Origin of the sequence: Microbacterium cremeum (genome assembly GCF_015277855.1) — a bacterium.
Lineage (GTDB): Bacteria > Actinomycetota > Actinomycetes > Actinomycetales > Microbacteriaceae > Microbacterium > Microbacterium cremeum.
Genome location: NZ_CP063812.1, coordinates 2905566 through 2963236, shown reverse-complemented (window position 1 = coordinate 2963236; position 57671 = coordinate 2905566). Strand labels below are relative to the sequence as shown.

Annotated in this window: 53 protein-coding genes (2 of these 53 cut by a window edge); 30 read left to right on the top strand and 23 right to left on the bottom strand. The window is 70.8% G+C overall.

What is annotated here, in order from left to right:
• The 10 genes from IM778_RS13410 to IM778_RS13365 all read left to right on the top strand — a co-directional run.
• A protein-coding gene (locus tag IM778_RS13410; protein WP_194409349.1) for a M20/M25/M40 family metallo-hydrolase crosses the window boundary here: on the top strand, positions 1 to 341 show its end. Its footprint begins 1264 nt before the window's first position; the window shows 341 of its 1605 coding nt (coding positions 1265-1605); the start codon falls outside the window, past its left edge; it ends in the stop codon at positions 339 to 341.
• A 121-nt stretch (positions 342 to 462) separates the two neighbouring features.
• Positions 463 to 1419, top strand: a complete 957-nt coding sequence (gene coaA / locus IM778_RS13405) for a type I pantothenate kinase (RefSeq protein ID WP_420488832.1) — start codon at positions 463 to 465, stop codon at positions 1417 to 1419.
• A gap of 169 nt (positions 1420 to 1588) precedes the next feature.
• On the top strand, positions 1589 to 3439 hold the full coding sequence (glmS, locus tag IM778_RS13400; protein WP_194409347.1) for a glutamine--fructose-6-phosphate transaminase (isomerizing): 1851 nt from the start codon (positions 1589 to 1591) through the stop codon (positions 3437 to 3439).
• 49 nt (positions 3440 to 3488) lie between these two features.
• The gene (locus tag IM778_RS13395; protein WP_194409346.1) at positions 3489 to 3899 is read left to right on the top strand and encodes a holo-ACP synthase; all 411 of its coding nucleotides are present in this window, start codon (positions 3489 to 3491) and stop codon (positions 3897 to 3899) included.
• Complete coding sequence (gene alr, locus IM778_RS13390) at positions 3896 to 5020, top strand: alanine racemase (RefSeq protein ID WP_194409345.1); 1125 nt, start codon at positions 3896 to 3898, stop codon at positions 5018 to 5020. Before IM778_RS13395 ends, alr begins: the two co-directional genes overlap by 4 nt.
• A gap of 28 nt (positions 5021 to 5048) precedes the next feature.
• A complete protein-coding gene (tsaE, locus tag IM778_RS13385; RefSeq protein ID WP_194409344.1) occupies positions 5049 to 5549 on the top strand; it encodes a tRNA (adenosine(37)-N6)-threonylcarbamoyltransferase complex ATPase subunit type 1 TsaE in 501 nt (166 codons plus the stop codon).
• Positions 5550 to 5825: 276 nt separating this feature from the next.
• Positions 5826 to 6485 carry a tRNA (adenosine(37)-N6)-threonylcarbamoyltransferase complex dimerization subunit type 1 TsaB gene (gene tsaB, locus IM778_RS13380; RefSeq protein WP_194409343.1) on the top strand — a complete coding sequence of 220 codons (660 nt, stop codon included), beginning with the start codon at positions 5826 to 5828 and terminating at the stop codon, positions 6483 to 6485.
• Positions 6482 to 7090: a ribosomal protein S18-alanine N-acetyltransferase gene (gene rimI / locus IM778_RS13375; RefSeq protein ID WP_194409342.1), complete on the top strand. Its 609-nt coding sequence runs from the start codon at positions 6482 to 6484 to the stop codon at positions 7088 to 7090. The genes tsaB and rimI overlap by 4 nt, the downstream gene beginning before the upstream one ends.
• The gene (gene tsaD, locus IM778_RS13370; protein WP_194409341.1) at positions 7087 to 8169 is read left to right on the top strand and encodes a tRNA (adenosine(37)-N6)-threonylcarbamoyltransferase complex transferase subunit TsaD; all 1083 of its coding nucleotides are present in this window, start codon (positions 7087 to 7089) and stop codon (positions 8167 to 8169) included. The genes rimI and tsaD overlap by 4 nt, the downstream gene beginning before the upstream one ends.
• Positions 8166 to 8861 (top strand): hypothetical protein, encoded by a 696-nt coding sequence (locus IM778_RS13365; protein WP_194409340.1) that lies wholly within the window; start codon positions 8166 to 8168, stop codon positions 8859 to 8861. The genes tsaD and IM778_RS13365 overlap by 4 nt, the downstream gene beginning before the upstream one ends.
• Before the next feature lie 6 nt (positions 8862 to 8867).
• Here IM778_RS13365 and IM778_RS13360 read toward each other — a convergent pair whose 3' ends face one another.
• On the bottom strand, positions 8868 to 10073 hold the full coding sequence (locus IM778_RS13360; RefSeq protein ID WP_194409339.1) for a THUMP-like domain-containing protein: 1206 nt from the start codon (positions 10071 to 10073) through the stop codon (positions 8868 to 8870).
• Between the two features lie 136 nt (positions 10074 to 10209).
• On the opposite strand from IM778_RS13360, the gene groES reads away from it, so the two are divergent.
• Together groES and rarD are read left to right on the top strand one after the other, a co-directional pair.
• Positions 10210 to 10506 (top strand): co-chaperone GroES, encoded by a 297-nt coding sequence (groES, locus tag IM778_RS13355; RefSeq protein WP_045275440.1) that lies wholly within the window; start codon positions 10210 to 10212, stop codon positions 10504 to 10506.
• Positions 10507 to 11362: 856 nt separating this feature from the next.
• On the top strand, positions 11363 to 12295 hold the full coding sequence (rarD, locus tag IM778_RS13350; protein WP_420488858.1) for an EamA family transporter RarD: 933 nt from the start codon (positions 11363 to 11365) through the stop codon (positions 12293 to 12295).
• 64 nt (positions 12296 to 12359) lie between these two features.
• On the opposite strand, the gene IM778_RS13345 is transcribed toward rarD, so the two are convergent.
• Genes IM778_RS13345 through IM778_RS13335 form a run of 3 tightly spaced genes read right to left on the bottom strand, consistent with a single transcriptional unit; the run spans position 12360 to position 15269 of the window.
• Positions 12360 to 12668, bottom strand: a complete 309-nt coding sequence (locus IM778_RS13345) for a metal-sensitive transcriptional regulator (protein WP_194409337.1) — start codon at positions 12666 to 12668, stop codon at positions 12360 to 12362.
• Complete coding sequence (locus IM778_RS13340) at positions 12665 to 15058, bottom strand: heavy metal translocating P-type ATPase (protein WP_194409336.1); 2394 nt, start codon at positions 15056 to 15058, stop codon at positions 12665 to 12667. The genes IM778_RS13345 and IM778_RS13340 overlap by 4 nt, the downstream gene beginning before the upstream one ends.
• A gap of 1 nt (position 15059) precedes the next feature.
• A complete protein-coding gene (locus IM778_RS13335) occupies positions 15060 to 15269 on the bottom strand; it encodes a heavy-metal-associated domain-containing protein (RefSeq protein ID WP_194409335.1) in 210 nt (69 codons plus the stop codon).
• A gap of 237 nt (positions 15270 to 15506) precedes the next feature.
• Between IM778_RS13335 and IM778_RS13330 the strand changes: the two genes are divergently transcribed.
• On the top strand, positions 15507 to 16784 hold the full coding sequence (locus IM778_RS13330) for an ABC transporter substrate-binding protein (RefSeq protein WP_194409334.1): 1278 nt from the start codon (positions 15507 to 15509) through the stop codon (positions 16782 to 16784).
• A 151-nt stretch (positions 16785 to 16935) separates the two neighbouring features.
• Here IM778_RS13330 and IM778_RS13325 read toward each other — a convergent pair whose 3' ends face one another.
• The 4 genes from IM778_RS13325 to IM778_RS13310 are packed head-to-tail and all read right to left on the bottom strand — an operon-like array spanning position 16936 to position 20992.
• Positions 16936 to 17676 (bottom strand): ABC transporter ATP-binding protein, encoded by a 741-nt coding sequence (locus IM778_RS13325; RefSeq protein WP_194409333.1) that lies wholly within the window; start codon positions 17674 to 17676, stop codon positions 16936 to 16938.
• Positions 17673 to 18704 carry an ABC transporter ATP-binding protein gene (locus IM778_RS13320; RefSeq protein ID WP_194409332.1) on the bottom strand — a complete coding sequence of 344 codons (1032 nt, stop codon included), beginning with the start codon at positions 18702 to 18704 and terminating at the stop codon, positions 17673 to 17675. Before IM778_RS13320 ends, IM778_RS13325 begins: the two co-directional genes overlap by 4 nt.
• Positions 18694 to 19674, bottom strand: coding sequence for a branched-chain amino acid ABC transporter permease (locus tag IM778_RS13315; RefSeq protein WP_194409331.1), 981 nt, complete (start codon positions 19672 to 19674; stop codon positions 18694 to 18696). Before IM778_RS13315 ends, IM778_RS13320 begins: the two co-directional genes overlap by 11 nt.
• 10 nt (positions 19675 to 19684) lie before the next feature.
• Positions 19685 to 20992, bottom strand: a complete 1308-nt coding sequence (locus IM778_RS13310) for a branched-chain amino acid ABC transporter permease (protein ID WP_194409330.1) — start codon at positions 20990 to 20992, stop codon at positions 19685 to 19687.
• Between the two features lie 320 nt (positions 20993 to 21312).
• Here IM778_RS13310 and guaB point away from each other — a divergent pair, with 320 nt between their 5' ends.
• Together guaB and IM778_RS13300 are read left to right on the top strand one after the other, a co-directional pair.
• Positions 21313 to 22815, top strand: a complete 1503-nt coding sequence (guaB, locus tag IM778_RS13305; protein ID WP_194409329.1) for an IMP dehydrogenase — start codon at positions 21313 to 21315, stop codon at positions 22813 to 22815.
• Between the two features lie 65 nt (positions 22816 to 22880).
• Positions 22881 to 23549 carry a TMEM175 family protein gene (locus tag IM778_RS13300; RefSeq protein WP_194409328.1) on the top strand — a complete coding sequence of 223 codons (669 nt, stop codon included), beginning with the start codon at positions 22881 to 22883 and terminating at the stop codon, positions 23547 to 23549.
• 57 nt (positions 23550 to 23606) lie between these two features.
• Here the strand turns inward: IM778_RS13300 and IM778_RS13295 are convergent, their stop codons facing one another.
• Positions 23607 to 25082, bottom strand: a complete 1476-nt coding sequence (locus IM778_RS13295) for an MFS transporter (protein WP_194409327.1) — start codon at positions 25080 to 25082, stop codon at positions 23607 to 23609.
• Between the two features lie 85 nt (positions 25083 to 25167).
• Between IM778_RS13295 and IM778_RS13290 the strand changes: the two genes are divergently transcribed.
• The 12 genes from IM778_RS13290 to IM778_RS13235 all read left to right on the top strand — a co-directional run bounded on the left by IM778_RS13290 (position 25168) and on the right by IM778_RS13235 (position 42774).
• Entirely contained in the window at positions 25168 to 25815 is a 648-nt protein-coding gene (locus IM778_RS13290) for a TetR/AcrR family transcriptional regulator (RefSeq protein WP_194409326.1), read from the top strand.
• A gap of 70 nt (positions 25816 to 25885) precedes the next feature.
• A complete protein-coding gene (locus IM778_RS13285) occupies positions 25886 to 26170 on the top strand; it encodes a DUF2277 domain-containing protein (protein WP_194409325.1) in 285 nt (94 codons plus the stop codon).
• A gap of 339 nt (positions 26171 to 26509) precedes the next feature.
• Positions 26510 to 28198: an ABC-F family ATP-binding cassette domain-containing protein gene (locus IM778_RS13280; protein WP_194409324.1), complete on the top strand. Its 1689-nt coding sequence runs from the start codon at positions 26510 to 26512 to the stop codon at positions 28196 to 28198.
• A 627-nt stretch (positions 28199 to 28825) separates the two neighbouring features.
• Positions 28826 to 29944 (top strand): GuaB3 family IMP dehydrogenase-related protein, encoded by a 1119-nt coding sequence (locus IM778_RS13275; RefSeq protein WP_194411888.1) that lies wholly within the window; start codon positions 28826 to 28828, stop codon positions 29942 to 29944.
• 298 nt (positions 29945 to 30242) lie between these two features.
• Entirely contained in the window at positions 30243 to 31025 is a 783-nt protein-coding gene (locus IM778_RS13270; RefSeq protein ID WP_194411887.1) for an SURF1 family protein, read from the top strand.
• Between the two features lie 291 nt (positions 31026 to 31316).
• Positions 31317 to 33239, top strand: a complete 1923-nt coding sequence (locus IM778_RS13265) for a purple acid phosphatase family protein (RefSeq protein ID WP_194409323.1) — start codon at positions 31317 to 31319, stop codon at positions 33237 to 33239.
• A gap of 3 nt (positions 33240 to 33242) precedes the next feature.
• Entirely contained in the window at positions 33243 to 37406 is a 4164-nt protein-coding gene (locus IM778_RS13260; protein ID WP_194409322.1) for a metallophosphoesterase, read from the top strand.
• Between the two features lie 98 nt (positions 37407 to 37504).
• Positions 37505 to 38071, top strand: a complete 567-nt coding sequence (locus IM778_RS13255; protein WP_194409321.1) for a DUF3817 domain-containing protein — start codon at positions 37505 to 37507, stop codon at positions 38069 to 38071.
• Positions 38068 to 39651 (top strand): glutamine-hydrolyzing GMP synthase, encoded by a 1584-nt coding sequence (guaA, locus tag IM778_RS13250; RefSeq protein WP_194409320.1) that lies wholly within the window; start codon positions 38068 to 38070, stop codon positions 39649 to 39651. Before IM778_RS13255 ends, guaA begins: the two co-directional genes overlap by 4 nt.
• Positions 39652 to 40018: 367 nt before the next feature.
• Positions 40019 to 41434 carry a glycosyltransferase gene (locus IM778_RS13245; protein WP_194409319.1) on the top strand — a complete coding sequence of 472 codons (1416 nt, stop codon included), beginning with the start codon at positions 40019 to 40021 and terminating at the stop codon, positions 41432 to 41434.
• Positions 41435 to 41551: 117 nt separating this feature from the next.
• A complete protein-coding gene (locus tag IM778_RS13240) occupies positions 41552 to 42190 on the top strand; it encodes a ClpP family protease (RefSeq protein ID WP_194409318.1) in 639 nt (212 codons plus the stop codon).
• A complete protein-coding gene (locus IM778_RS13235; protein ID WP_194409317.1) occupies positions 42187 to 42774 on the top strand; it encodes a ClpP family protease in 588 nt (195 codons plus the stop codon). The genes IM778_RS13240 and IM778_RS13235 overlap by 4 nt, the downstream gene beginning before the upstream one ends.
• A 144-nt stretch (positions 42775 to 42918) precedes the next feature.
• On the opposite strand, the gene ligD is transcribed toward IM778_RS13235, so the two are convergent.
• The 3 genes from ligD to IM778_RS13220 all read right to left on the bottom strand — a co-directional run bounded on the left by ligD (position 42919) and on the right by IM778_RS13220 (position 45664).
• Entirely contained in the window at positions 42919 to 44175 is a 1257-nt protein-coding gene (ligD, locus tag IM778_RS13230) for a non-homologous end-joining DNA ligase (RefSeq protein WP_194409316.1), read from the bottom strand.
• A 78-nt stretch (positions 44176 to 44253) separates the two neighbouring features.
• Entirely contained in the window at positions 44254 to 44616 is a 363-nt protein-coding gene (locus tag IM778_RS13225) for a helix-turn-helix domain-containing protein (protein WP_194409315.1), read from the bottom strand.
• A gap of 121 nt (positions 44617 to 44737) precedes the next feature.
• Positions 44738 to 45664, bottom strand: a complete 927-nt coding sequence (locus IM778_RS13220) for a Bax inhibitor-1/YccA family protein (protein ID WP_194411886.1) — start codon at positions 45662 to 45664, stop codon at positions 44738 to 44740.
• 319 nt (positions 45665 to 45983) lie between these two features.
• On the opposite strand from IM778_RS13220, the gene IM778_RS13215 reads away from it, so the two are divergent.
• Complete coding sequence (locus IM778_RS13215; RefSeq protein WP_194409314.1) at positions 45984 to 46994, top strand: glycerophosphodiester phosphodiesterase family protein; 1011 nt, start codon at positions 45984 to 45986, stop codon at positions 46992 to 46994.
• Positions 46995 to 47009: 15 nt separating this feature from the next.
• Here the strand turns inward: IM778_RS13215 and IM778_RS13210 are convergent, their stop codons facing one another.
• Both IM778_RS13210 and IM778_RS13205 read right to left on the bottom strand, forming a co-directional pair.
• Entirely contained in the window at positions 47010 to 47429 is a 420-nt protein-coding gene (locus tag IM778_RS13210) for a VOC family protein (protein WP_194409313.1), read from the bottom strand.
• Position 47430: 1 nt separating this feature from the next.
• Positions 47431 to 48213: an alpha/beta fold hydrolase gene (locus tag IM778_RS13205; RefSeq protein ID WP_194409312.1), complete on the bottom strand. Its 783-nt coding sequence runs from the start codon at positions 48211 to 48213 to the stop codon at positions 47431 to 47433.
• 325 nt (positions 48214 to 48538) lie between these two features.
• Between IM778_RS13205 and IM778_RS13200 the strand changes: the two genes are divergently transcribed.
• Positions 48539 to 49540, top strand: coding sequence for an ABC transporter ATP-binding protein (locus IM778_RS13200; RefSeq protein ID WP_228484555.1), 1002 nt, complete (start codon positions 48539 to 48541; stop codon positions 49538 to 49540).
• Positions 49537 to 50634: an ABC transporter permease gene (locus IM778_RS13195; RefSeq protein WP_194409311.1), complete on the top strand. Its 1098-nt coding sequence runs from the start codon at positions 49537 to 49539 to the stop codon at positions 50632 to 50634. Before IM778_RS13200 ends, IM778_RS13195 begins: the two co-directional genes overlap by 4 nt.
• Positions 50635 to 50745: 111 nt before the next feature.
• Here the strand turns inward: IM778_RS13195 and IM778_RS13190 are convergent, their stop codons facing one another.
• The 9 genes in view from IM778_RS13190 to IM778_RS13150 are tightly spaced (at most 4 nt apart) and all read right to left on the bottom strand, a layout consistent with a single transcriptional unit that may run on beyond the window.
• Positions 50746 to 51297 carry a hypothetical protein gene (locus IM778_RS13190; protein WP_194409310.1) on the bottom strand — a complete coding sequence of 184 codons (552 nt, stop codon included), beginning with the start codon at positions 51295 to 51297 and terminating at the stop codon, positions 50746 to 50748.
• A complete protein-coding gene (locus IM778_RS13185; RefSeq protein WP_194409309.1) occupies positions 51294 to 52367 on the bottom strand; it encodes a C45 family autoproteolytic acyltransferase/hydrolase in 1074 nt (357 codons plus the stop codon). The genes IM778_RS13190 and IM778_RS13185 overlap by 4 nt, the downstream gene beginning before the upstream one ends.
• Positions 52364 to 53008: an FMN-binding negative transcriptional regulator gene (locus IM778_RS13180; RefSeq protein WP_194409308.1), complete on the bottom strand. Its 645-nt coding sequence runs from the start codon at positions 53006 to 53008 to the stop codon at positions 52364 to 52366. Before IM778_RS13180 ends, IM778_RS13185 begins: the two co-directional genes overlap by 4 nt.
• Positions 53009 to 53012: 4 nt before the next feature.
• Positions 53013 to 54032 (bottom strand): P1 family peptidase, encoded by a 1020-nt coding sequence (locus IM778_RS13175; RefSeq protein ID WP_194409307.1) that lies wholly within the window; start codon positions 54030 to 54032, stop codon positions 53013 to 53015.
• Positions 54029 to 54808, bottom strand: coding sequence for an ATP-binding cassette domain-containing protein (locus tag IM778_RS13170; protein WP_194409306.1), 780 nt, complete (start codon positions 54806 to 54808; stop codon positions 54029 to 54031). Before IM778_RS13170 ends, IM778_RS13175 begins: the two co-directional genes overlap by 4 nt.
• Positions 54805 to 55779 (bottom strand): ABC transporter ATP-binding protein, encoded by a 975-nt coding sequence (locus tag IM778_RS13165; RefSeq protein WP_194409305.1) that lies wholly within the window; start codon positions 55777 to 55779, stop codon positions 54805 to 54807. The genes IM778_RS13170 and IM778_RS13165 overlap by 4 nt, the downstream gene beginning before the upstream one ends.
• On the bottom strand, positions 55776 to 56660 hold the full coding sequence (locus tag IM778_RS13160) for an ABC transporter permease (protein ID WP_228484554.1): 885 nt from the start codon (positions 56658 to 56660) through the stop codon (positions 55776 to 55778). The genes IM778_RS13165 and IM778_RS13160 overlap by 4 nt, the downstream gene beginning before the upstream one ends.
• Positions 56657 to 57622: an ABC transporter permease gene (locus tag IM778_RS13155; RefSeq protein WP_194409304.1), complete on the bottom strand. Its 966-nt coding sequence runs from the start codon at positions 57620 to 57622 to the stop codon at positions 56657 to 56659. The genes IM778_RS13160 and IM778_RS13155 overlap by 4 nt, the downstream gene beginning before the upstream one ends.
• A 1-nt stretch (position 57623) precedes the next feature.
• A protein-coding gene (locus IM778_RS13150) for an ABC transporter substrate-binding protein (protein ID WP_194409303.1) crosses the window boundary here: on the bottom strand, positions 57624 to 57671 show its 3' portion. It continues 1566 nt past the right edge of the window; the window shows 48 of its 1614 coding nt (coding positions 1567-1614); the start codon falls outside the window, past its right edge; the stop codon is at positions 57624 to 57626.

Sequence of the window (57671 nt, the reverse complement as noted above, 5' to 3'; positions counted from 1 at the left end):
CCGGCATCCCGGCGGGCGGTCTCTTCACCGGCGCCGAGGACGAGAAGACCGCCGAGCAGGCGGCGATCTGGGGCGGCACGGCGGGCGAGTGGCTCGACCCGTGCTACCACCAGGCATGCGACGACATCGGCAACATCAGCAGGGAGGCGCTCGAGGTCAACGCCGACGCCATCGCCCTGGCGGTGCTCGCGTACTCGTACTCGACCGAGCTCGTCAACGGCGTGGTGGGCGTCGACGTGCCGGGTGGCCTGATGCTGCCCGAGCCCGCCGGTGCCGAGGGCACGTGGGCGAGCGGCGGTGGCGGCTACCACGGCCACGACCACACCGCCGACGCCGACTGATCTCCGGCTGAGCGACAGAGGCCCGCCTCCACCAGGAGGCGGGCCTTTCGCTGTGGCAGCTACTCACAGGGCGAGACGGATGCCGCGGGCCGAGGCATCCGGAACCCATAGGATGGGCGCGATGTCCGCCCCCGACGATGCCGCCACCCTGGCGCCCGTGCTCTCGCTGTACCGGCAGATCGACCGGGACGACTGGGCGCGCCTCGCTGCCGGCCTGACTCAGCCGTTGAGCGAGACCGAGATCGTCCAGATCCGCGGACTCGGCGATCGGCTCGACATGGCCGAGGTCGCGCAGGTCTACGTCCCGCTCTCGCGGCTGCTGTCGCTGTACGCCGAGTCGACCAAGCGGCTGGGGGCCGAGGAGTCGGCGTTCCTGGGCGAATCCGACTCGACGACGCCGTTCATCGTCGGCGTGGCCGGCTCGGTCGCGGTGGGCAAGTCCACGATCGCCCGACTGCTCCGCGAGCTGACGAGCCGCTGGCCCGGCACGCCCCGCGTCGAGCTCGTCACGACCGACGGGTTCCTCTACCCCAACGCCGAGCTGGAACGGCGCGGGCTCATGGAGCGCAAGGGCTTCCCCGAGTCGTACGACCGGCGCTCGCTCGTCTCGTTCCTCACCGAGGTCAAGAGCGGTGCGCCCGAAGTGCGCGCGCCGTTCTACTCGCACATGCGGTACGACATCGTGCCCGACGCCGTGGTCACCGTGCGCCGGCCCGACATCGTCATCGTCGAGGGCCTCAACGTGCTGCAGCCGCCGCCGTCGCCGAACGATGTGGCCGTCAGCGACCTGTTCGACTTCTCGGTCTACGTCGATGCGGATGCCGACCACATCGCGCAGTGGTACGTCGAGCGCTTCCTCGCCCTGCGCCGCGCGGCCTTCAGCAACCCGAGCTCGTTCTTCAACGTCTTCGCCGAGCTCAGCGACGACGAGGCGGTGGAGCGGGCGCTGCACTTCTGGAACACGATCAACCTCCCGAACCTGCAGGAGAACGTCCTGCCCACCCGCCATCGCGCGAACCTGGTGCTGCAGAAGGCCGCCGACCACACCGTCGAGAGCGTCCTCCTCCGCAAACTCTGACGCGTTTCGTCTCGCTTCGCTCGCTCAACGACCGATGACTTCCCGGTCGTTGAGCGAGGGAGCGTCAGCGATCGAGACGAAACGCCCCGGACCCGTCGCAGGGCGCCGGCCCCCGGCATCCGTCGTTCGTTCGGGATCCTCGCAAACCCCCCGGCTTACGATTGAGCCCATGTGTGGAATCGTCGGATACGTGGGCCCGCGGCCGAGCCAGGCCATCCTCGTCTCGGGTCTCTCGCGCCTGGAGTACCGCGGCTACGACTCGGCCGGCATCGCCGTCATCGACGGTGACGGCGGGCTGGGGATGCGCAAGCGCGCCGGAAAGCTGCAGGTGCTGCGCGACGACCTCGCCGCGCACCCGCTCGCCGACGGCACGACCGGCATCGGGCACACCCGCTGGGCGACGCACGGCGGCCCGACCGACGGGAACGCCCACCCCCACCTCGCCGACGACGACAGGCTCGCCGTCATCCACAACGGCATCATCGAGAACTTCTCCGAGCTGAAGGCCGAGCTCCTCGCCGAGGGCTTCACGTTCCGCAGCGAGACCGACACCGAGGTCGCCGCCGTTCTGCTCGGGCGCGAGTTCCGCCGCACCGGCGACCTGTCGGCGGCGTTCCGCGACGTGGTGGCCCGCCTCGAGGGCGCCTTCACGCTGCTCGCGATGCACCAGGACCAGCCCGGCCTCGTGGTCGGCGCGCGCCGCAACTCGCCGCTGGTCATCGGCCTGGGCGACGGCGAGAACTTCCTGGGGTCCGACGTCGCCGCGTTCGTGGAGCACACCCGCAACGCGCTGGCGATCGGCCAGGACCAGATCGTCGCGATCACGCCCGAGGGCGTCGAGGTCACGGACTTCGACGGCAACCCCGTCGAGGTCGAGCCGTTCGAGGTGACATGGGACGCGTCGGCCGCCGAGAAGGGCGGCTGGTCGTCGTTCATGGCCAAGGAGGTCTCGGAAGAGCCCGAGGCCGTCGCGAACACCCTCCGCGGTCGCATCCGCGGCGACGAGGTCGTGATCCCCGAGCTCGACGGCATGGACGAGCTGTTCGCCGACGTGTCGCGCATCATCGTCATCGCGTGCGGCACCGCGGCCTACGCGGGCCAGGTCGGCAAGTACGCGATCGAGCAGTGGACCCGCATCCCCGTCGATGTCGAGCTCGCGCACGAGTTCCGCTACCGGGACCCGGTCATCGGCCCCGACACGCTCGTCGTCTCGATCAGCCAGTCCGGCGAGACCATGGACACACTAATGGCCGTCAAGTACGCCCGCGAGCACGGCGCGAAGACGCTGTCGATCTGCAACACGCAGGGGGCGACGATCCCGCGCGAGTCCGACGCGATCGTCTACACCCACGCCGGACCCGAGGTCGCGGTGGCCTCGACGAAGGCGTTCGTCGCCCAGATCACGGCGCTGTACCTGATGGGCCTGCACATCGGCCGCGTGCGCGGCGCGGTGTCGCCGGCGGATGCCGCGGCGCACGTGCGCGAGCTGGAGGCCGTTCCCGGCAAGATCGCGCAGATCCTCGAGCGCGAGCAGCCCCGCATCGAGCAGTTCGCGCACTGGATGGCCGACACCCGCTCGGTGCTGTTCCTCGGTCGCCACGTCGGGTTCCCGATCGCCCTCGAGGGTGCGCTCAAGCTCAAGGAGCTCGCCTACATCCACGCCGAGGGCTTCGCGGCGGGCGAGCTCAAGCACGGACCGATCGCCCTCATCGAGCCCGGTCAGCCGGTGTTCGTCATCGTGCCGTCGCCGCGCCGGTCGGCCGAGATGCACAAGAAGGTCATCTCGTCGATCGAAGAGATCCGTGCCCGCGGCGCGCGCGTCATCGCGATCGCCGAAGAGGGCGACGCGGCGGTGCTGCCCAAGGCCGACGAGGTGCTGCGCATCCCGCTCGCCGGACCCTTCTTCGAGCCGCTCCTCGCCGTCGTGCCGCTGCACATCTTCGCGATGGGGCTCGCCACGGCCAAGGGCCTCGACGTCGACCAGCCCCGCAACCTCGCGAAGTCGGTCACCGTCGAGTAGGGCGCGATATCGTGACGGATGCCGCATCCGCGGCGTCCAGGAGGAGCACATGATCGTCGGGATCGGCGTCGACCTCGTCGACATCGCTCGCTTCGAGCGCACGATCGAGCGCACCCCGAAGCTGCTCGAGCGGCTGTTCTCGGAGGCCGAACGGCTGCTCAAGCCGCACTCGCTCGCCGCGCGCTACGCCGCCAAGGAGGCCCTCATCAAGGCGCTCGGCGGATCGGAGGGCGTGCACTGGACCGAGATCGAGATCGCGTCCGCGGCATCCGGCGCCCCCCACTTCCTGCTGACCGGCTCGACGGCGGCGGTCGTCACCGGTCGCGGCATCACCACCGTCCACCTCTCGCTGTCGCATGACGCCGGCCTCGCGGCCGCGTACGTCATCGCCGAGGCCGGGGCGGGCGCAGGGGCAGGCGCGGGCGCGCCTGCGGCCGGCGACGCGGAGCCGGGCGCGTGAGCGGCCTGCCCGGCGGCGCGCTGCGCGAGGCGCTCGTCGACGTCGGCGCGATCGAAGACAATGTGCGGCACCTGCGCCGTCTCACCGAGTCCGAGGTCATCGCGGTCGTCAAGGCCGACGGGTACGGGCACGGCGCCGTGCGATCGGCCGCCGCGGCGCTCGCCGGCGGTGCGACGCGCATCGGCGTCTCCGACACCACCGAGGCCCTCGCGCTCCGGCGCGGCGGCATCGACGCGCCGATCGTCGCCTGGCTGCACGCGCCGGGCGCGGACTTCGCCGAGGCCGCCGCTCAGGGGATCGAGCTCGGCATCTCGAGCCTCGATCAGCTGCAGAGGGCCGCCGCCGCGGCATCCGCCGACCGGCCCGTCGCGGTGCACCTGAAGCTCGAGACGGGCCTGTCGCGCAACGGCATCGCGCCCGAGGACTACCGCGTCGTGTTCGCCGAGGCGGCACGGCTCGAACGCATCGGGCGCGTGCGCGTGGTCGCGCTGTTCAGCCACCTCTCCAACGCCTCGGCCGACGAGGACCGCGCCGCGCTGCGTGCGTTCGAGGAGGGCGTCGGCGCCGCCGCGTCGCTCGGCCTCGCGCCGCCGCTGCGGCACATCGCCGCGACGCACGCGGCGATCGACCTGCCCGAGTCGCGGCTCGGCTGCGTGCGCATCGGCATCGGCATCTACGGCCTGTCGCCGTTCGACGACCGGTCGTCGGCCGACCTCGGCCTGCGTCCCGCGATGACGCTGCGCGGCACGGTGGCCGCGGTGCGGCGCGTGCCGCCCGGCAAGGGTGTCTCGTACGGATACGACTACCGCACCGAGCGCGACACGACCCTGGCGCTCGTGCCGCTGGGCTATGCCGACGGCGTGCCCCGGCAGGCCTCCGGCGCCGGGCCGGTCGTGATCGGCGGCCGACGGCACCGCGTCGCCGGACGCATCGCGATGGACCAGTTCGTCGTCGACGTCGGCGACGCGCCCGTGGCGGTCGGCGACGAGGTCGTGCTGTTCGGCGACCCCACGCTCGGGATGCCGTCCGCGACGGAATGGGCGGATGCCGCGGCCACCATCAACTACGAGATCGTCACGCGCATCGGACCCCGCGTGCCCCGCCGGCAGGTGACGCAGTGAGCGGCGCTCGCCGAACGGAGGCGCGCGCATGAGCGGGCTGGACGCGCTGGTCGGACAGCGCGAGATCCTCTCGCCCGGCGATATGGAGGCGCTGGGGGAGCAGATCGGGCGGATGCTGCGCCCCGGCGACCTGGTGGTGCTCACGGGTCCGCTCGGCGCGGGCAAGACCACGCTCACCCGCGGCATCGGGCAGGGGCTCGGCGTGCGCGGCCCCATCCAGAGCCCGACGTTCGTGCTCGCTCGCACGCACCCCTCGCTCGTGGGCGGCGCGCCGCTCGTGCACGTCGACGCGTACCGTCTCGGCTCGCCGGCCGAGCTCGACGACCTCGACATCGACTTCGACGGCTCGGTCGTGATCGTCGAGTGGGGTCGCGGCATGGTCGACGGCGTCCGCGACACGTGGTGGGAGCTCGAGATCGAGCGGGAGTGGCACGGGCACGGGCAGGACGACGCCTGCTCCGGGGTCGCGCACGAGGCCGAGCTCGACGCCGCCGCTCCGCGGCTCGTGACGATCTCGCGCCACCCCTAGCCGCACCGACCGGATCCCCTGTCGTCGAGCGCGGGGTTTCCGGTCGTTGAGCGTTCGTACGCGCCCTCCCCGGTCGTCGAGCTCACCCGCATGCGCCCTCCCCGGTCGATGAGCGAGCGAAGCGAGTCGAAACGCCTCGGCCCGCCGCGCCACGTCTCGCTCGCCTCACCCGCATGCGCCCTCCCCGGTCGTTGAGCGAGCGAAGCGAGTCGAAACGCCTGCACCGCCGCGGTCATCTCGCTCGCCCGATGACGGGCCGCGGTTACGCTGGAAGGCGTGATCCTCGGCATCGACACGTCGCTCGGCTCCGCAGTGGCGGTGGTCGAGCCCGACGGCGTCGTGCGGTCGCAGGTCGAGAGCCTCGATCCCCGCGGCCACGCCGAGGTCGTCGGCACGCTCATCGAGCGGGCGCTGGCCGAGGCATCCGTCACTCCCGCCCATGTCACGCATGTCGCCGCGGGGATGGGCCCAGGACCCTTCACGGGGCTTCGCGTCGGCATCGCGGCCTCCCGCGCGTTCGCACTCGGCTGCGGCGTACCCGTCGTGCCGGTGGTCAGCCATGACGCCGTCGCGCTCGAGCTGCTCATCCACGACGCGCTCACCGGTGGATACGAGCACGCCGACGACGAGACGTTCGCGGTCGTCACCGACGCGCGTCGCCGCGAGTTCGCCTACACGCTGTACCGCGGCCTCGACGACGACGGGCTCCCGGTCCGGGTCGCCGAGCCGGCGCTCGTGCCCCGCGACGAGCTCGATCGGGTCCTCGCCGACGCGGGCGCCATGCGGCGCGATGCCGAGCGCATCCCGGCCGCGATGCTGGCTCTCGTCGCTGCTCGGGCGCTGTCGGCCGGGCGCACGGTCGCTCCCGCCCAGGCGCTGTACCTGCGGTCGCCCGACGTCACGCTGCCGTCCGCCCCGAAGCGGGTGGTGGCATGACCCTGCGCGCGGCGACCGCCGACGATCTCGCGGCGATCATGCGCCTCGAGCGCGCCTCGTTCCCGACCGACGCCTGGTCCGAGCCGATGATGCGCGAGGAGCTCGCGTCGCCGCACGGCTGGTACGTGGTCGACGAGGAGGCGGGGCAGATCGTCGGGTACGCCGGACTGCGCGCCGTGAAGAACGCGACGGATGCCGACATCCAGACCATCGCGCTCGCCGAGGCCGCGCGCGGCCGCGGCCGAGGACGCGCACTGTTGCGGACGCTCCTCGAGGAGGCCTCCCGCCGGGGCGTCGCCCACGTGTTCCTCGAGGTGCGCGCCGACAACCCCGTCGCGCAGTCGCTCTACGTCTCGGAGGGATTCTTCGAGATCGGGCGCAAGCCGCGCTATTACCAGCCCGACGACATCGACGCCGTGGTGATGAAGCTCGATCTGCGCGGGTGGACCGCGGCGCGGCATCCGTCGGCGGCGACCGAATCTCGGATCCGGAAACTGGAGAATCGCACGTTTTCCGGAGCCGAGGGCGCGGGTGCTCCGGAAACGAGCGCGAAGTCCGGTTTCCGGAGTGCCGCTCCGGGGTGGGAAGGCGGGGTGTGCACGTGAACGCCTCGGCAGGCTCAGCGGCCGGGCCGCTGGTGCTCGGCATCGAGACCAGCTGCGATGAGACCGGGATCGGCATCGTGCGCGGACGCACGCTGCTGTCGAACACGATCGCGAGCTCGATGGACGAGCACGCGCGGTACGGCGGCGTGGTGCCCGAGGTCGCGGCGCGCGCGCACCTCGAGGCGCTCGAGCCGGCGATCCGCGCCGCGCTCGCCGAGTCCGACGTAGAGCTCGCCGACATCGACGCCGTCGCGGTCACGAGCGGACCCGGGCTCGCCGGAGCCCTCATGGTCGGGGTCGGCGCGGCGAAGGCCCTCTCGGTGGCGCTCGGCAAGCCGCTGTACGCGGTCAACCACCTCGTGGGCCACATCGCCGCCGACATCCTCGACCGCGACGCACCGCCGCTCGAGTACCCCACTGTCGCGCTGCTTGTGAGCGGGGGGCACACGTCGCTGCTGCTGGTGCGCGACCTGACCACCGACGTCGAGCTGCTCGGCGAGACCATGGACGACGCGGCGGGCGAGGCGTTCGACAAGGTCGCGCGCCTGCTCGGGCTGCCCTACCCGGGCGGTCCCGAGATCGATCGGGCCGCGGCGCCCGGGGATCCGAACGCGATCCCGTTCCCGCGCGGCCTGTCGCGTGCGAGCGACCTGCCCAAGCACCGCTACGACTTCTCGTTCTCGGGGCTGAAGACCGCCGTCGCGCGCTGGACCGAGCAGCGGCAGGCGGCGGGCGAGACGGTGCCCGTGGCCGACGTCGCCGCGAGCTTCCGTGAGGCGGTGGTCGATGTGCTCGTCACGAAGGCGCTCGCCGCGTGCCGCGACTACGGCGTGCCGCGCCTGCTGCTCGGCGGCGGTGTCATCGCGAATCGGCGGCTGCGCGACGTCGCGCTCGAGCGCGCGAAAGCCGAGGGCGTGACGGTGCGGATCCCGCCGCTGTCGCTGTGCACCGACAACGGCGCCATGATCGCGGCGCTCGCGTCGGAGCTCATCATGTCGGGTCGCCCCGCGTCGACCCTCGAGTTCGGCGCGGACTCGACGCTCCCGGTCACCGAGATCCAGGTCGCGGAGTCGGCATGAGCGACGACGAGCGGATGCCTCGGCCCGGCGCCGACGGGACCGATCCGGAGGACGCGAAGCCGGCGGCCCGCCCGGAGCCGCGTGCGGAGGCGGCAGCGGATGCGCCGGAGCGCGCGGTGGGGCCGAGCGCTGCGCCGGGGCGCGCGGTGGGGCCGGGCGCTGCGGATGCGCCGCGGGAGCGTGAGGTGGGGCCCGGCGCAGCGGAGGCGCCGCCGGAGCGTGCGGTGGGGCCGGGCGCTGCGCCGGGGGAGCCCGTGCCGCGGGTGGAGCCGCCCTCGCCTGAGATCGAGCTCGCCCAGGACGCCTCCCCGCTGCCGGGTGCGCATCGTGGCGGGTTCCGCCGGCTGCCGACGGCTCCGATCGCCGTGACGGTCCAGTCGGCACCGGCCGAGCCCGGCACCGAAGACTCTCCGCCGCAGCTGGTGTGGGCCCCAGCTGAGGAATCGGGTCTGCATCGAGGGCTCGCCGGCTGGGCGCTGGCGTTCGCCGTCGTCGGTCTGGCGGTGTCGTTGTTCGTGGGCTGGGGCTTCCCGATCGGCATCGTGGCGATCGTCTCGGCGATCCTCGCGCTGCGCCGTCCGCTCGAGAGCCGCAGGCTCGCGGTGTGGGCGATCGCCATCGGCGCGGTGTCGATGATCTACAGCGCCGGCTGGCTGCTGTACGCGGCCTGGCGCGCCGACCTGCTCGGCTGATCGGCGTCAGAGGCGGTCGGCGAGGATCGCGGTGCGGCGCGTGCCGATACGGGTGAGGAACAGCGTCGCCGACTCGGTGCCGCGCAGCTTCAAGCGGGTGCGCAGCTCCGCAGGGTCGACATCCACCCCTCGCTTCTTGATCTCCAGGCGCCCGATGCCGCGTTCTCGCAGTGCCTTGCCGAGTGCCTTGACGTCGGCGGGCAGCACCTCTCGCACGCGGAACGACGAGACGAAGGGCGACGTGAGCGCGGCATCCGACGTCAGATACGCGATGTGCTCGTCGAGCAGGCCGGCTTCGAGCGAGTGCGCGACGTCGCCGATGAGGCGCGCCCGGATCACGGCGCCGTCGGGTTCGTGCAGGTAGGCGCCGAGGTCGCGCACCGGCGCGTCCGGAGTGCGCGGAGCGGGCGTGTGCGCCGTCGGCGACGTCAGCTCATGGGCGGTGCCGCCCCGGATGACCAGCGCCGCACGACGCACGCCCTCGCGGGCGAGCGCGCCCGACCACAGCACCAGCTCGACCGTCGATCCGTCGGCGCTCACCCACTGCGCTTCAACGTCGTCGGGGATGAAGCTGCGGTCGAGGGCTGGGCCGAGCTTCACGCCGACCGGCATGCGTGCGGCGAGGTCGAACACCCAGCCGAGCGCCGGCGACCAGTCCTCCGGACGCGTGCGGGCCGTGTCGGCGTGGCCGGCCGTGCGGCGGGCCGGGTCGAGCCACACGGCGTCGACCTGCGACAGATCGGATGCCTCGGCCGTCGCGTTGCGCACCTCGACGTCGCTGCCGAACGGGGCCAGATTGTAGGCGGCGATCGCGGCGGTCACCTCGTCGGCTTCGACCGCGAGCACGCGCAGACCCAGGCCGGCAAGGCCCAGGGCGTCGCCGCCGATGCCGCAGCCGAGGTCGGCCACGCGCTCGAATCCCGCGTCTCGGAAACGCGCCGCGTGGCGGGCCGCGATCGGCAGGCGCGTGGCCTGCTCGAGGCCGGCGCGGGTGAACAGCATCCGGTCGGCGAGATCGCCGAACTTCGCACGGCCGCGTGTGCGCAGCCGCGCCTGCCCGACGACCGCCGAGACGAGATCGGGGGAGTGGCCGTCCTTCCGCAGGCGTGACACGGCTCGGGCGACGTCGTCGGCCGACTCGACCGGGGGTGCCGCGTCGAGCAGCCGCAGGCCTTCCGGGGTCAGCAGTGCCTGGAGTTCGGAGAGTTCCACCCGCCGAGCCTACGGCCCATGACACCCCGTTTGGCACTCACGTTGCAAGAGTGCCAGCCGGTTGCCTAGACTTGCGTTAGCACTCTCAGTGTGCGGGTGCTAACGAGTCTTAGTCTCAAGAAGGAAGAGGTAGACCGTGTCGGTTTCCATCAAGCCGCTCGAGGACCGCATCGTCATCAAGCAGGTCGAGGCCGAGCAGACCACGTCCAGCGGTCTGGTCATCCCCGACACCGCGAAGGAGAAGCCCCAGGAGGGCGAAGTCGTGGCGGTGGGCCCTGGCCGCATCGATGACAACGGCAACCGTATCCCGCTGGATGTCGCCGTCGGCGACCGCGTGATCTACAGCAAGTACGGCGGCACCGAGGTCAAGTTCGGCGGCGACGAGTTCCTCGTCCTGTCGGCTCGCGACGTCCTGGCGGTCGTCGTCCGCTGAGTCGCGTTTCGCACGTACGAGAGGGCCGGATGCCGAGGCATCCGGCCCTTTCGCATGTCTCCCCTCCTCACCGCCCGGTCGTCTCCGCCCTCTCGTCTCCGCCCTCTCGTCTCCGCCCGCGCGACGTCGCCCGCGCGACGTCGTGTTGAGGTTGAGAAACCACATGTAGGTTGAGACGCTCTCGGATTGGGTGGTTTTCAACCTGCACGTGGTTTTTCAACTTCAACGTCGGGGTGGGACGGCGCACGCGGCGCGTCGTGCCGGCGGGAGAGGGCGGATGCCGGGGGTCGGGGCCGGAGCGCCTGGGCGACGTCGTGTTGAGGTTGAGAAACCACATGTAGGTTGAGACGCTCTCGGATTGGGTGGTTTTCAACCTGCACGTGGTTTTTCAACTTCAACGTGGGGGTGGGACGGCGCGCGCGGCGTGTCGTGCCGGCGGGAGAGGGCGGATGCCGGGGGTCGGGGCCGGAGCGCCTGGGCGACGTCGTGTTGAGGTTGAGAAACCACATGTAGGTTGAGACGCCCTCGGATGGAGTGGTTCTCAACCTGCACGTGGTTTTTCAACCTCAACGTGGGGCGACGGGCCGGGCGGAGCCGGGACCGAGCCCAGCAGGGCCGGCGCAGGCCCAGGGCCCGCGCCGATCCAGGGCCCGCGCCGATCCAGGGCCCGCGCAGGCCCAGGGCCCGCGCAGGCCCAGGGCCCGCGCAGGCCCGGGGCCCGCGCAGACCCAGGCCCGGGCCCGGCCCGGCGGACCGGCTCTAGGCTGGATCGGTGACTCCCGAACCGACCGCGAACCGCGCCGAGGCCGGCGTCGACGATCTCGCGGTGGCGGCGGCATCCACCGCGGGGATCACGTTGCCGCCGACGGGCATCGAGTCGGCGCGCGAGCGTTCGCTCGGCGGCGTGTACGCCTTCTCGGCGTACCTGCTGTGGGGCTTCCTGCCGCTGTACTTCCTGCTGCTCGCGCCGACGGAGCCGTTCGAGCTGGTCGCGTGGCGCATCCTGCTGTCGCTGATCTTCTGCGCCCTGCTGCTCACGGTCACGCGCACGTGGCGCAGGCTCGCCGCGATCATGCGGCAGCGGCGTCTGCTGTGGCTGACGGCACTGGCCGGCGTGCTCATCTACATCAACTGGCAGGTCTTCATCCTCGGCGCCCTGAGCGGGCACGTGATCGAGACGAGCCTGGGGTACTTCATCAACCCGATCGTCACCGTGATGCTGGGAGTGCTGGTGCTGCACGAGCGCCTGCGACGAGCCCAGTGGGTCGCGATCGGCATCGCGGTGGTCGCCGTCGTCGTGATCATCGTGGGCTACGGGGCGTTCCCGTGGATCGCCCTCACGCTCGCGGCCTCGTTCGGCGTCTACGGCCTCGTGAAGAACAAGGTCGGCCCGTCGGTCGACGCCGTGAGCGGGCTGACACTAGAGACCCTCTGGCTCACACCCGTCGCCGCGGTCGTGCTCATCGTCGTCGGCGTGACCGGAGGTCTCACGATGGGCACGAGCGGCTGGGAGCACGCACTGCTCCTCAGCCTCGCCGGCGTCATCACCGCCGTGCCGCTGCTGCTGTTCGCCGCCGGTGCCCGCCGCGCGCCGCTCACGCTCATCGGCATCCTGCAGTTCGTCGCGCCGATCCTGCAGTTCCTCATCGGCTGGCTCGTCCTCCAGGAGCCGATGCCGCTCGAACGCTGGATCGGGTTCGGCCTGGTGTGGGTCGCGCTCACCATCCTGACCGTGGACTCGGTGCTCCACACCCGCCGCGCGCGCCTGGCCGCGGCATCCGCCGACTGAGCCCGAGCCTGAGCCCGAGCCCGCGCCCGAGCCCGAGCCCGCGCCCAAACGGTGCCGCAGGCGGTCAGCGCACCAGTCGTGCGATCGCCTGCGAGGCCTCGGTGATCTTCGCGTCGGCCTCCGGGCCGCCCAGGCGCGCGGCGTCGACGACGCAGTGGCGCAGGTGGTCGTCGAGCAGCCCGACGGCGACCGCCTCGAGGGCGGAGGTCAGCGCGCTGATCTGCGTGAGGATGTCGATGCAGTACTTCTCGTCCTCGACCATCTTGTGGATGCCGCGCGCCTGGCCTTCGATGCGCTTGAGGCGGTTGAGGTACTTGTCCTTGTCGGTGATGTACCCGTGGTGGGTGTGCTCGTGCGTCTGGACGTCGGTCATGACTTCTTCTCCTGGAGGGAACGGAACGTGCGCAGTCGCAGGCTGTTGCCGACGACGAAGACGCTCGACAGGGCCATCGCGGCACCGGCGATCATCGGATTGAGCAGGCCCAGCGCCGCCAGCGGGATCGCCGCGACGTTGTACGCGAAGGCCCAGAACAGGTTGACCTTGATGGTGCCGAGCGTCGACCGTGACAGCCGGATGGCGTCGGCCGCGCTGCGCAGATCGCCGCGCACCAGGGTGATGTCGGATGCCTCGATCGCGGCATCCGTCCCCGTCCCCATCGCGAGCCCCAGGTCGGCCTGCGCGAGGGCGGCGGCGTCGTTCACGCCGTCGCCGACCATCGCCACGACCCGGCCCTCGGCCTGCAGTGCCTTGACGGCGTCGACCTTCTCGTGGGGCAGCACCTCGGCGGTGACGCGGTCGATGCCGACCTCGGCGGCGATCGCACGCGCCGCGGCGGCGTTGTCGCCGGTGAGGAGGACGGGCGTGAGCCCGAGGCCGCGCAGTTGTGCGACCGCCTCGCGGCTGGTGGGCTTGACCTGGTCGGCGACCACGAGCAGGCCCCGCACCTCGCCGTCCCACGCGACCGCGACGGCGGTGCGACCGGATGCCTCGGCCGCCGCCTTCGCGTCGGCCAGCGGCGCCGGCAGGGTCAGCGCCCAGTCCGCGAGCAGGACGTCGCGGCCGACGAGCACCGCACGCCCGTCCACGACGCCCGAGACGCCCTTGCCCGGCACGTTCTGGAACGACTCGACGGCGGGCAGGTCGCCGGTCTCGGCGACCGCGGCGCGCGCGATGGCCTGTGCGATCGGGTGCTCCGAGGCGTGCTCGACCGCGCCCGCGAGACGCAGCACCTCGCGGCGGGCGGCGGGGGCGGCATCCGCCCGCGTCTTCTCCACCGGATCCGGAATTCGGACTTCCGCGCGGTTTCCGGAGTCGTGGCCGCTGCCGCTCCGGAAAACGTCACGTTCTCCGGTTTCCGGATCCGAATCCGCGGCCACGACCACGTCGATGAGCGCCATGCGACCGGTCGTGACCGTGCCGGTCTTGTCGAGCACCACGGTGTCGACGGTGCGGGTCGACTCGAGCACCTCAGGACCCTTGATCAGGATGCCGAGCTGCGCTCCGCGGCCGGTTCCGACCAGCAGCGCGGTCGGCGTGGCGAGCCCGAGCGCGCACGGGCACGCGATGATGAGCACGGCGACGGCCGCCGTGAACGCCATGGGAGCGGACCCGCCGATGAGCAGCCATCCCGCCAGCGTGCCGATGGCGATCAGCAGCACGATCGGCACGAATACGCCCGAGATCCGGTCGGCGAGGCGCTGCACTTTGGCCTTGCCCGACTGCGCGTCTTCGACGAGACGCGCCATCTGCGCGAGCTGCGTGTCGTCGCCGACGCGCGTGGCGCGCACGACGAGCCGTCCGCCGGCGTTCACGGTCGCGCCGACGACGGCGTCGCCGGGCGAGACCTCGACCGGAACGGACTCTCCGGTCACCATCGAGGCGTCGACGGCCGACGTGCCCGAGACGACGACGCCGTCCGTCGCGATCTTCTCGCCGGGGCGCACGACGAACTCCTCGCCCACGCGCAGCTCGCCGACGGGCACGCGCTCCTCGACGGGGGAGCCGCCGCCGGCCGGGACGCGCAGCACGGCCACGTCCTTCGCGCCGACCTCGAGCAGCGCCCGCAGCGCGGCGCCTGCGCGCCGCTTCGATCGTGTCTCGAAGTACCGGCCCGCCAGCACGAACGTCGTGACGCCGGAGGCGACCTCGAGATAGATGTTGCCCGCGCCGTCGCTCGGCTGCACCGACCACTCGAACGCCTCCATCATGCCGGGCATGCCGGCGTCGCCGAGGAACAGCGCGTACAGCGACCACAGGAACGCGGCCGAGACGCCGAGCGAGATCAGCGTGTCCATCGTGGCGGCGCCGTGGCGGAGGTTGATCCACGCGGCGCGGTGGAACGGCCACGCTCCCCACACCACGACGGGGGCGGCCAGCGCCAGCGACGCCCACTGCCAGTAGGTGAACTGCAGCGCCGGGATCATCGCGAGGAGGATGACGGGCGCCGAGAGGATGGCCGATCCGATCACGCGCTGCCGCAGCGCGGTGAGCTCCGGGTCGGGGGCAGGGCCGCTGTCCGCGGTGTCGGGAACGGGCGGCGCGGGCAGTGCCGCGCTGTACCCCGTCTTGACCACCTCGTCGATGAGTGCCTGCGGGTCGATGCCCGCGGCGGCGTTCACGACGGCTTTCTCGGTGGCGTAGTTGACGGATGCCTCCACCCCGTCCATCCGGTTCAGTCGCTTCTCGATCCGCGCCGCGCACGAGGCGCACGTCATGCCGCCGATCTCGAGCTCGATCCGGGCAGCCGGGGCCGAGGCGTCCATGTCAGGCTCGCGCAGCCGCGTAGCCGGCCTCGTCGACGGCCGCGAGGACCGCGTCGTCGGCGAGGTCCGCCGCCGTGACGATCGTCAGGGTGCCCGCGGCCGCGCTCACCCGGACGTCCTCGACGCCGGCGAGCTTCGACACCTCGCGACGCACGGATGCCTCGCAGTGCCCGCACGTCATTCCGGTCACCGTGTACTGCTGCTCCGCCATGATTCTCCGGCCTTTCGACTCGTGGTTCACGATACCCCCTCGGGGTACGCCGCCTTCAGCTTATACCCGTCCGGGGTATGCGGGGCCGATCGGCACCGCATCGACCTGCGAAGCGCCGATCTCGCGGCGTTACAAACCGTTAACGAAGAGCAACACAAACAATCCCCTCCCGCGGTTAGGTTTAGGGCATTGAGTCGGTCCCCGAGCCGACCGCGTACACCCACAGCAAGGAGCAACATGAGCGTCTTCACCCGCTCGCGCAAGACCACCGTCCTCGGTGGACTGGCGCTCGTCGGCGCCAGCGCCCTCGTCCTCGCCGGCTGTGCCGGCGGCGGCACCGGCGGCACCGACGAACCGACCGACAACGGGCCGACCGAGGAGATGACCCTCAGCCTCGGCACGGCGCTTCCGCAGACCGGCAACCTGGCATTCCTCGGCCCGCCCGAGGAAGCGGGCGTTGCGTATGCCGTCGCGCAGATCAACGAGGTCAGCGACGACACCGGCCTCACCGTCGAGGTCGAGTACGGCGACTCGGGCGACACCGACAACAAGGCCTACGAGACCGAGATCCCCCGCCTGCTGGGCGAGGGCGTGTCGGCCATCATCGGCGCCGCGTCGTCGGGCACGTCGCTGCAGTTCATCGACCAGGTGACCGGCGCCGGCGTCATCCAGTTCTCGCCGGCCAACACGTCCGACGCGTTCACCACCTACGACGACAACGGGCTGTACTTCCGTACCGCGCCCTCCGACGTCCTCCAGGGTGAGGTCCTCGGCAACCTGATCGCCGAAGACGGGCACCAGACGCTCGGCATGATCGTCCTGAACGACTCGTATGGCACCGGCCTCGCCAAGTACGTCACCGAGGCGTTCGAGGGCGCCGGCGGCGAGGTCGTCGCGGCTCCCACCTACAACACGGGTGACACGAGCTTCGACGCGCAGATCTCGGAGGTCCTCGCGGCCGACCCCGACGCGATCGCCCTGATCACGTTCGAAGAGGTCAAGACGATCCTCCCGAGCCTGTTCGGACAGTTCCCCGCGGAAGACCTGTACTTCGTCGACGGCAACCTGGCCAACTTCGGAGACGAGTTCCCCGCAGGCTCGCTGACCGGCGCGAAGGGCACGTTCCCGGGCCTGTCGCTCGACGCGATCACGACCTTCACCGACGACCTGCAGGCGTTCGTCGAGTCGGAGGGTGACGAGCCGCTCACCGAGTTCACCTACGCGGCGGAGTCGTACGACGCGACGGTGCTCCTCGCACTCGCCGCGCTCGCTGCGGGCTCGACCGACGCGGCCGACATCGCTGAGAAGCTGATCGAGGTCTCGGGCGGCTCGGGCGATGGTGAGAAGTGCACCTCGTACGCCGAGTGCGCCGAGATCATCGTGGATGGGGGCGTCGCCGACTACGACGGCATCTCCGGTCCGATCACGTTCGACGAGGTCGGCGACCCGACCGAGGCGTCGATCGGCATCTACCAGTTCGTGGACGACAACACCTACGTCGCCTACGAGGACTGATCGTCTCCTGACGTAGAACGGCCCCGGGTCCTCGGACCCGGGGCCGTTCCGTATGTCCCGGCCGCGGCACGCGCCACGGCGGGACGCCCGCACAGCAGCGAAGCGGGGGTGGATGCCGTGGCATCCGCCCCCGCTTCGCGAGGCGTGCGGGCTACTTGCCCAGCGTCCCCAGGTACAACTCGGTGACCTTCGGGTCGCCCAGCAGCTCGCGGCCCGAGCCGGTGTAGGCGTCGCGGCCCTGGTCGAGCACGTAGCCGCGGTCGCAGATCTGCAGGCAGCGACGTGCGTTCTGCTCGACCATGATGCAGGTCACGCCGGCCTTGTTGATCTCGGAGACGCGGATGAACGCCTCGTCCTGCCGCACGGGCGACAGTCCGGCCGAGGGCTCGTCGAGGAGCAGCACCTTCGGGTCCATCATGAGCGCACGGCTCATCGCGACCATCTGGCGCTCACCGCCCGAGAGCGAGCCGGCGCGCTGCTTGAGGCGCTTGCCGAGCTCCGAGAAGATGCCGGTGACGAACTCGAGGCGCTCCTTGTAGATGCCGGGCCGCTGGTACAGCCCCATCTGCAGGTTCTCTTCGATCGTCAGGCTCGGGAAGACGTTGTTGTTCTGCGGGATCATGCCGACGCCGCGCGCGACGAGCTTGTTCGCCCGGAGGCCGGTGATGTCTTCGCCCTCGAGCGAGATCGTGCCGCTGCGGATGTTCACCTGCCCGAAGATCGCCTTCAGCAGGGTCGACTTGCCGGCGCCGTTCGGGCCGATGATGCCGATGAGCTCGCCCTGGTGGGCGACGAGACTGCAGCCGTTGAGGATGTTCACGCCGGGCAGGTAGCCCGCGTGGACCTCGTCGATGAGGACGACGGGGGTTCCGGTGGCGGTGGGAGCGGTCACTTGCCGTCCTCCTGTTCTTCTTCGGCGATGCCCTGGTCGACGAGGACATCGGCGTCGGCCGCCGCAGAGGCCGCGGCATCCGTCGTCGGATCGGCCTCGATGACGGCGATGCGGCCCGTCACGACGCCGAGGTCGAGCTCCTGGTGGGCGCCGAGGTAGGCGTCGATCACGGCCGGGTTCTTCATCACGGACTCGGGGTCGCCCTCCGCCACGATCTTGCCCTCGGCCATCACCACGACCCAGTCGGCGATGTGGCGCACCATGTGCATGTCGTGCTCGACGAAGAGCACGGTCATGCCCTCGTCCTTCAGATCGAGGATCTTGTCGAGGAGGGACTGGGTGAGGGCCGGGTTCACGCCGGCCATCGGCTCGTCGAGCATGACGAGCGTCGGCTCGGTCATGAGCGAACGCGCCATCTCGAGCAGCTTGCGCTGTCCGCCCGAGAGACTCGCGGCGAAGTCGTCGGCCTTGGCGTCGAGCTTGAACTTCTTCAGCAGCAGCATCGCGCGGTCTTCGATGTCGGCATCCTGCGTCCGCCACAGCGCCGGGATGAGGCTGGCCCAGAACTTCTCGCCTCGCTGGCCCGTCGCGCCGAGCTTCATGTTGTCCATCACCGTGAGCAGGCCCAGGGCCTTGGTGAGCTGGAACGTGCGGACCAGGCCCATACGGGCCACCTTGTACGCGGGCACGCCCGACAGCGACTTGCCGTCGAAGGTCCAGGTGCCGTGGTCGGGGCGGTCGAAGCCCGTCAGCAGGTTGAACAGCGTCGTCTTGCCCGCACCGTTCGGGCCGATGAGGGCGGTGATCGCACCCCGCGGCACCTCGAGATGCTCGACGTCGACGGCGGTGACGCCGCCGAACGCGCGGTGGATGCCGTCGGCCACGATGATCGGGTCGACCTTGGCGACGCCGGGGACGGCGTCGCCGACGTGGAGCCCTGTCGTCTTCGGACGGGCGACCGGAGCGGCCCCCGTGCTCGGCGGGGCCTCGCTCGTGGCGCCGTTGGAGGGCGTGCTGTTACTTGACAAAGGTCAGCTCCTTCTTGTTGCCCAGGAGACCCTGAGGCATGAAGATCACGAGCAGCATGAGCGCGACGCCCACGAGGATGAAGCGGAGCGTGCTCGCCTGGATCTGCGAGAGCCCGAACAGCCAGCCCGCCGATGCCAGCGCGGGAAGGACGTTCGAGAGGAACGTCTGCAGCGCCCAGAAGATGAGCGAGCCGAGGAGCGGACCGAAGACCGTCGCCGCACCGCCGAGGAGGAGCGCCGTCCACACGAAGAACGTGAGGGAGGTGACGTAGACGCCGGGGCTGACCGCGGAGGGGAGCGCATATACGACGCCTCCGGCGGCGGCGAGGACGCCGCCGAGCACCAGTGCCTGCATCTTGTACGAGAAGACGTTCTTGCCGAGCGAGCGCACCGCGTCCTCGTCTTCACGGATGCCCTTGAGGGTGCGGCCCCACGGGCTGTGGGTCAGCATCCAGACCACCAGCACGGCGATCCCGAGGGTGACCAGGCCCATGATGCGCACCCACCAGCCGGTCTCGTTGTACGTCCACGGGCCGAAGCCGTAGCTGCCGCTCGGGATCGGGTTCGAGGCGCGGAAGCTGGCGTGGTAGCCGCTCAAGCCGTCGGCCGAGCCCGTCACGGAGTCGAACGCCGTCGTGAGGAACAGCAGGCGCACGACCTCGGCGGCCGCGATCGTGACGATCGCAAGGTAGTCGCCGCGGAGGCGAAGCGTCGGGATGCCGAGGATCAGGGCGAAGATCGCCGCGGCGCCGAGACCGATCAGCGCACCCGCCCACCAGGGCAGGCCGAAGCTGAGGATCGAGATCGCGTAACCGTAGGCGCCGATGGCCATGAAGCCCGCGATGCCCATGTTGATCAGACCCGCGTACCCGAAGTGCACCGCGAGGCCGAGCGCGGCCAGCGCGTACCCGATCGTCGCCGGGCTCAGGATCGAGGAAGCGGTGTTGGAGAGAATCTGCAGCCAGTCCATGAGTATGCCCCTAACCAATCCGCTCGCGTCGGCCCAAGATGCCCTGTGGCCGGAACAGCAGGATCACGATGAGGATGAACAGTGCGCTGGCGTACTTGAGGTCGGCCGGGATCCACAGGCTCGACGCCTCCACCAGGATGCCCACGATCAGTGCGCCGACCAGCGCGCCGTACGCCGTGCCGAGGCCGCCGAGGACGACCGCGGCGAACATGAGCAGCAGGATCTGCGCGCCCATGTCCCACTTGATGCCCGGGCGGTAGTACGCGTACAGGATGCCGGCGAGGCCCGCGAGCGTGCCCGCGACGATCCACACCACGCGGACGACGGAGTCGACGTCGATACCGGACGCGGCGGCGAGCGACGGGTTGTCGGAGATCGCCCGCGTCGCCTTGCCGATCCGGGAACGCGTCAGCCACAGCGCGAACGCGACGATCACCACGATCGAGATGGCCAGCGAGATCATGTCGACCACGCTCAGCTGCACCGAGCCGAACAGCGGGATCTTGTTCTCCGCCGAACCCGGGAGCTGCAGAGTACCGCCGCCGATGAACAGCTGGAAGATGTAGCGCAGCGCGAGCGAGAGGCCGATGCTGACGATCATCAGCTGCACGACCGCCACTCGTCGTCGTCGCAACGGTCTCCACAGGATCATGTCGAGCACGAGGCCGAACAGGGCGCTGAGGATGACCGCGACGGGATAGCCGAGCCACCACGGCAACGCGAGGCTGGCAGGCGTCACCAGCAGATACGCCGCGATCGCACCGAACGTGACCATCTCGCCGTGGGCGAAGTTCGAGATGCCCGTCGTGCCGTACACCAGCGTCAGGCCGATCGCCGCCAGGGCGAGCATGAGGCCGAAGCTGACGCCCTGCACGAGGCGCTGGACGAGCTGGTCGAAGAAGCTCGTGACGTTGCGCTGGCCCTCGCCGATGAAGAAGTTGACGCTCACGCGTCCGCCCGGTCCCACGACGACTTCCTTGACGTTGGGGGACTCGTCTTCGGGATCGACGACGGCGATGCCTTCGGGGAGCGTCTCTTCGTTGAGAGTCACCACGTAGGTCTCGCCGCGCTCGGGAACGCCGACGCGCCATTGACCGTTCTCGTCGGTCTCGGCCTCCTGCTCACCGCCCGGCCCGTCGATGATGAGGACGACGCCTTCGAGCGGCTCGCCGTCGAGCTGCACATTGCCACTGATGCGGTACGGATCGTCGTCGTCGGCAGCCGCCGGCGTCGCGCTGGCGAACAGCCCGAACGCGACGAGCAGCAGCCCGAGCAGTGCGACGACGGCGCGCACTCCGGCGATACGTCTCGTGGTCACAGTCGTAGGACCCACAGAACCTCCAGTTCGGCACCACGCGTACACCGAAGCTCGGGTCGCATCGGCCGTGATGAACGACGGTACGACTGTAATGTGTCCGCGGTGTTTCGCCTACGGCACCCTGTGGATACGTGATCCGATCGCAACTCCCGCCGGGTTCGCGCGTGCGTGCGCGCGGCACCGCGCACGCGCTCCCGCGCGCCTCGACGCGCGGGAACAATCCGCGTTCTCCGGCGCTTAGAATCGAGTACGGAGCGTCACGAGCGCACCGGCCGCCGCAGTCCATCCCCGAGACACGCGCCGCGCGCGCAGGAGACCCCATGGAGCACCACGACCCCTTCGGCTTCGTCGGACTGACCTACGACGATGTGCTGCTGCTGCCTGGGCACACCGACGTCATCCCCAGTGAAGCCGACACCTCGTCCCGTGTGACGCGGCGGATCACGGTGGCCACGCCCCTGATCTCGAGCGCGATGGACACGGTCACCGAGGCTCGCATGGCGATCGCGATCGCCCGCGAAGGCGGTCTGGGCATCATCCACCGCAACCTCTCCATCCAGGAGCAGGCATCGATGGTGGACCGCGTCAAGCGCAGCGAGTCCGGCATGATCACCGACCCGATCACGACGACCCCCGACGCGACGATCGAGGAGGTCGACGACCTCTGCGCGACCTACCGCATCTCGGGGCTCCCGGTGATCGACGAGGACGGGCGACTCGTCGGCATCGTGACGAACCGCGACATGCGCTTCGTGTCGGGTTTCGAGCGCCAGACCACGAAGGTGCGCGACGTCATGACGAGCGAGGGCCTGGTCACGGGCCGCGTCGGCATCAGCGCGGGCGAGGTCATCTCGCTGTTCGCGCATCACCGTGTCGAGAAGCTCCCGCTCATCGACGACGACGGCACGCTCGCCGGCCTCATCACCATCAAGGACTTCGACAAGAGCGAGAAGTACCCGCTCGCGACCAAGGACGAGCAGGGGCGCCTGCGCGTCGGCGCGGCGATCGGCTTCTTCGGCGACGCCTGGCAGCGCGCCGAGGCGCTGCGCGACGCCGGCGTGGACGTGCTCGTGGTCGACACCGCGAACGGCCAGTCCGCCGGCGTCATCGACATCGTGCGCCGCCTCAAGGCCGACGCGAGCTTCGACCACATCGACGTCATCGGCGGCAACGTCGCGACGCGCGAGGGCGCACAGGCGCTCATCGACGCCGGTGTCGACGCCGTCAAGGTCGGCGTGGGGCCGGGCTCGATCTGCACCACGCGGGTCGTGGCCGGGGTCGGTGTGCCGCAGGTGACGGCCGTGTACGAGGCATTCCTCGCGGCCCGCGAAGCCGGCGTGCCGGTGATCGCCGACGGCGGCCTGCAGTATTCGGGCGACATCGCGAAGGCGCTCGTCGCCGGCGCCGACACCGTCATGCTCGGCTCGCTGCTCGCCGGCACCGACGAGTCGCCCGGCGAGATCGTGTTCCAGGGCGGCAAGCAGTTCAAGCAGTACCGCGGCATGGGGTCGCTGGGTGCGCTGCAGACCCGCGGCAAGAAGACGTCGTACTCGAAGGACCGCTACTTCCAGGCCGATGTGCCCAGCGACGACAAGCTGATCCCCGAGGGCATCGAGGGTCAGGTCGCCTACCGCGGTCCGGTCTCGGCCGTGGCGTACCAGCTCGTCGGCGGGCTGCGCCAGTCGATGTTCTACGTCGGCGCCCGCACGATCGACGAGCTGAAGGCCAAGGGCAAGTTCGTGCGCATCACGGCGGCGGGCCTCAAGGAATCCCACCCCCACGACGTGCAGATCGTCGTCGAGGCGCCCAACTACAAGCGCTGAGCGCGAATGCCGACGGATGCCGCGCCTTCCGCCGACGTGTTCTGCGAGGTCGCTAGCCTGATGTCGTGATCAGGCAGCGGCGGCACCCGGCGGCGACGCAGGGCACGCTGCGCCTGGAGGCTTTCACCGACGGCGTGTTCGCGATCGCGGCGACGCTGCTGGTGCTCGACCTCACGACGCATCAGCTGGGCAAGGTCGACAGCGACGCCGAGCTGTGGGCGGCGCTCGGCGGGATGGCCGAGCTGTTCTTCAACTTCGCGCTCAGCTTCGTGCTGCTGTGCCTGCTGTGGATGGTGCACGTCCGGCAGTTCGAGTACATCGCGCGCGTCGACGCGATGATGCTGTGGCTCAACAGCGGGCGGCTGCTGTTCATCGTGCTGGTGCCCTTCGCGACCGGACTCACGACCGAGTACGAGGCGTATCTGGCCGGGCGTCTCGCGATGCCCGTGACCTTCTTCTTCGCGATCCTGCTCGGCACGCTCGAGTGGGGCTGGGCGCGCCGGCGCCGCGACGTGCTCATGACCGGCACGAGCGAGACGGATGCCGTCGCCCAGGGCCGCGGATCGCTCAGCGCCCTCGTGATCTCGGCCGGCACCGTCGTCCTCGCGCCGTGGATCGGCTCAGCGGCGTTCCTGCTGTTCGCGCTCGACGGCGTGGTGACGAGGCTGCTCGAGGGCAGGCGGGCGGCACCCGGCGCCTCGGACCCCGCCGTCCCCGACGAGAACACGCGATAGCACCTCCGCGGACGGTACTGCGGTGCTGTCGCGTGTTCTCGCCGGGTGAGGGGGCGGTCAGCGGGCGCCGACGGGCTCGGGCTCGGGCGCGGATTCGCCGGAGATGACGGATGCCTCGGCCGAGGCATCCGTCGTCGTCGAAGACCGTCCTGCCGGAAGCCAGAGCGCGACCACCGTCGCAGCGAAGAGCACGGCGGCGCCGGTGAAGACCGCCGGGCGTGCGGCGTCGACGTACAGGTCGGGCAGGAGCTCGCCGCCCGCGCCGACGAAGATCGCCGTCATCACCGCGGTGCCGAGGGCGACGCCGAGCTCGCGGACCGTGGAGTTCACCCCGGAGGCCTTCGCGTGGTCGACGAGTCCGAGGGTGGCTAGGAGCGCGGTCGCCGACGGGGCGAAGACGAGCGCCATGCCGACGCCGGCCATGATGAACGGCGCGATGAGCGCGGGGTAGTCGACCTCGGTCGACATCACGGTGGCGATCCACGTGAGCGCGGCGCCCTGCAGCGCGAGTCCGACCACGAGCAGAACGCGCGTGCCGACGCGCGGTGCGAGCATGCCCGCGATCGGCGCGACGAACATGGGCGCGAGCGTCCAGGGAGTGGTCTGCACAGCGGCCTCGAGCGGCGACGAGCCGCCGACGACCTGCAGGTACTGGATGAGCAGGAAGACCGCGCCGAACGTGCCGAAGCTGAACGCGAACCCGACGACGTTCGTGATCGAGAACGAGCGGTCGCGGAACAGGCGCAGCGGCATCAGCGGCGCCTTGCTGCGCGCCTGCCACACGAGGAAGGCGGCGACGAGCACCACACCGAGCGCGATCTCGGCGATGACGTCGAGCGACTCCCAGCCGTCGTCGTTGCCGCGCACGATCGCGTGGACGAGCGCGAGCACGCCGGTCGCGGCGAGCACCGCGCCGGGCACGTCGATGCGCGCGCGTGCGCCGAAGTCGTTGCGCAGCACCATGAGGGCGAGCGGGATGGCGATGAGGGCGACGGGCACGTTGATCCAGAAGATCGCCTGCCAGTTCCAGCCCTCCATGATGGCCCCGCCGACGAGGGGACCGACGGCGACGCCGAGTCCGGAGATCCCTCCCCAGATGCCGATGGCCAGGGCGCGCCGCTCGCGGGGCACGGCGCCGCTGAGGAGTGCGAGGGAGAGGGGCATGACGGCGGCGGCGCCGAGCCCTTGCACCGCGCGGGCGGCGATGAGCTGGCCCGGATCGGTGCTGAGGGCGGCGAGCACCGACCCGATGCCGAACAGCCCGATGCCGAGGGTGAACACGGTGCGGCGGCCGAATCGGTCGCCGAGCGCGGCGGCGACGAGGATCGCGCCGGCGAAGGCCAGCGTGTAGGCGTTCACGAACCACTGCAGCTCTTCGACGCTCGCGCCCATGTCTCGGTGCAGCACCGGCAGCGCGTTGGTCATGACGAGGTTGTCGAGCGTGGCCATGAACATCGGGAGGGATGCCGCGGCGAGCACGAGGGCGAACGGACGGGTGCGACGGACCGGCGGGGCAGGAGGCGAGGTGGTCATGGGATCTCCGGTAGTAATCGAATGATTACCGAATGTAGTAATCGACTGATTACAAAGTCAAGTCATTCGCTGATAACGTGACGACATGAGCATTCAGCGCCTCGACGGCGAGGGCGTTCCGGTCGACACGGCCGTTGATCCCGCTCGTCGTCTCACGTCCGACGAACGCCGTCAGCAGATCCTGCGCGCCGCGACCGCGGTGTTCGGCGCGCGGGGCTACGAGGGCGCGACCACCGACGAGGTCGCCCGCGCCGCCGGCGTCAGCCAGCCCTACGTGGTGCGGCTGTTCGGGTCGAAAGAGAACCTGTTCCTCGCCACCATCGAGGATGCGCTCGTTCGCCTGATCGCAGGGTTCCGTGCGGCGCTCGCCGAGGGCGACGACGAGACTCTGCGCAAGCGGATCGGCCAGGCGTACGTCGATCTCCTGGAGGTGCGCGGGCTCCACCAGACGCTCGCCCACGCCTACCTGCTCGGCAGCCACCCGATGATCGGACCCGCCGCCCGGCGCGGATTCACCGCGGTGTGGCGGTTCTTCCGCGACGAGGTGGGAATGGACGCCGACGAGGCGCGGGCGTTCATGGCCGAGGGCATGCTCATCAGCACGATGATCGGCCTGCGGCTCGTCGACGACTACGGCTCCGATCCGCAGATCACCGAGCTGTTCCGGGCGTGCTTCCCGACCGAGCTGCCGCACGTGCTCGAGCTGGTGCCGCGCGGCGACGAGCGCTGGTAGCGACGAGAGACCCGGGCGACGGATGCCGGAGGCTGGCCGCCCGTCCGTGACCCGGCGTATCGTCGGTGCCATGTGCCGGAACATCCACACGCTCCACAACTTCGAGCCTGCTGCGACCTCCGACGAGGTCCATGCCGCCGCGCTCCAGTACGTGCGCAAGATCGCGGGCACCACGAAGCCGTCGAAGGCCAATCAGGAGGCGTTCGACCGCGCCGTGCACGAGATCGCGCACGCGACGCAGCACCTGCTCGACGACCTCGTCGCGGTGTCGCCGCCGAAGAACCGCGAGGAGGAGGCGGCCAAGGCGCGCGAGCGCGCGATCCGTTCGGGCCGCTACGCCGCTCCTGCCGCCTGACCCCGTTTCGTCTCGCTTCGCTCGCTCAACGACCGTAGGTCCCGGGTCCCCGGTCGTTGAGCGAGGGAGCGCCAGCACCCCTGCTGCGCCAGGGCTGGGGGTCGCGGTCGCAGAACCGGAGCCCCCCGGTCGTTGAGCGAGGGAGCGCCCGCACCCCTGGTGCGCCAGGGCTGCGGGTCGCGGCGCAGAACCGGAGCCCTCCGGTCGTTGAGCGAGGGAGCGCCAGCGACCGAGACGAAACGCCTCCGACCCGGCGAGCACCCCTGGCCGCGCGGCTGAGGTATCCTGGTCGGCTCCCCGTTCGGCGACGGGTGCCGTGCGGAGCAGACAGGACTCACCGTGGGCTACATCGACATCGCCGCCGTCTCGTACGTGCTGCCGGACGGGCGGCCGCTGCTCGACGAGGTCTCGTTCCGGGTCGGGGAGGGCTCGACGACGGCGCTCATCGGCCAGAACGGCGCCGGCAAGACCACGCTGCTGCGGATCGTGCGGGGCGAACTCGCGCCGCACTCCGGCGTCGTCTCGATCGACGGCGGGCTCGGCGTCATGGACCAGTTCGTCGGCCACGGCGAGGCCGGCCAGACCGTGCACGACCTCCTCATCGCGGTCGCGCCCGACCGGGTGCGCCGGGCCGCACGCGAGCTGGAGGACTCCGAGGCCGCGATCATCGAGCGCGACGACCTCGACACGCAGATGCGGTACGCCGCCGCGCTCGCCGACTACGCCGAGGCCGGCGGCTACGAGTACGAGACCGTGTGGGACACGTGCACGACCGCGGCCCTCGGCATCCCGTTCGCGCGTGCGCGGTTCCGGGAGCTCACGACCCTGTCGGGCGGGGAGCAGAAGCGTCTCGCGCTCGAGGCCCTGCTGCGCGGCCCCGACCAGGTGCTGCTGCTCGACGAGCCCGACAACTACCTCGACGTCCCGGGCAAGCGCTGGCTCGAAGAGCGCCTGCGCGAGACGCCGAAGACGGTGCTGCTGGTGTCGCACGACCGTGAGCTGCTGGCGCGCGCGGCCGACCGCATCGCGACGCTGGAGGTCGGCGGCGCAGGCAGCACGGCATGGGTGCACGGCGGCGGCTTCGGCACGTATCACCGCGCCCGAGACGAACGGATGCTGCGCCTGGACGAACTGCGCCGGCGCTGGGACGAGCAGCATGCCAAGCTCAAGGAGCTGGTCGCGACACTGAAGGTCAAGGCGGCGGCCAACGACGGCTTCGCGTCGCGCTACCGGGCCGCGCAGACCCGCCTGCGCATGTTCGAGGACGCCGGTCCGCCGCAGGAGCGTCCGCCCGAGCAGGACCTCGCCCTGCGGCTGCGCGGCGCCCGCACGGGCAAGCGCGCGGTCGTGGCCGAGGGCCTCGAGCTCACCGGGCTCATGAAGCCGTTCGACCTCGAGGTGTGGTTCGGCGACCGCGTGGCCGTGCTGGGGTCGAACGGCTCGGGCAAGTCGCACTTCCTGCGGCTGCTCGCCCGCGGGGGCACCGACCCCGACGGGCGGCTCGGGCACATCACGACCACGGGCTCCGGCCTCGAGCCCGTCGCGCACACCGGGCGCGCGGTGCTCGGCGCCCGCGTCGTGCCCGGCTGGTTCGCGCAGACGCACCGCCACCCCGAGTTCACCGGGCGCACGCTGCTCGACATCCTGCATCGCGGCGAGGACGCGCGCGCCGGCCTCCCGCGCGAGGCGGCGAGCTCGGCGCTCGACCGCTACGGGCTCGTCGCGCAGGCCGAGCAGACCTTCGACAGCCTGTCGGGCGGTCAGCAGGCGCGGTTCCAGATCCTGCTGCTCGAGCTGTCGGGGGCGACGCTGCTGCTGCTCGACGAGCCGACCGACAACCTCGACCTCGTTTCGGCCGAGGCCCTGCAGGACGCGCTCGCGCGCTTCGAGGGCACCGTGCTCGCCGTCACGCACGACCGCTGGCTCGCGAAGTCCTTCGACCGTTTCCTCGTGTTCGGGTCGGACGGGCGCGTGTTCGAGTCCGACGTGCCGGTGTGGGACGAGACCCGCGTCGCGCGGGCACGCTGACCGTGACGGATGCCTCGGCTCGAGGCATCCGTCGTCCGCCCGGCCGCTCGTCCGCTCGGCCGCTCGGCCGTCCGGCCGCTCGGCCGCTCGGCGCGCGCCTTCGGTCCGTGTGCCGGATCCGGAATTCGGACTTCGGCACTGTTTCCGGAGCCCGTCGGGCCGGGGGCTCCGGAAAGTGGTCGATGCTCCGGTTTCCGGATCCGGTGAACGGGCGCAGGGCGTCCGTCGTGTGCCGGATCCGGAATTCGGACTTCGGCACTGTTTCCGGAGCCCGTCGGGCGTGGAGCTCCGGAAAGTGGTCGATGCTCCGGTTTCCGGATCCGGTGAACGGGCGCAGCGCATGCGTCGTTTGCCGGATCCGGGTTTCGGACCGTGGCTCTGTCGCCGGGCGTTCGGGTTGAGGCATCCGTCGGCCGTGGACGTTCTGGCTTGAGGCATGCGTCGTGTGCCGGATCCGGAATTCGGACTTCGGCACTGTTTTCCGGAGCCCGTCGGGCCGGGGGCTCCGGAAAGGGCTTCGAGCTCCGGTTTCCGGATCCGGTGGACTGGGGGCCGCGCCAGAGGCGGAGTGGCGGGGAGGGGGACTGCGGGCGCGAGAGACCCGGCGGGTAGGCTGGTCGGGTGAGCATGGACATCGAACTCGGCCGCGCCAAGCGCGCACGCCGCGCGTACACGTTCGACGACATCGCGGTGGTGCCGTCGCGGCGCACGCGCAACCCCGAGGACGTCTCGACGACGTGGACGATCGACGCGTTCAGCTTCGACATCCCGGTGCTGGGCGCGCCGATGGACTCCGTCGTCAGCCCGCGGACCGCGATCATGCTCGGCCAGCTCGGCGGCCTCGGTGTGCTCGACCTCGAGGGCCTGTGGACGCGGTACGACGACCCCGAGCCGCTTCTCGCCGAGATCTCCGGCCTCGAGAAGGCCGCGGCGACGCGCCGCATGCAGGAGCTGTACTCCGAGCCGATCAAGCCCGAGCTGGTGCGTGATCGCCTGGCCGAGATCCGCGCGGCCGGCGTCACCGTCGCCGGCGCGCTCACGCCGCAGCGCACGCAGGAGCTGTACGAGACCGTCGTCGCGGCGGGCGTCGACCTGTTCGTGATCCGCGGCACGACGGTATCGGCCGAGCACGTGTCGAGCGTGGACCAGCCGCTCAACCTCAAGAAGTTCATCTACGACCTCGACGTCCCGGTGATCGTGGGCGGTGCGGCCACCTACACCGCTGCCCTGCACCTCATGCGCACCGGTGCCGCGGGCGTGCTCGTCGGCTTCGGCGGCGGCGCCGCCTCGACCACGCGCGCGACCCTCGGCCTGCACGCCCCGATGGCCACGGCGGTCGCCGATGTCGCCGGCGCGCGCCGCGACTACCTCGACGAGTCGGGCGGGCGCTATGTGCACGTCATCGCCGACGGCGGCGTGGGCACATCGGGCGACATCGTCAAGGCGATCGCGATGGGCGCCGACGCCGTCATGCTGGGCGTGGCGCTGGCGCGGGCGACGGATGCCCCGGGCCGCGGTTTCCACTGGGGGCCCGAGGCGCACCACGCCAAGCTGCCGCGTGGCCGCCGGGTGAAGGTCGACCAGGTCGCATCGCTCGAAGAGATCCTCTACGGCCCGGCGCCCGTCGCCGACGGCACCGCGAACCTCGTCGGAGCGCTGCGCAAGTCGATGGCCACCACCGGGTACTCCGACCTCAAGGAGTTCCAGCGCGTCGAGGTCGTCGTCGCCCCCTACGCCGCGGGATGAGCAGGTCCGACACGTTTCGTCTCGTCGCTGGCGCTCCTCGCTCAACGACCGAGGAGAGGACCGGTCGTTGAGCGAGCGCAGCGAGTCGCAGCCTCCGGAGGCGGACGGTCCGGGAGAGGACCGGTCGTTGAGTGAGTCGGCGCGGCCCGAGGGGGATGACACCCGGGGAGGGGACCGGTCGTTGAGCGAGCGCAGCGAGTCGAAACGCCCCGAGCGTACGGACGACTCCGCGCCGGGGAGCGAGCCGGACGGGAGCGTTCCGCCCACGGCCGCGTTCCCGCCGACGCTGCGAGAGGTGATGCTGCGCCCGCAGTGGATCGGGCTGCTGCTGTTGTGCCTCGTCGTCGCGGGTGTGTTCGCCTGGCTCGGGCAGTGGCAGCTGGGCCGTGCGATCGACACCGCTCCGCCGCCGCCCGGCGCAACCGAGAACGTGCGTCCGCTCGCCGATGTCGCGCAGCCGGGGGAGTACCTCCCCGAGCCGATCGTGGGGCAGCGCGTCGACGCGGCCGGCACGTGGGTGCCCGGCGACTTCGTGGTCGTCGATTCGCGTTTCAACGACGGCGTCGCGGGCTACTGGGTCACGGGGCAGCTCCGGCTCGACGGCACGGACGAGCCGACGTCGATCGCAGTCGCGCTCGGCTGGGCGGCCACCGCGGACGAGGCGGCCAGCGCCGTCGAGCGGCTCGAGGCCGAGGCATCCGGTGCAGAGTCCGTCGTCGAGGTCACCGGGCGTCTGATCTCGGACGAGGGGCCGCTTCCGCCGCCGCGCGGAGCGGACCCGCAGACCCTGACTCGCATGTCGCCGGCGGCGCTCCTCGGCCGCTGGCACGACATCGAGGAGCTCGCGGTGTACCGCCCGTACCTCGCGTCGTCCGCGCCCTTCGGCGGGCTCACCGCGATCGCGTCGCCGGCGCCGGCCGAGCAGTCGAATGTGAACTGGCTGAACATCTTCTACGCGGCCGAATGGGCCGTGTTCGCGGGCTTCGCGTTCTACCTCTGGTACCGCCTCGCGCGTGACGCGTGGGAGCGCGAGGTCGAGGACTTCGAGGATGCCGGCGAGCCTGAGCCTGCGGCATCCTGACCCGCCATTCCTGCACCGGGTCCAGATTGCGCGGCTCGTCCATAGGTTCATCCCACGGTGAACGACAGGTGATGCGACGCTCAACGGCGGGAGACGGCGGGCGATCCCGCGCGGGACATCTGGAGGAACTTCACGCCGCCATCTGAACGGTCGGCGAAGAATCGGCGAACCCGCCGATACGGAGCGTTCGGGTCGAAAGACTCTCAGAGAGCCGCCATGGGAGCGGCTCGCGCCATGTGCGCAGATCGAGCCGCGACCCGAACAGCGGCTCCCTTCGAGAGGTGATTTCGCGTGCCCCGACTCGCCCGCACCGCAACGATCACGGCTGGTGTCCTCGCCGTGGCCGTCGGCCTGAGCGCTCTTGGCGGAGGTGTGGCGGTGGCGGCCGGAGGCGGCCTGGCCCCACCCGCCGTCGACCCCGCCACCGTCCACCGGCCCACCGCCGCACCCGACCGCGTGATCCTGACGCCGACCGAGACGCCGGCGACGAGCCAGGCGGTCACGTGGCGCACGTCGGATGCCGTGACCTCGCCGCAGGTGCAGTGGGCCCTGAGCGGTCCGAGCGTCGTGTCCGGGGCGCAGACCATCGCAGCCGAGACGGCCGCGGAGTTCGAGGCGAACCTCGGCTACCGGATCGCGCACCACTCCGCGACGATCGAAGGGCTCGAGCCCGGCACGACGTATGTGTACCGCGTCGGCGACGGCGAGACTTGGAGCGAGTGGCTCGAGTTCACCACGGCGACGGACGACATCGGCGGATTCAGCTTCCTGGTGCAGGGCGACGCGCAGAACGACAACAAGGCCTACACCTCCCGCTCGTTCCGGGCGGCCTTCGAAGCCCGCCCCTACGCGCGAGCCGTCGTCCATGCCGGCGACCTCATCGACACCGAGACCAGCGACGCCGAATGGGGCGAGTGGCACGAGGCCGCCGCCTTCTCGAACCAGTACCTCAACGTGATCGCCTCGACGGGGAACCACGAGTACTACCCGGGCCCCGACCTGTCGCGGCACTGGGGAGCGCAGTTCGAGTACCCGCTCAACGGGCCCGAGGGGCAAGCGACGCTCGCCGAGACCGTCTACTACGTCGACTACCAGGGCGTGCGGTTCGTCAGCCTCGACAGCACCCAGGCGATGCGCGCGGACTCGCGCGCCGCCCAGACGGAATGGCTCGAGCGGGTGCTCGCCGACAACCCGAACCCGTGGAGCGTGGTGAGCTTCCACCACCCGGTCTTCTCGGTGACGAGCGGTCGCAACAACGCGGCGCTGAGAGATGCGTGGCTGCCGATCTTCGAGGAGTACGACGTCGACCTCGTCGTGCAAGGCCACGACCACGCCTACGGCCGTGGCAATCTCGCCGCCAACGAGCAGGGACTGCCCGAGGGTGCGGACGCGGCCACCAGCCACACCGGTCCGGTGTACCTGGTGAGTGTCGCCGGACCCAAGATGTACGTGCCCGACCCCGAGGGCGACAACAACTGGACCGACAACGGCGCGAACCTGCGCGTCGTCGGCCGTGACGTCCAGCTCTTCCAGACGGTCGACGTCACCGACGACGGGCGCATGCACGTCGAGGCCCGCACGGTGGACGGCGCACTGTTCGACGCCTTCACGATCACGAAGGACGCGGACGGTGCGAAGCTCGTGCGCGACGACGTGCTCTGGGCAGGCGGCCCCGGTTCGAGCCGCGACGGCGTCGCACCGCCGCCGCTCCCGACCGACCCGACCGACCCGACCGACCCGACCGACCCGACCGACCCGACCGACCCGACAGACCCGACAGACCCGACCGACCCGGGCGACGAGGAGCCGACGGTCACCCTGAGCGACCACTCCGTGGCACCCGGCGGATCGCTCTCGGTCGAGGCATCCGGCTTCCTCGCGGGGGAGCGCGTCGCGATCGAGCTGCACTCGACGCCGGTCACGCTGGCGCTGTCGACCGCGACCGACGCGGGCGGAGTGTCGGCGACCGTGACGATCCCGCACGACACGGTGCCGGGCGAGCACTCGATCGTGCTGCGGGGCCTCGAGTCCGGCCGCACGGTGAGCGCCGACATCGTGGTGACGCGTCCTGCCAGCGGCATGACCGCCGGTGAACTCGCCACGACGGGCGGCTCGGCCGCGTCGCTCTGGCTCATCGCGATCGGCGGCCTGCTCGCCATCGGCGGCGGCGTCGTGATCACCCGCACCGTCCTTCTCAAGCGAAAGGCCTCCTGAGCCATGGCAACTCTTCGTGCATCCCGGCGCCTGATCGCAGGCAGCATCATCCTGGGAGTAGTCGCTGCGGGAGCGCTCGTCGCGACGCCCGCGCAGGCGGCATCCGTCCCGCCGGCGGAGCGCTATGCGGCGTCCCGCGTGCCGGATCGCATCACGCTCACCCCGGGCTCGGATCCCACGACCCAGCAGGTCGTGGCGTGGCGGACGGCTCCAGAGGTCGTCGAAGGCATCGTCGAGTACCGCACACTGACCCCGGAGCCGTATCCGGGCGGTGTGCAGAGGCTGACCGCCCAGGAGCGCGCCGAGCAGGTGACCGATCTCGGCTACACGAACGTCGTGCACACGGCGACGCTGACCGGGCTCCAGCCCGGAGTCGCCTACATGTATCGCGTCGGCGACGGCACGAACTTCAGCGAGTGGCAGGACTTCGAGACCGCCTCCGCAGGGGCCGACCGCTTCTCGTTCGTCTACCTCGGCGACATCCAGAACGGGATCCTGGGCGACGCCTCCCGCGTCATCCGCAACGCCTTCCGCGACCGGCCGAACGCAGATCTCGTTCTGCAGATCGGCGACCTCGTGAACGACGCCGAGTCCGACGAGCAGTGGGGCGAGCTGTACGAGGCGTTCTCGTACACGCTGGGAACGCAGACCCTGCTGACGACGCCGGGCAACCACGAGTACGACGGCAGGCTCTCGCAGCAGTGGCGCGACCTGTACACCTTCCCCGGCAACGGGCCGCAGGGTGAGGGCGATGTCTACGACGAGCTCGAGGGCACGGTGTACTACACCGACCACCAGGGCGTGCGTTTCGTCTCGCTCAACAGCAACATCGCGCACACCGAGGGCCTGCGGGTGCAGGCGGAGTGGCTCGACGAGGTGCTCACCGAGAACGACCAGCCGTGGACGGTCGTCTACTTCCACCACCCGGTGTACTCGCTCGACGAAGGCCGTAACAACCTCGGCATCCGTCAGTCGTGGGGGCCGATCCTCGAAGAGCACAACGTCGATCTCGTGCTGACGGGACACGACCACGCCTACGGGCGCGGCAACCTCCTGGCCAACGAGCAGAACCTGCCCGCGGGCGCGGATCCCGAGCTCAGCTCGACGGGTCCGGTCTACGTGTCGTCCAGCGTCGGTTCGAAGTTCTACGATGCGGGGCCACGGCACTGGAACGAGAACGAGGGGCATCTGCGCCGGCTGGCGACCGGCCTGCAGACGTATCAGGTCGTGGACGTGAACGGTGGAACGCTCCGATTCGAGGCCCGCACCGCCGATGGCGCGTTCTTCGACGGCTTCACCATCACCAAGAACGGCGACTCCAAGCTCGTCGTGGACGGCGTCGAACCCCAGGAGATCGATCCCGGGACGCCGTCTCCGTGCCTCGGCTGCGAGCCCAACCCCGATCCCGGCCCCGGTGACCCGACGGATCCCGAAGAGCCGGCAGGTGAGTTCGACTACGAGCAGACCGCACTGCTGGACGCCGTGATGCCGAACAGCTCCACGGGCGCCCCGCACCGCGCATCGCTTCCGGCGGGCGTCGCGTACCACCAGGCGCGTGACGTGCTGTACCTGGGCGACCAGAACGGCAGGACGATCTTCGAGATCGATCCCGACACCGATGAGGTGCTGCGGACGATGACGCTGCCCGAGAACATCCGTGATCTCGGTGTGGACGAGGAGCGCGAGCTGCTCTATGTCGGCCAGCAGAACCGCAACTGGATCGTCGTCTCGACGGCCGATGACACGTTCGGCGAGGTCGTCCGGGGCTCGTACCCGGTGATCGAGTCCAACCGCTCGATCGACGTCGACCCGGTGAACGACTACGTCTACGTCGCCGTCCCGGCGCGTGGGGTGGAGGTGTTCCGTGCCTCGACGGGCCAGTCGCTCGGCGTGGTCAACGGCACCGCCGACGCGTACTACGTCGCCGCCGACCCGGAGTCCGGCACGGTCGTCACGACCTCGTTCACCGATGTCGAGGGACACCCCGGCATCCAGGCGTTCGATGTGACCGACGACTTCTCGAAGATGTGGGAGAAGGCGGTGCGCCCCGGCGCCCGGCAGCTGGATGTCGATAGCGAACGGGGTCTGGTCTACATCGGCTACACGGGTACGGGTGCCACGTCCGGCGGCTTCTCGGTGCACGCAGTGTCGACCGGCACGCTGCTGGTCGACAAGGTCGGACCGGAGTACGGCAAGGACGGCTACGGCATCGCCGTCGACGAGGAGCGCGAGCGGGTGTTCGTCACGAACCGGGACTTCCGCTTGAACCCTCCCGGCGAGGAGCTCGTTCCCTACGCGGTCACCGAGAGCACGCGCGTGGAGTCGGATGAGCCGCCCGCGGCATCGTTCGCCTACCAGCACCTCTCGCACCTGGGCTCGGTCAACCGCTCGAACGCCGGCCTGCCGGCGGGCGTCGCGTACCACCAGGCGCGCGACGTGCTGTACCTGGGCGACCAGAACGGCAGGACGATCTTCGAGATCGATCCCGACACCGATGAGGTGCTGCGGACGATGACGCTGCCCGAGAACATCCGTGATCTCGGTGTGGACGAGGAGCGCGAGCTGCTCTATGTCGGCCAGCAGAACCGCAACTGGGTGGTCGTCTCGATCGCCGACGCGGATTTCGGTGAGGTCGTGCGCGGGCCGTACGCGATCATCGAGTCGCAGCGGTCCATCGACGTCGACCCCGTGAACGACTTCGTCTACGTCGCCGTCCCGGCGCGTGGGGTGGAGGTGTTCCGTGCCTCGACGGGCCAGTCGCTCGGCGTGGTCAACGGCACCGCCGACGCGTACTACGTCGCCGCCGATCCGGCGACCGGGATGCTCGTCACGACGAAGTTCTACAGCGTCGAGGGTGCCCTCGGGCTGCAGGCGTTCGACGCGACCGACGACTTCTCGAAGACGTGGGAGAAGGCGGTGCGCCCCGGCGCCCGTCAGGTCGACATCGACAGCGAACGGGGGCTGCTGTACGTCGGCTACACCGGCACCACCGCAGCCTCCGGCGGGTTCTCGGTGCACGACCTCGCGTCGGGTGCCGAGCACGTCGACATGGTGGGGCCGGAGTACGGCAAGGACGGTTACGGCATCGCGGTCGACGAGGGGCAGCAGCGCGTGTTCGTCGCGAACCGCGACTTCCGCCTGAATCCTCCCGGAGAGGAGCTCGAGCAGAAGGCGGTGACCGTCAGCATCCGCATCACCGATCCGACGGACCCGACCGACCCCACCGATCCGACGGACCCGACGGACCCGACCGACCCCACCGATCCGACCGATCCGACGGACCCGACCGACCCCGTCGAGCCGTGGGTGGCCACCGCGTTGGCGGCCATCCCGACCGCGACGCCGGAGGGTGCCGACGAGATCCGTCCTGTCGGCAGCGCCGTGGACCCCGAGACGGGCCTGCTGTACGTCGCCGACGAGATGCGTCCTGCGCGCATCCACGTGGTCGACCCCGCGGCGGACTCGGTGGTGCGCACGCTGAGCGTGCCCACCGCCAACCCGGTCGAGGACGGCCTGCGTGACCTGACGTACGACGCCGGGAACGGCCTGCTCTACGCGGCGTACGGCAGCAACTGGCTCGTCATGGACGCCGACACCGGCGCGCTCGTGCGCGGCCCGTTCGCCTTCACCGGCGGCGTGCGCGGCATGGATGTCGATCTGGGGCGCGGCCTCGTCTTCGGCGGCACCCGCGGCGGCGGCTTCGACGTCGCCGATGCCGAGACCGGCGAGCTCGTGCAGACCGTCGCGGGCCCCGCGGACGGCGGTGCGTGGCGCACGCACGGCGTCGCGTACGACCCGATCGGCGACCTGCTGTACGTCAGCAACAGCGACGCCGCCGGCTCGACCGAGGGGATCCGGGTCTATCGCGGCGCGGACTACGAGCTGGTGCAGCGCCTCGCGGTCGATGCCGCCGACTACCGCTCGATCGCGGTGGACGGCGAGTCGGGCCTCGTGGTCGTCGGCAACCAGACCGACCTGTTCGAGCAGTCGGGTGTCACCGTGTACTCCACGGCCGACCTGGCACTCGTCCAGCGGCTGTCGGCGCACCAGTACGGCAACAAGGTCTACGGAGTGTCGATCGACCCCGAACGCGACCTGCTGTTCGTCTCGGCGCGCGAACGCCACCCGTCGGGAGTGATCCGGATCACGCTGCCCGCGGCGGAGTGACCGGGGCCTGAACGACCGCCCCCTCCCGCCGCGGAGGGGGCGGTCGTTCGCGCTCCTGCCGTCCGGCGCCGCGGAATCCCGCGGGTAGACTGGACGCCATGCCCCGCGAACCCAAGCTCGCTTCGTTTCCAGCGATCCGCGGAGCCCTGAGGTTCTACCAGGTCTGCTCGATCATCACGGGCACCATGCTGCTCCTGCTGCTCGCCGAGATGATCCTGAAGTACACGCCGATCCACGTCGAGCTGTTCGCCGGCGGATCGGGCGGAGCACTGTGGTTCGCCCCCGTCATCGCCGGCGCCGACTGCCAGTGGTGGTCGCTGTTCCTCCCGATGACGAACGACTGCGAGATGGTCTCGGTCGGCGACGGCTTCAACATCTCGCTGTTCATCCTCGTGGCGCACGGCTGGTTCTACGTCGTGTACCTGTTCTCGTGCTTCCGCGTGTGGAGCCTCATGCGCTGGCCGTTCGGCCGGTTCGTCATGCTCGCGCTCGGCGGCATCGTGCCGTTCCTGTCGTTCTTCATGGAGGCTCGCGTCGCCCGTGAGGTGAAGGACTACCTGGCCCGCCGCGAGAGCGCACAGCTGCACGCCCCGGCCGAGCATTCGGCCGAGACCGAGGCGGCTCCGACCCCTGCCACCACGATCCCGACGGAGAATCAGCGTTGACCCAGCAGACCGAGACCTCGCAGCGCCCCGTCCTCGTCGTCGACTTCGGCGCGCAGTACGCGCAGCTGATCGCGCGGCGCGTGCGCGAAGCGGGCGTGTACAGCGAGATCGTGCCGCACACCGCGTCGGCAGCCGACATCGCCGCCAGGAACCCGGTCGGCATCATCCTCTCGGGCGGGCCGTCGTCGGTGTACGAAGAGGGCGCGCCCGCGCTCGACGCCGGGGTGCTCGAGCTCGGGGTGCCGACGCTCGGCATCTGCTACGGCTTCCAGGTGATGGCCCAGCAGCTGGGTGGCGAGGTCGCGCACACGGGTCTGCGCGAGTACGGGGCGACGGATGCCGCGGTCACGGGTGACGGCGGCGTGCTGCTGGGCGGGCAGCCGGCCGAGCAGAACGTGTGGATGAGCCACGGCGACCAGGTCGCTCGCGCCCCGGAGGGCTTCGAGGTCCTGGCGTCGACGTCGGCCACGCCGGTCGCCGCGTTCGGGAGCGACGAGCGCCGCCTGTACGGCGTGCAGTGGCATCCCGAGGTCAAGCACACCGACCACGGGCAGAAGGTCATCGAGAACTTCCTCCACAAGGCCGCAGGACTCCCGGCCGACTGGAACAGCGGCAACGTCATCGCCGAGCAGATCGAGAAGATCCGCGCCCAGGTCGGATCGGGCCGGGTGCTCTCGGCGCTGTCGGGCGGCGTCGACTCCGCGGTCTCGACGGCGCTCGTGCACGAGGCGGTCGGCGACCAGCTCGTCGCGGTCTTCGTCGACCACGGGCTGCTGCGCAAGGGCGAGCGCGAGCAGGTCGAGCAGGACTACGTCGCCTCGACCGGCGTGCGCCTGGTGACGGTCGATGCCCGCGAGCAGTTCCTGACCGCACTCGCCGGTGTCAGCGACCCCGAGCAGAAGCGCAAGATCATCGGCCGCGAGTTCATCCGCGCGTTCGAGCAGGTGCAGGCCGACCTCGTCGCCGAGGCGGCGGCCGAGGGCGAGCCGATCCGGTTCCTCGTGCAGGGCACGCTGTACCCCGACGTCGTCGAGTCCGGCGGCGGCACCGGCACCGCGAACATCAAGAGCCACCACAACGTCGGCGGACTCCCCGAAGACCTGCAGTTCGAGCTCGTCGAGCCCCTGCGCACCCTCTTCAAGGACGAGGTCCGCGCGATCGGCCGTGAGCTCGGCCTCCCGGAGGCGATCGTCGGCCGGCAGCCGTTTCCGGGCCCCGGCCTCGGCATCCGGATCGTGGGTGAGGTCACCGCTGACCGCCTCGAGATTCTGCGTGATGCCGACGCGATCGCGCGGGAAGAGCTGACGCGCGCGGGCCTGGACAACGAGATCTGGCAGTGCCCGGTCGTGCTGCTGGCGGATGTCCGCTCGGTGGGCGTGCAGGGCGACGGCCGCACCTACGGGCACCCGATCGTGCTGCGGCCGGTGTCGTCCGAAGACGCGATGACCGCCGACTGGACCCGCCTGCCCTACGACGTGCTGTCGAAGATCTCGAACCGCATCACCAACGAGGTGCGCGAGGTCAACCGCGTCGTGCTCGACGTGACCTCGAAGCCCCCGGGCACCATCGAGTGGGAGTGACGACGTGACGGATGCCGCGGACCGAGGTCCGCGGCATCCGTCGTCTCATGGGGCCGGCGTCAGTCCCGAGGGCCCTCCACGCGGTCGATCATGAGCCGGACCCAGTCCGACGAGTTCGGCGGCATCCTTGATCGTCAGCAGTTCGCCAGGCGACGTTCGCGCTGAATCACCAATCACCGATCACCAATCACCAGCGTCGAAAGAAAATCAACAGTACCCGTCTCATTTCTGTTGATTCGAGGCGGAGAAATCCACAATGTTGGTGATTTCGAGAAGAGGAATCGCCAGCGTTGTTTGTTCTGTATAGAGACAGGTGGTTCGGTCGGGCCGGCCGATGACGCGCCGCCGGCTACGGCAGGATGGACACGTGACCGATCGCGCAGACCAGGCAGACAGCACCACAGCGGCCGGCGAACGAACACTTCCCGCGGCGGACTACGTGCTGCTGGGCAGCCGGGTCGCGCTCGGGCTCGACGGCGGGTTCGCCGTCGCGGTGCCGGCGCGGCTGCGGCTGCTCGAGGCATCCGGTGCTCGTGATCCGCTCATGCTGAGCGTCGACGGGCAGGCGCCCGAGGCCCACGCCGCGCAGCGCCAGGCGTTCGTCGACGGGGGCCATGTGCCTTCGGCCGACCGCCTGCGCAACCTGTTCGACGAGCTGCAGGCGGGCGGGGCCTGGCTGCACGAGGTCGGGGAGCCGGGCGAGCGTACGCCCGGCATCGAGTACCGGACGGTTCAGGATGCCGAAGGCCGGGTGGTCGTGTCGCTTCCGGTCTTCGAGAACGATCCCGAGTGGCACCTGCGCGACGCGGCGGTCGTGGTGCATGCGCCCGGCGGTGACCGGGTGGTGCGCGGGTTCCGCGGACTGTACCTCGCGTGGCTCTCCCGCCTCGCGCAGGAGCGCCGCGTCGCCGCGGGCGACCCCGACCGCCTGTTCGTGGTGATCTGCGAGTCGAGGCAGATCGGCGAGGCGCTGGTGGACTGGGACGACCCGCGCGTGCGGCTCGTGCACACCGTGCACAACTCGCACCTGCCCGAGCCGTACGACGACCCGTCGGCGCCGGTGACCGGCCTGTGGAAGCGGTGGCTGCGCACGCTCGACCGGTACGACGCGGTCGTCTGGCCGACGGCCGCGCAGCGCGACGACGTGGCCGCACGGTTCGGCGACCCGGGCACGTTCCACGTCGTGCCGAACACGATCGAGCTCGGACCCGAGCCGGTCGCGGCCCGAGACCCTCAGCGCGTCGTGATGCTCAACCGCCTCGCACCGCAGAAGCGCGTCGACCTCGCGATCCGCGCGTGGCCGCGGGTCGTCGAGGCGGTGCCCGGCGCGCACCTCGAGATCTACGGCGACGGTCCGCTTCTCGACGAGCTGCAGCAGCTGATCGACCGGCTCGGGGTCGAGGCATCCGTGCGACTGCGGGGTGCGACCGACGACCCCGACGCGGTGTTCGACCGTGCCGCGCTGTTCCTCACGTCGACGGCGTTCGAGGGGCAGGGCCTCTCGATCGCCGAGGCGCTCGCGCGCGGACTCCCCGTCGTGTCGACCGATGCGCGCTACGGCCCGCGCGAGGCGATCGACGACGCCGGCGTGCTGGTGCCTCCGGCCGACGTCGACGCCCTCGCGGCAGCGGTGACCGAACTGCTTCAGGACGACTCGCGCCGGGCCGAACTGGCGTCGCGCGCTCGGCGTGCGGCCGCGGCGTTCACGCCCGAGTCCGTGCAGCCGGCGTTCGTCGCGGCGCTGCGGGCGGCAGTCGAGGGCCCGCCGCGCCGCGCCCGCTGACTCCGCCTCACGCGGCGGTCCGGCTCAACGACCCGGGTACAACGCGATCCGCCCTGGGCGGAGCCGCCGCAGGCGGATACGGATGCCTCGGCCGCGGCATCCGTTCAGGCTGGGGGCATGGCAGAAGAAGGCAAGATCCCGCAGTTCGGGGCCGAGGCACGGCGCGAGCTGCTCCACCAGCGCGTGCTCGTGCTCGACGGTCCGCTCGACGACGACAACGGCACGCTGATCGCGACGCAGCTGCTCGCGCTCGCGGCCGAGGACGAGGCATCCGACATCGCCCTCTGGATCCACTCTCCGGGCGGATCGGTGCCGTCGATGCTCGCGATCCGCGACATCATGCGGCTCATCCCGAACGACGTCGCGACCCTCGCGCTCGGGCTCGCATGCAGCGCCGGCCAGTTCCTGCTGTCGGCGGGCACGAAGGGCAAACGGCGCGCGCTGCCGCACGCGAGGATCCTCATGCACCAGGGTTCGTCGGGCATCGGCGGGTCGACGGTCGACGTCGAAGTGCAGGCCGACGACCTGCGGTACACGCGAGACACCGTGCTCGCGCTCGTCGCGGAAGACACCGGGCAGAGCATCGACCGCATCTTCGAGGACTCGCTGCACGACCGCTGGTACACGGCGGCCCAGGCGCTCGAGTACGGGTTCATCGACGGCATCGTCGACGACTTCGCGCAGATCGTGCCGCGTCGGCGGCGTCCGGCGGGCCTCGGCGTTCCGCCCGAGCGGACGAACGAGGTGGCGGCATGAGCTCGTACACGATCCCGAGCGTCGTGGCGCAGCATCCGCGCGGCGACCGCATCATGGACGTCTACTCGCACCTGCTCGCCGAACGCGTGGTGTATCTCGGCACGGGCATCGACGCGGGGGTCGCGAACGCGCTCATCGCGCAGCTGCTGCACCTGGATGCCGAGAGCCAGGACCGCGACATCCAGCTGTACATCAACTGCGAGGGCGGCGACCCCTCCGCGATGCTCGCGGTGTACGACACCATGCAGCACGTGCGGCCGGATGTCGCGACGACGGTGGTCGGTCAGGCCATCGGCGTCGGCGCCGTGATGCTCGCCGCGGGCGCGGCGGGCAAGCGTGCCGTGCTGCCGCATGCGCGCGTGGTGCTGCATCAGCCGGCGGGACAGGGGAGAGGCGCGATCCCCGACCTGATCCTGCAGGCCGACGAGCTGGTGCGCGTGCGCGGCGAGGTGGAGCAGATCCTCGCGCGGCACACCGGCCAGGAGCCCGCGAAGCTCCGCGCCGACACCGACCGCGACCGCGTCTTCACCGCCGCGGATGCCGTGTCGTACGGCCTCGCCGACCGCGTCCTCGACCGCGTCTGACCCCCCGCGGTCGTTGAGCGAGCGAAGCGAGACGAAACGCCCTGACCCCCCGCGGTCGTTGAGCGAGGGAGCGCCAGCGACCGAGACGAAACGCCTCGAGCGTCACGCGCACCTCGAGGCGTTACGACTCGCCACGCTCGCCGCTCAACGACCGGGGCCAGCGCCCGGGCCACCGGGCCAGGTCTTTCCGGCCCAGGGGTCGTAGTCGGCGATGAGCTCTTCCTGCGACGGGCGCTCGGGCTCGGGCACGTGCTGCAGATTCACGCGTACGCGGTACCAGAGCGAGCTCGACCCGCGCATCCCGTCGACGAGCACGTCGGCAGGATGCAGCTGTGCGGCGATCGACGGATGCCGCGCCCTCCACTCGTCGAGAGCCTCGAGGGCTTCGGGCTTGGTCTTGGTGCGGGCCACCTCGATGAGCGGCATCGTCGACTGCCGGCGCCCGTCGGCGCCGCCGGCGCGCGGCGGCTTCTCGGCCGGTCCGAGCTCCTCGGCGAGGCGCAGGAGTCCGTCGAGCGTGCCGACGGTGTCGTCGATGCCGCCGTGCGGGTCGCCCACGTCGGCATACCGCTGCGGGACCGTGAGCACCGTGAACTCCTCCGGGCGGCGGTCCCGCACCTCGTCCCAGTCGAGCGGTGTCGACACTCGCGCGTCGGGGAGCGGCCGGATCGAGTACGCGGAGGCCACCGTGCGGTCCTTCGCGTTCTGGTTGAAGTCGACGAACACGCTCTCGCCGCGCTCCTCCTTCCACCACCGCGCCGTCGCGAGGCCCGGGGCGCGGTTCTCGACCTCGCGCGCGAGCGTCTCGGCCGCGAGCCGCACCTGCTTGTAGTCCCACAGCGGCGCGATGCGCACCAGGATGTGCATTCCGCGCGACCCGCTGGTCTTCGGCCAGCCCACGAGCCCGACGTCGTCGAGCACCTCGCGCGCGACGAAGGCGGCATCGACGATCTGCGTCCAGTCCACCCCGGGCATGGGATCGAGGTCGATGCGCAGCTCGTCAGGGTGGTCGAGGTCTTCGGCGCGCACCGGGTGCGGGTTGAGGTCGAGGCAGCCGAGGTTGACCACCCACGCCAGGCCCGCGGCATCCCGGATCACCGCCTCTTCGGCCGACGTGCCTCGCGCGTACTGCAGGGTCGCGGTGTCGATGTAGTCGGGGTGGTTCTCGGGCACGCGCTTCTGGAAGAACGGTTCGGCGTCGATGCCCTTCGGGAAGCGCTTGAGCACCATGGGCCGCCCGCCCGCGCCACGCAGGGCGCCGTCGGCGACCGACAGGTAGTACCGCACGATGTCGAGCTTGCGCAGGCCCTGTGCGGGGAACACGACCTTGCCGGGGCTCGAGATGCGCACCTCGTTCCCCTCGATGACGAGGATTTCGGCCTCGGAGTTCGACGGGCTCACCCGGCCCACGCTAGCGACAGGGCGTGACATCGGCCAGGGCTCCCGGCCTCCGCAGTCCCGGGACCCGAGCGCGGCGGCTCAGGAGGCGAGCGCGTACACCCCGGTCTCGACGCGCGGCGCCGCGGCGGGCATCGGCAGGGGTGCCGACACCGAGGTCAGCTCCGTGACGGTACGCAGATCCTCGGCAACGGCGATGGTGAGGTCGATCAGGGTGACGTCGAGCGCGCCGGCGATCGCGGCGATCATCTCGCTCGAGGGCTCCTTGAGGCCGCGTTCGACCTCCGACAGGTACTGCGGCGACACGCCGGCGCGACGCGCGGTGTCGGTCAGGCGCTCGCCCCGCTCATGGCGCAGACGGCGCAGCACATCGCCGAGCGCATCGCGCCACAGCGGTTCGGGCTCACGGGCGGGCCGCGACGGCAGCGGGATCAGCTCGGCCATGGCATCAGGGTAGGACGCGACGGATGCCTCGGCCCACGCGTTCCGCTCAGAGCAGAACGTACGCCGGGCACGCGAAAGGGCCGCCCGGCGAACCGGGCGGCCCTTTACGAGGTTGCTGCGATCAGTTGTCGCCGCGCAAGATAGCGAGGATCCGGAGGATCTCGACGTACAGCCACACGACGGTGACCATGATTCCGAAGGCGCCGACCCAGCCGAACTGACGGGGAGCGCCGTTGCGCACACCCCGCTGGATCTGGTCGAAGTCGAGCACCAGCGAGTACGCGGCCATGATCACGACGAGGACGCCGATGATGAGGCCCAGCGGGATGCCCATGACCGTCTGGCTGAGCATGCCGAACGGGCCGCCGGCGATGGGTGCGCCGAACATCATCATGCCGATGTTGATCAGCGAGAACACGAGGTAGCCGACCATCGCGATCAGGAAGATCTTCGTGGCCTTCTTCGACGCGCGGATCTTGCCGCTCGCGAACAGGGCGAGGGTCACGCCGACGACCGAGAAGGTCGCGAGCGTCGCCTGGACGACGATGCCCGGCCAGATGAACTCGAAGAAAGCCGAGATGCCACCCACGAAGAGGCCCTCGAACGCGGCGTACGCGAAGATCAGCGCGGGGCGCACCTTCTTGCGCGACGTGAAGATGACGACCATCGCGAGGACGAAGCCGCCGAGGGCGCCGATGATCCACGGGGCGATCGACGGGTTCGGGTTCTGCGCGCTGACGCCGGCCATCGTCCACACCCAGCCGACGGCCGCGGTGACGAGGAGGATCGCGAAGAGTCCGACGGTCTTCCACACCGTGTCTTCGATCGACATGCGGTCGGTCTCGATGGCGCCGGCCGCGGGGGCGGCGTACATGCCTTCGAGGTGAGCCTGGGCTGCGGCATCCGTCGCTGCGCCCTGCGCCGTGGAGAACTGCGTCGGCGCAGGAGGCGGGGTCAGACCGGCTGCCTGACGGCCACCGGGATAGGTCTGAACGGCCTTCGGGTCCTGGAAGGCCGGGTTGCTGAACGCGGGGTTGTTGAGGGCCACTGCTCTCACACTCCAAAGTCAAGGAAGTCCCAGCACTGTGCTGTTCAACCACACTAACGGAATGGCCGCGATGGCAGGGCGGACAGGCCCTGTGAGGAGGCTATGAACGGATGCCGCGGCCGCCCCCGGTCGCGTTTCGTCTCTGCGTTTCGTCTCTGCGTTTCGTCTCTGCGTTTCGTCTCGCTTCGCTCGCTCAACGACCGGCGCTCGCTCAACGACCGGCGCTCGCTCAACGACCGTCGCTCGCTCAACGACCGTCGCTCGCTCAACGACCGCGGGGCTCGACCGGGGGAGGTCGTGCGGAGGTTAGGGTGAGACGGTGCCGCGCCGGACTCCGCTCGTCATCGGGCATCGGGGTGCGCCCGGCTATCGTCCGGAGCATTCCGCCTCGTCGTACGACCTGGCCTTCGAGATGGGCGTGGACGCGGTCGAGCCCGACGTCGTCGTGTCGAAGGACGGCGTGCTGGTGGTGCGGCACGAGAACGAGATCTCGGGAACGACGGATGCCGCAGACCGGCCCGAATTCGCAGACCGCCGCACGACGAAGACCATCGACGGCGCCGAGCTGACCGGCTGGTTCACCGAAGACTTCACGTGGGACGAGCTGTCGACCCTGCGCTGCCGTGAACGGCTGCCGGACATCCGCCCGGTGAGCGCGAGCTTCGACGACCAGCAGCCGGTGCTGCGGCTGCGCGACGTGCTCGATGCGGCGCGCGAGGCATCGCTCGAGCGGGGTCGCGAGATCGGCGTCGTCCTCGAGGTGAAGCATGCGACGTACTTCGCGACGCTCGGGTGGGACATCGCCGAGCTGATCGACGCCGAGCTGCGCGACGCCGGCTGGGCGGCTGGCGCGCTGCCGCTCACGATCGAGTCGTTCGAGTCGAGCGTGCTGTACGCGCTGCAGGAACGAGGCATCCGTGCGACCTACATCTATCTGCTCGAAGCGACAGGCCGCCCGTTCGACCAGCTCTCGGCGCACGGCAAGGCCGCGCTGACGTACCGGCAGACTGCGGCTCCGGCAGGGCTCGACGCGCTGGTCGGCCGGGTCGACGGCATCAGCGTCAGCAAGCGGATGATCCTCGCGCCCGACAAGCTCGGCCGCCTGACCGGCCCATCGTCGCTCGTCGCCGACGCCCACGAGCGTGGCCTGCGCGTTTACACATGGACATGCCGGCCCGAGAATACGTTCCTCATCGGTCAGTTCCGCAGCCGTGGGGCAGCGGGCGCGTTCGGCGACTGGGCGGGCGAGTGGGCGGTGATCCGGGATGCCGGAGTCGACGGCGTCTTCGTCGATCACCCCGACCTGGGGGTCGAGTTCTTCCGCGCCTGACGTCCCCGCGGCGGCTCAGCCCTCGTCGTGGAAGCTCGGCAGGTGCGAGAGGCCGACCAGGAGGCCCTCGGGACTGAGGAAGCGCGCCGTCGTCTGACCCCACGGTTCGGTCTTGGGCCCCGAGAGGATCTCGAGGCCGCGGCCGCGGAGCTCCTCGGCGCCCGCGGCGACGGCATCGGGAGAGGCGAGCTCGAACTCGATCCATGCCTGCGGCACCGGGCGGTCGGCCGGCCACTCCGGCGTTCCGAACGTCGACTCGGCCGCCTGCGCGAGCGGCCAGATGGCGAAGGCCTTCGTCCCGGCGAGGTCGTCGGCGTGGTGATAGTCGGGGGCGAGCTCGTGGAACCCGATGCCGAGGTCGCCCGACCAGAAGTCGAGCGCCGGCCCGGGCTCCCGGCTGATGGGGCCGAAGCCCGCGACGAACTGGATCTCCATGTCAGTTCTTTCCCAGCCGCTCGGCGACGACCCGCGCAGTCGCCGCGGGATCGGGCCGGTGCATGACGGACTCGGGCACGACGACGAGTTCGGCTCCGGCCATCTCGGCGGCCAGCCTGTCGGCCGCGGCGATCAGCAACGGGAACGTCTGCTCGCCGCGCAGGACGGTGACCGGCACGCGCACGCCGAGCATCCGCTCGTCGGGGGTCGACACCTGGGCGACGAGCCGCGTGTCGTAGACGGTCGACTGCGCCAGCGGGACGAGCGCCGCGAACTGATCGCTCGCTCGCATGCCCTCGACCATCTCCCGCGGCAGCCCGACGTTCTCGAGCTGGAACGTCACGACCGCCTCGTCGGGGTGCCCCTCGTCGACGAGGCGCTGGAGGCGTTCGGCGAGGTCGGGTGCGGGCTCGTCCTCCCCGAAGCGCAGCGGCGGCTCCGAGAGGAACAGGGCGCGCACCGGCACGCCGCGCGACGCGGCGTACAGCGCCAGGACCGCGCCCGACGAATGCCCGAGCACCGCGGCGTCGCCGCCGACGGCATCGAGGACCGCCGCGAGGTCCTCGACCTCGCGATCCGGCGTCGAACCCCGGGCGTCGCCGCTCGATCCGCGCGCACGCCGGTCCCACGTGACGGCGCGGAATCCCCGGTCGGCAAGAGCGCCGGCGAGTCCCGCCGCATCGGCGGCGACCGACAGCGCGCCACCTGTGATGATGACGACCGGCCCTTCGCCGCGTGCCTCGTAGGCGATCGCCGTGCCGTCGGATGATGTCGCGGTGTCCATGCCGTCCAGGCAACCACGCTCCTCCGACACTCGAGAGGACTTCGCGCCCCCGCGGTCGTTGAGCGAGCGCAGCGAGACGAAACGGGGTGAGGTCTGCGGGGAGGCGCTGGCGTTTCGTCTCGCTCGTTCCTCGCTCGCTCAACGACCGAACCGCTCGCCCGTCGCGTCTGCCGGTCGTTGAGCGAGCGGAGCGACACGAAACGTCGTGAGGCAGCACCCGGTCGTTGAGCGAGCGGAGCGAGACGAAACGCCGCTTGTGCCGGCTCGACCACCGCGCCCGGCGCGCCGCGGAACCCATGGACCCGTGCCCCCTAGGGTGAGTCGGGTGACCACGGACACCACGATCACCGCGGGCATCGCCGTCGACGGCGTGCGCCGCGCGTTCGGAGAGGTGCAGGCGGTGCGCCAGGTGACGCTGCGGGCGCATGCCGGCCGCGTCACCGGCCTCGTCGGCCCCAATGGCTCGGGCAAGACGACGCTGCTGCTCATGCTGGCGTCGCTGCTCGCCCCGGACGCCGGGTCGATCCGCATCGACGGCGTCGACCCGGTGGCCGAGCCGCAGCAGGCGCGTGCCCGCATCGGCTGGATGCCCGACGCGCTCGGCGCGTGGGGCACGCTCACCTCGCGCGAGACGCTGGTCTTCACGGCGCGGTTGTACGGGATGCCGAAGCCCGAGGCATCCGTCCGTGCCGACGAGCTGCTGCACCGGGTGGGCCTCGCCGAGCTCGCCGATGCCCCGGCCCGCGTGCTGTCGCGGGGTCAGAAGCAGCGTCTCGGCCTCGCGCGCGCCCTCGTGCACGACCCGCGCGTGCTGCTGCTCGACGAGCCGGCGTCGGGTCTCGACCCGCAGGCGCGCATCGATCTGCGCGTGCTGCTGCGGCGGCTCGCGGCCGAAGGACGCACGATCCTCGTGTCGAGCCACATCCTCTCCGAGCTCGAGGAGGTCGTCGACGACGCCGTCTTCCTGGTGGCGGGATCGACCGTCGACCCGGCGCGCGTCGAGGCGGCCTCGCGTCGTACGCGCCCGTGGCGGGTGCGAGTCGCGGGGGTCGAGGCATCCGTCGCCGTCGAACGGGTCGCGTCGGCGCTGGCGCTCTCGCCCGAGGCGCTGAGCACCGACCGGCGCGACGTGGTCGTGTCGTTCGAATCCGAGGATGCCGCGGCCGCAGCGCTGCGCAGCCTCGTCGCCGCGGGCGTCGACGTCGTCGAGTTCGCCGCGGCGCAGGGCGCGCTCGAACGGACGTTCCTGCACCTGGGGGAGGGGACGCCACCGCAGGCCGCCGCCTCGAGAGATCACGGCGCCGACGAGAGCGAGGCGACCTCGTGAGCGGTCAGCGACTCGGCACGATCATCAGCCTCGAGCTGACGCAGCGCACGCGCAGCATCGCCTGGTACGTGCTGCTCGGCGTCTTCGCGCTGCTGCTCGTGATCGTCACGGCGCTGTCGTTCCTCGCGTGGGGCTTCACCGAGCAGCCGGGCGCCGCGATCTACTCGACCATCGTCTACATCACCCTCCTCCTGGTGGTGCTCGTCTCGCCGACGCTGAGCGGAAACGCCATCAACGGAGACCGGGATGCCGCGACCCTCGCCCCGGTGCAGGTCACCCTCGCGACGACCGCCGAGATCCTGTTCGGCAAGTTCCTCGCGGCGTGGGTGACGGGGCTCGCGTTCGTCGCGGTGTCGGTGCCGTTCCTGCTCATCGCGACGCTCGCGGGCGGCGGCAGTCCCGCGACCATCGGCGTCTCGCTTCTGGTCCTCGTGTTCGAGGTGGGGATCATCGCGGCGATCGGAGTCGCGCTGAGCGGCATCCTGTCTCGTCCGCTGTTCTCGGTGGCGACGACGTATCTCGTCGTCGCGGCGCTCGTGATCGGCACGCTCATCGCATTCGCGCTCGTCGGGTACACGGTGCGGTCGGAGGCGACGAACCACCACCGCAGCTACAACTACGAGCAGTACACGGGCGACACGTATCCGTGCATGCCGGGTGAGGAGCCGATGGGCGACTACCCGTGCGACGACGACGTCGAGATCACGTGCGGCGAATGGCAGGTGTCGACGTACGAGGTGCCGCGGTTCGACCGGGTGTGGTGGCTGCTGGCGGCGAACCCGTTCGTGATCCTGGCCGATGCCACGCCGACGACCTTCGATCGGCACGGGTACCCGGTCGACCTGTTCGGCCAGATCAAGGCCGGGGTGCGGTGGGCGCAGATGCCGCCTGACCTCGAGCAGCGCTGGGACGACTGCGGGCCGATGCCGTACGAACCGTCACCGACCCCCGAAGAGGTCATTGCGCAGACGGCGCCGAGCTGGTTCGTCGGCATGGGGCTGCAGGCGCTGTTGGCGGCCGGGCTGCTGTGGTGGGCGTGGGCCCGGACGCGGACGCCTGTGGGACGGCTGCCGAAGGGGACCCGGATCGCGTAGGTCCTTGTGGCCGCGGCGCATCGAGAAGATCACGCCGGATCCGGCGCGGGCGGCCGCGTTCCTCGCGACGGATCGCAGGCGTAAGCCTGATCGTCTGAGCGACCAGGCCCGTCACGCCGGCGTCATCGCGGCCATCGCGACGGCGGAGACGGCCATCATCCAGGAGTGAAGGCGTCCGCCGGACTCGTGCCGCGCCGAGCGCGTGCACCACGCGGTGACGAGCACGTAGCCGGCGCTGAGGACGAGCGCCATGAGGCGGACTCCCTCGGTGCCGCCTCGACACGGGTGGCAGTGGCTGTCGACGGCGGATGCTGCGGGCACCGCGCTCCCGGCGGCCACGAGGAGGGCGGCCATGACCACGAGACCGAGTGCGACGTGCGCGGTGAGCGCGACGTGCGCGCGGGCGGCGGGTGCGGCACTGGAGCGACCGCGCACGATCTCACCGCGGCGGCGTCCCACGACGAGGCCGAGAGCGCCGGCGATGAGCGCCGCACTCCAATACACCGGCGCCACGATGTGCCACAGCATCGCGTCGGCCATCGCGACGAGCATCAGGACCGACGCGACGACCTCGGGTGTGGGGAGGAGGCGATGCTCTCGCACCAGGACCGCTGTCCCCAGCACCGCGGGCACGAGGGCACCCGCATGCAGCAGATCGCTCACACGGCGCCGACGCGCACCCAGTCCGCGTCGGCGGTATCGGCCGGCGCGCCGACGGCGAATTCCACGGCACCGTCTGCCACGTCGAGCGCGACGGTGAGCTTGGTCTCCCAGCGGAGGTGTGCCGGCTGGTCGGGCCGTGGGCGGACGGAGATCGGAGCATCGCGGAGGGCGCCGAACGCGAGCGCCCGCTCCCGGTGACCGGGAATCCGGGCCAGATCGGCAGCGTCGACGAGGCACTCGTACCGCGGCACGCTCGTCGTCTCGTACGGCGAGAACTCGCCCGCGGCCAGACCGTGGTCGAGGAAGTGGTTCGTGTGCGCGATCGTCTGGCCGGGCTCCGCCTCGATGACCGCGACCCCCGCGGGAGAGACCTCGATGGCCGCCGCCTGGGCGACGCCGTCGTGGAACGCCGCCACCGTGAACACGCTCGACGCGGCGAGCGGCACGCTCTCGGCGATCGAGACGGCCTCCTCGACGGTGCGGGCGTCCTCGAGGATCATCCGCGCGACGACGTGCACGGGCACGCCGGCCCGGGATCCGTCGGAGCGGTGGTGCAGGATGTTGAAGTGCACGCCGAGCCCTCGGTCGTTGACGCCGATCTTCGCCGGCTGGCCGAACTCGCAGAACGTCGCGACCCGCGCGCCGGAGTGCGCACGGAATCGCCGCACCACGGTCTCGTTCGAGAGCGTCTCATGCCAGTCCCACGTCTGCAGCGTGCGGGGTGCACTGCCGTCGGCAGGGATGTGCACGATCGTCGAGCACTCCATCGACGGCGTCATGCGCGCCAGCACTTCGGTGCGGGATGCCAGGAGGTACACATCCTGCACCGACAGTCCGCTGCCTTCGGCCATGCCACGGAACTCGGCGGCCACGGCCGGAGCGTGCTGCTCGGTCGCGTCACGGCAGCCCTCGGCGACCTCGGTCGCCACGGCGCTCGTCACCCCCGACTGCTGAAACAGCTCGAGGTAGGACGCGAGCGCTCCCGACAGCTGCGGCGCCCACGCGGCTCCGAATCTGCGACCCTCCTCCAGGGGGTCGTCGCCCAGCGCCGTCCACCGGTGCACGATCATGTGTCTCCTCCGATGCGCTCGACGAGCGCCGCGACGTCGCCGTGGGGGCATCCGCGGGCTCTGGCCGCTGCCGCCACCCTGTCACGGACGTCCTTCGGCTTGTCCTGGCTGACCTTGAACACGGCACGCTGCTCGATCACATCGAAGCGGAACGACACGATGCCGCCGACGATGCGCTCGAACGTCGGGAGCGACGTCGTCATGTCCCACGGCGTCGCCTCGAGGTTCTCGAGCTCCTCCACCGTCCGGGTGACGACGTGCATCCCGTCGACCCGGTCGTCCAACACCGTCACGCGCGCCGTCAGATGCACCGCGGCGTAGTCCCACGTCGGCACGTTCGGGTCGTCGGCGTAGGTCGTCGGCGAGACGTAGCCGTGCGGCCCCGAGAAGACCAGCAGCACCGGGTCGCCGTCGCGCAGCTGCTGCCACTGCGGGTTCTTGCGGGCGATGTGGCCGAGCAGCACGGCGCCGACGAAGTCTCCAGGCTCCGGCATCCTCTCGATGACGACCGGTGCATGGGTGACGGTCGGTGCTCCCTCGGCGCCTCCGGCGTTGGACACGATGAGCGCGAACGGATTGCTGCGCACCAGCTCGTGCACCTCGTGCAGAGACGGCGCGCGGTACTTCTCGAACTCGTACACGCGCTCAGCCCGCCGCGCAGAGGATGGCGTCCCACGCGGTCTCGCCGGCGAGAGTGGCCACCGCCGTGGAGTTCAGCGACAGTCGCCCCCTCGTCGTCGCGGGATCCTCCGGCAGCGACACCTCGTCGGTGGTGAGCGCGAAGAGCGTGTCGCCGTCGAGCGGTGTGTGGAAGGGCTGGATGCCGCGATGCATCGAGCTGTGCACCTGCAGGCCGAACTGCTTGAGCTCGGCATCGCTCAGCCGGACGTTCGTCACGACGGCGGTGATGGTGGTGTTGCCGGCCATGGAGTCGACCAGACGGGACTCCCCGATCGCCGCCTCGTAGTCGACAGCCGGATGCCGGCGCTCGCCGCTGGACGCATCGTAATTGCCGCGCACGATCCGGCCTTCGCGGTCGAGGATCACCCCGTAGGGATTGAGCACCGTCACCACGAGCACCTTGACGTCACCCACCTGACGGAACGCGGCACCCTGTCCGGTGAACTCCACGCGCGCGGCGTCCACCTTTCCCGACGAAGCCGACGCGCCGCCGCCCACGCGGCCCACCTCGACGACGCCGGGTCGTGCGGCCGACAGCGCGGCTTTGCCGAGCGCGGCGTCGGGGAAGACGGAGTTGTCGCGTACCGAGTAGTCGTAGATGATGGCGCCCGACACGAGCTGGAGCTGGTCGAAGCCGGAGCGGTGACCGACCCGCTCGAAGAGAGCCTCCGAGACGCCGGCGACCGCCGACAGACCGTAGACCGAGCCGCCGGCGAGGCAGATGGCGTGGTTGAACCCGTAGAGGCCGCTCGAGCCGACGGCTCCGCCGCGGCGATCGACGAAGGTGCGGGCACCCTCCGGCAGCCACAGCACGGTCGCGCCGGTCGGCCCTTCGGCGTACTCCGCGGTCCCGATGAGGACGCCGGGGAAGTCGTATTCCACGTGCCCGCGATCGCTGCCGTGCACAGGTGCCAGCGCGAAGTCTCCGTTCGAGCGGCGGGGGTCCGCGGGCAGGACGGGGGCGAGGCGATGGGTGTCGGTCACGGTGAGAGCTCCTGGAACAGTTGACGCGAATAGGGGTGGCTGGGCAGTTCGTAGAAGACCTCGGTCGGTGCCAGTTCGACGATCTCGCCGGCGCGCATGACCGCGACCCGGTGAGAGATGTATCGCACGGCGGCGAGGTCGTGAGAGATGAAGAGTGCGGAGAAGGAATGCTCGTGCTGCAGGTCCTGGATGAGGTTGAGGATCTGCGCCTGCACCGAGACGTCGAGCGCGCTGACGGCCTCGTCGAACACGATGAAGGCGGGATGGGTGACCAACGCCCGCGCGATGCTGACGCGCTGGAGCTGGCCTCCGGAGAGCTGATGCGGCCGGCGATCGCCGAACGCGGCGGGAAGCCCGACGTCTTCGAGCATCGCCAGCGCGCGGGCCTCGGTCGCGGGGGATCGCCGTTCGTGCACGAGCAGGGGTTCGAGAACCGACTCCACGACGGTCGAGCGCGGATCGAGGGCCCACCGCGGATGCTGCAGCACCGCCTGGATCCGGCCGGCCCGCGACCGCAGGCTGCGGTTCAGCGGCTCGCCCTGGAAACGCACCACGCCCGAGTCCGGCCGCTGAAGTCCCAGCACCACCGCGCCCGTGGTCGACTTGCCCGAACCGGACTCGCCCACCAGGCCCAGCGTCTCACCGGGGGCGACCGCGAACGACACGTTCGACATCGCGCGCACCTCGCGGCGGCCGCGGCCGATGCCCGACGCGAACATCACCGAGACGTCGTCGAGTTCGACCACCGTGCCCGGGACTGACGCCGAGCCGCTCATGCGCTCACCTCCTGCCGGTCCGAAGCCATCAGTTCCTCCGTGCGGATGCACAGGCTGTGGCGTACGGCCGCGGGCGCGGGCCGGGTCGTCGCGCAGGAATCGATCCGTGCCGGGCACCGGGGCGCGAACGCGCAGCCTTCGGCGGCGCCGTGCAGCACCGGAGGCGCCCCGGGAATGCTCGCGAGCCGTTCCCCGCGACGAGCACGGGAGGGATCCGTCGCGGCCAAGGCGCGCGAGTACGGGTGCACGGGCTGACCGAGCACGGCCGGCGCCGGCCCCCGTTCGACCACGCGGCCGGCGTACATCACCGCGACCTCGTCGCACCATCGGGCCACGGCCGGCAGATCGTGGCTGAGCCACAGCACGGTCGTCCCCTGGGCACGGGCCTGTTCGAAGAGCAGCCTCACGACCTCCTCGCGCACGTGGCTGTCCAATGCGGCGGTCGGCTCGTCCGCGATGAGGAGCTTCGGTGCGCGGCACATCGCCATCGCGATGGCGACGCGCTGGGCCATTCCGCCCGAGACCTGGTGGGGGAACAGACGTATGACGCGCTCGGGGTTCGCGATCCGCATGGCGTCCAGCAGCTCGATCTGCCTCGGCGTGGAGGTGTCGTCGCCCATCGCCCGCAGGACGAGCTGGAGTTGCCTGCCGATGCGCATCGTGGGATCGAGCGAACCGATCGGGTCCTGCGCGATGTAGGCGAGGGTGTCGCGCCGGTAGCGGCGGAGACCGCCGGTGTCGAGCGCGAGAACGTCGATGCCCCCGACTTCCAGCGTGCCGCTCACGATGCGCGCCGACCGCGGGTGCAGCCTGCCGATCGCCGACGCCAGCGTCGACTTGCCCGAGCCGGACTCGCCCACGATCGCGAGGGAAGCGCCGTCGGCGACCTCGAGATCGACTCCGTCGAGCGCCCGGACCGTTCTCGCGCCGGTGAACTCCAGGACGAGGTCGCGAATGCGTACGGCGGTCATGTGAGGGACCTCGTCTCTCGGGGCTCGAATCGGTCGCGCAGTCCGTCTCCGATGATGTTGATGCACAGGATCGACACGACGAGCACGACGCCGGGGACGATCAGCAGCTGGGGAGCGAGGGTCATGTAGAGCATTCCCTGCTGGATGAGCAGGCCGAGGGACGCCTCGGGCACCTGCACCCCGAAACCGAGGAAGCTGAGCCCGCCCTCGACCAGAATCGCGACCGACAGTGCGTAGCTCGCCTGCACGGCGACCGTTCCCGCGATGTTCGGCAGGAGGCGTCGGACGAAGATGACCGGCGTGCGTACGCCGCTGATGCGGGCCGAGACGACGAAGTCGCGTTCGGCCACGGCACGGGTCGCGATGCGCACGACGCGCGTCATCAGGGGGATCGTGATGGCGATGATGCTGATGATCGCCGCCGGGCGCCCGGGTCCGATGAGCGCCGAGACGAGGATCGCGAGCACCAGCGCCGGGAAGGCGTACAGGACGTCCACGACGCGCATGACCACTTCGCTGGCGCCGCCGCCGTAGTAGCCCGCGAGCATCCCGAGCGCCGTGCTGAGGATCGCCGAGCAGGCGACCGCGATGAGCGACACGACGAGGGTCGTCGCGATGCCCTCGAACAAGCGGGGGAGCAACGACCGTCCCAGGTTGTCGGTGCCGAGGGGAGCGACGGTGGAAGGGGCCTCGAAACGGCCGCCCACAGTCGCACTGGTGGAGCCCGCCAGGCCGGTGAGGGTGGCGACGACGGTTGTCAGCACGATGACCGCGAGCACGATGACGGCCAGGCGCATAAGGCCGTCCATGTTGCGCCAGATGCCTCGGGTCGCCGTCCCGGCGACGCGGACGCGATAGGTGGCGGTGGGTGCGACGGTCATCGACGGCTCCTTCCGGTCAGCCGCAATCGCGGATCGAGCGCGTTGGCGACGAGGTCGACGAGAAGGCTCGTGATGATGAAGACCGCTGCTGCCAGCATCACGGCCGCCTGGATGATCGCGTAGTCGCGGCGGCCCAGCGCCGTCTGCAGGTACGAGCCCATTCCCGGCACGTTGAAGACGAACTCGACGATCACCGTTCCCCCCAGCAGCACGGCGATCAGCGATCCGACGACGGTGAGGATCGGCGCTGCGGCGTTGCGCAGCACGTGGTGACGGACGATGAACCCCGGCGTCTCGCCGCGGGCGACCGCCGCCTGCACATGCGGTTCGACCAGCACGTTCATGACGGCATCCCGTGTGTTCCGTGCGACGACGGCGACGCAACCGACCGACAGCACCGCGATGGGAAGCACGAGCGACCCGACGAACCTGCCGGGGTCGTCGGCGAACGCCGCGTGCCTGCCGACCGAGAGGCCCAGCCCGAGCGTCGAGACGGCGAAGACCACCACGCCGGCGAGGAGGAACTCCGGGATGCTGATGCCCAGCGCACTGACGAGGCGTCCGGCCGCTCCCGCCGATCCCTCGGACCGCAGGGCCGAGGCGAATCCCAGGGGGATGCCGATCAGCAGCGTCGCGAGGATCGTCACGATCGCGATCGTCGCGGTGACGGGAAGCCGTGCGGCGAACTCGTCCGACACCGAGACGTTCGAGACGAAAGAGAACCCCAGGTCTCCGGTGAAGACACCGAACAGCCAGCGGAAGTACTGCTCGACGATCGGTGCGTCCAGGCCCGAGGCGGCCACGGCCCGGGCCCGCTGCTCCTCGGAGGCGAGCGGACCCAGGACGAGGTCGGTGTAGTCGCCCGGCATCAAGCGCACGGAGGCGAAGATCAGCACCGACACCCCGATGAGCGTGACGAGTGCGGCGGCGACCCGCCGGAGCGACCACAGGACGACCGGCATGTCAGCCTGCGCGGAACTCGGTGATGTGGCGGAGGAAGTCGCCGTAGCC

Coding starts and splice junctions, on each gene's coding strand:
- coaA (WP_420488832.1), top strand. CDS start 463: ATGTCCGCCCCCGACGATGCCGCCACCCTGGCGCCCGTGCTCTCGCTG.
- glmS (WP_194409347.1), top strand. CDS start 1,589: ATGTGTGGAATCGTCGGATACGTGGGCCCGCGGCCGAGCCAGGCCATC.
- IM778_RS13395 (WP_194409346.1), top strand. CDS start 3,489: ATGATCGTCGGGATCGGCGTCGACCTCGTCGACATCGCTCGCTTCGAG.
- tsaE (WP_194409344.1), top strand. CDS start 5,049: ATGAGCGGGCTGGACGCGCTGGTCGGACAGCGCGAGATCCTCTCGCCC.
- rimI (WP_194409342.1), top strand. CDS start 6,482: ATGACCCTGCGCGCGGCGACCGCCGACGATCTCGCGGCGATCATGCGC.
- IM778_RS13365 (WP_194409340.1), top strand. CDS start 8,166: ATGAGCGACGACGAGCGGATGCCTCGGCCCGGCGCCGACGGGACCGAT.
- IM778_RS13345 (WP_194409337.1), bottom strand. CDS start 12,668: ATGACCGACGTCCAGACGCACGAGCACACCCACCACGGGTACATCACC.
- IM778_RS13340 (WP_194409336.1), bottom strand. CDS start 15,058: ATGGACGCCTCGGCCCCGGCTGCCCGGATCGAGCTCGAGATCGGCGGC.
- IM778_RS13335 (WP_194409335.1), bottom strand. CDS start 15,269: ATGGCGGAGCAGCAGTACACGGTGACCGGAATGACGTGCGGGCACTGC.
- IM778_RS13330 (WP_194409334.1), top strand. CDS start 15,507: ATGAGCGTCTTCACCCGCTCGCGCAAGACCACCGTCCTCGGTGGACTG.
- IM778_RS13315 (WP_194409331.1), bottom strand. CDS start 19,674: ATGGACTGGCTGCAGATTCTCTCCAACACCGCTTCCTCGATCCTGAGC.
- guaB (WP_194409329.1), top strand. CDS start 21,313: ATGGAGCACCACGACCCCTTCGGCTTCGTCGGACTGACCTACGACGAT.
- IM778_RS13295 (WP_194409327.1), bottom strand. CDS start 25,082: ATGACCACCTCGCCTCCTGCCCCGCCGGTCCGTCGCACCCGTCCGTTC.
- IM778_RS13290 (WP_194409326.1), top strand. CDS start 25,168: ATGAGCATTCAGCGCCTCGACGGCGAGGGCGTTCCGGTCGACACGGCC.
- IM778_RS13285 (WP_194409325.1), top strand. CDS start 25,886: ATGTGCCGGAACATCCACACGCTCCACAACTTCGAGCCTGCTGCGACC.
- IM778_RS13275 (WP_194411888.1), top strand. CDS start 28,826: ATGGACATCGAACTCGGCCGCGCCAAGCGCGCACGCCGCGCGTACACG.
- IM778_RS13270 (WP_194411887.1), top strand. CDS start 30,243: ATGCTGCGCCCGCAGTGGATCGGGCTGCTGCTGTTGTGCCTCGTCGTC.
- IM778_RS13260 (WP_194409322.1), top strand. CDS start 33,243: ATGGCAACTCTTCGTGCATCCCGGCGCCTGATCGCAGGCAGCATCATC.
- IM778_RS13255 (WP_194409321.1), top strand. CDS start 37,505: ATGCCCCGCGAACCCAAGCTCGCTTCGTTTCCAGCGATCCGCGGAGCC.
- IM778_RS13240 (WP_194409318.1), top strand. CDS start 41,552: ATGGCAGAAGAAGGCAAGATCCCGCAGTTCGGGGCCGAGGCACGGCGC.
- IM778_RS13235 (WP_194409317.1), top strand. CDS start 42,187: ATGAGCTCGTACACGATCCCGAGCGTCGTGGCGCAGCATCCGCGCGGC.
- IM778_RS13225 (WP_194409315.1), bottom strand. CDS start 44,616: ATGGCCGAGCTGATCCCGCTGCCGTCGCGGCCCGCCCGTGAGCCCGAA.
- IM778_RS13210 (WP_194409313.1), bottom strand. CDS start 47,429: ATGGAGATCCAGTTCGTCGCGGGCTTCGGCCCCATCAGCCGGGAGCCC.
- IM778_RS13205 (WP_194409312.1), bottom strand. CDS start 48,213: ATGGACACCGCGACATCATCCGACGGCACGGCGATCGCCTACGAGGCA.
- IM778_RS13185 (WP_194409309.1), bottom strand. CDS start 52,367: ATGATCGTGCACCGGTGGACGGCGCTGGGCGACGACCCCCTGGAGGAG.
- IM778_RS13170 (WP_194409306.1), bottom strand. CDS start 54,808: ATGAGCGGCTCGGCGTCAGTCCCGGGCACGGTGGTCGAACTCGACGAC.
- IM778_RS13165 (WP_194409305.1), bottom strand. CDS start 55,779: ATGACCGCCGTACGCATTCGCGACCTCGTCCTGGAGTTCACCGGCGCG.
- IM778_RS13160 (WP_228484554.1), bottom strand. CDS start 56,660: ATGACCGTCGCACCCACCGCCACCTATCGCGTCCGCGTCGCCGGGACG.
- IM778_RS13155 (WP_194409304.1), bottom strand. CDS start 57,622: ATGCCGGTCGTCCTGTGGTCGCTCCGGCGGGTCGCCGCCGCACTCGTC.